The sequence below is a fragment of the Peribacillus sedimenti genome (genome assembly GCF_046237635.1).
Lineage (GTDB): Bacteria > Bacillota > Bacilli > Bacillales > DSM-1321 > Peribacillus > Peribacillus sedimenti.
Window position 1 is genome coordinate 5,035,343 of sequence record NZ_CP143547.1, and the last position, 57,671, is coordinate 5,093,013.

At 37.9% G+C, this 57,671-nt stretch carries 51 protein-coding genes, 4 tRNA genes and 1 riboswitch (2 of these 56 running past the window's edge); of the genes, 8 read left to right on the forward strand and 47 right to left on the reverse strand.

Features of this window, described 5'->3' with window-relative positions; translation table 11 throughout:
- The 11 genes from V1500_RS24495 to V1500_RS24545 all read right to left on the reverse strand — a co-directional run.
- A protein-coding gene (locus tag V1500_RS24495; RefSeq protein ID WP_409303439.1) for a GvpL/GvpF family gas vesicle protein crosses the window boundary here: on the reverse strand, positions 1-598 show its 5' portion. The gene continues 170 nt to the left of window position 1, outside the view; the window shows 598 of its 768 coding nt (coding positions 1-598); it begins with the start codon at positions 596-598; its stop codon lies beyond the left edge, outside the window.
- A gap of 21 nt (positions 599-619) precedes the next feature.
- Positions 620-1,534, reverse strand: coding sequence for a gas vesicle protein GvpN (gene gvpN, locus V1500_RS24500; RefSeq protein ID WP_409303441.1), 915 nt, complete (start codon positions 1,532-1,534; stop codon positions 620-622).
- A 23-nt stretch (positions 1,535-1,557) separates the two neighbouring features.
- Entirely contained in the window at positions 1,558-1,824 is a 267-nt protein-coding gene (gvpO, locus tag V1500_RS24505) for a gas vesicle protein GvpO (protein ID WP_409303443.1), read from the reverse strand.
- A 56-nt stretch (positions 1,825-1,880) separates the two neighbouring features.
- Positions 1,881-2,141, reverse strand: coding sequence for a gas vesicle protein GvpJ (gene gvpJ, locus V1500_RS24510; RefSeq protein ID WP_409303445.1), 261 nt, complete (start codon positions 2,139-2,141; stop codon positions 1,881-1,883).
- Between the two features lie 26 nt (positions 2,142-2,167).
- Positions 2,168-2,632 carry a gas vesicle protein GvpQ gene (gene gvpQ / locus V1500_RS24515; protein WP_409303447.1) on the reverse strand — a complete coding sequence of 155 codons (465 nt, stop codon included), beginning with the start codon at positions 2,630-2,632 and terminating at the stop codon, positions 2,168-2,170.
- A gap of 33 nt (positions 2,633-2,665) precedes the next feature.
- Complete coding sequence (gene gvpT / locus V1500_RS24520; RefSeq protein ID WP_409303449.1) at positions 2,666-3,220, reverse strand: GvpT/GvpP family gas vesicle accessory protein; 555 nt, start codon at positions 3,218-3,220, stop codon at positions 2,666-2,668.
- A 36-nt stretch (positions 3,221-3,256) separates the two neighbouring features.
- The gene (gene gvpA / locus V1500_RS24525; RefSeq protein WP_409303451.1) at positions 3,257-3,517 is read right to left on the reverse strand and encodes a gas vesicle structural protein GvpA; all 261 of its coding nucleotides are present in this window, start codon (positions 3,515-3,517) and stop codon (positions 3,257-3,259) included.
- Positions 3,518-3,925: 408 nt separating this feature from the next.
- Positions 3,926-5,389, reverse strand: a complete 1,464-nt coding sequence (locus V1500_RS24530; RefSeq protein WP_409303453.1) for a S8 family peptidase — start codon at positions 5,387-5,389, stop codon at positions 3,926-3,928.
- A gap of 272 nt (positions 5,390-5,661) precedes the next feature.
- Complete coding sequence (locus V1500_RS24535; protein ID WP_409303454.1) at positions 5,662-6,819, reverse strand: glycosyl hydrolase family 18 protein; 1,158 nt, start codon at positions 6,817-6,819, stop codon at positions 5,662-5,664.
- Between the two features lie 60 nt (positions 6,820-6,879).
- Positions 6,880-10,173: a glycosyltransferase gene (locus V1500_RS24540; RefSeq protein WP_409303456.1), complete on the reverse strand. Its 3,294-nt coding sequence runs from the start codon at positions 10,171-10,173 to the stop codon at positions 6,880-6,882.
- 622 nt (positions 10,174-10,795) lie between these two features.
- Positions 10,796-11,896, reverse strand: coding sequence for an acyltransferase family protein (locus V1500_RS24545; protein WP_409303457.1), 1,101 nt, complete (start codon positions 11,894-11,896; stop codon positions 10,796-10,798).
- A 387-nt stretch (positions 11,897-12,283) separates the two neighbouring features.
- Here V1500_RS24545 and V1500_RS24550 point away from each other — a divergent pair, with 387 nt between their 5' ends.
- Positions 12,284-13,201, forward strand: a complete 918-nt coding sequence (locus tag V1500_RS24550; protein ID WP_409303459.1) for an aldo/keto reductase family oxidoreductase — start codon at positions 12,284-12,286, stop codon at positions 13,199-13,201.
- Positions 13,202-13,371: 170 nt separating this feature from the next.
- On the opposite strand, the gene V1500_RS24555 is transcribed toward V1500_RS24550, so the two are convergent.
- The 18 genes from V1500_RS24555 to V1500_RS24640 form a co-directional block, all read right to left on the reverse strand.
- The gene (locus tag V1500_RS24555; RefSeq protein WP_409303460.1) at positions 13,372-13,686 is read right to left on the reverse strand and encodes a helix-turn-helix domain-containing protein; all 315 of its coding nucleotides are present in this window, start codon (positions 13,684-13,686) and stop codon (positions 13,372-13,374) included.
- Between the two features lie 110 nt (positions 13,687-13,796).
- Positions 13,797-14,288, reverse strand: a complete 492-nt coding sequence (locus V1500_RS24560) for a VanZ family protein (protein ID WP_409303462.1) — start codon at positions 14,286-14,288, stop codon at positions 13,797-13,799.
- Between the two features lie 31 nt (positions 14,289-14,319).
- Positions 14,320-15,219 carry a UTP--glucose-1-phosphate uridylyltransferase GalU gene (galU, locus tag V1500_RS24565; RefSeq protein WP_409303464.1) on the reverse strand — a complete coding sequence of 300 codons (900 nt, stop codon included), beginning with the start codon at positions 15,217-15,219 and terminating at the stop codon, positions 14,320-14,322.
- Positions 15,220-15,285: 66 nt separating this feature from the next.
- Positions 15,286-16,557 (reverse strand): glycosyl hydrolase family 28-related protein, encoded by a 1,272-nt coding sequence (locus V1500_RS24570; protein ID WP_409303466.1) that lies wholly within the window; start codon positions 16,555-16,557, stop codon positions 15,286-15,288.
- The gene (locus tag V1500_RS24575) at positions 16,554-17,723 is read right to left on the reverse strand and encodes an NAD(P)-dependent oxidoreductase (protein ID WP_409303468.1); all 1,170 of its coding nucleotides are present in this window, start codon (positions 17,721-17,723) and stop codon (positions 16,554-16,556) included. Before V1500_RS24575 ends, V1500_RS24570 begins: the two co-directional genes overlap by 4 nt.
- A 72-nt stretch (positions 17,724-17,795) precedes the next feature.
- A complete protein-coding gene (locus tag V1500_RS24580; protein ID WP_409303470.1) occupies positions 17,796-19,181 on the reverse strand; it encodes an oligosaccharide flippase family protein in 1,386 nt (461 codons plus the stop codon).
- 142 nt (positions 19,182-19,323) lie between these two features.
- Positions 19,324-20,604 (reverse strand): hypothetical protein, encoded by a 1,281-nt coding sequence (locus V1500_RS24585; protein ID WP_409303472.1) that lies wholly within the window; start codon positions 20,602-20,604, stop codon positions 19,324-19,326.
- A gap of 49 nt (positions 20,605-20,653) precedes the next feature.
- Positions 20,654-21,580, reverse strand: coding sequence for a glycosyltransferase family 2 protein (locus V1500_RS24590; protein WP_409303474.1), 927 nt, complete (start codon positions 21,578-21,580; stop codon positions 20,654-20,656).
- 43 nt (positions 21,581-21,623) lie between these two features.
- Positions 21,624-22,544, reverse strand: coding sequence for a glycosyltransferase family 2 protein (locus V1500_RS24595; RefSeq protein WP_409303475.1), 921 nt, complete (start codon positions 22,542-22,544; stop codon positions 21,624-21,626).
- A gap of 92 nt (positions 22,545-22,636) precedes the next feature.
- A complete protein-coding gene (locus V1500_RS24600) occupies positions 22,637-23,413 on the reverse strand; it encodes a sugar phosphate nucleotidyltransferase (RefSeq protein ID WP_409303476.1) in 777 nt (258 codons plus the stop codon).
- An 80-nt stretch (positions 23,414-23,493) separates the two neighbouring features.
- Positions 23,494-24,165, reverse strand: a complete 672-nt coding sequence (locus tag V1500_RS24605) for a CpsD/CapB family tyrosine-protein kinase (RefSeq protein WP_409303478.1) — start codon at positions 24,163-24,165, stop codon at positions 23,494-23,496.
- 5 nt (positions 24,166-24,170) lie between these two features.
- On the reverse strand, positions 24,171-24,917 hold the full coding sequence (locus V1500_RS24610; protein WP_409303479.1) for a YveK family protein: 747 nt from the start codon (positions 24,915-24,917) through the stop codon (positions 24,171-24,173).
- Positions 24,918-25,508: a sugar transferase gene (locus V1500_RS24615; protein WP_409306114.1), complete on the reverse strand. Its 591-nt coding sequence runs from the start codon at positions 25,506-25,508 to the stop codon at positions 24,918-24,920.
- A 106-nt stretch (positions 25,509-25,614) separates the two neighbouring features.
- Positions 25,615-26,550 (reverse strand): dTDP-4-dehydrorhamnose reductase, encoded by a 936-nt coding sequence (rfbD, locus tag V1500_RS24620; protein ID WP_409303481.1) that lies wholly within the window; start codon positions 26,548-26,550, stop codon positions 25,615-25,617.
- On the reverse strand, positions 26,538-27,560 hold the full coding sequence (gene rfbB, locus V1500_RS24625; RefSeq protein WP_409303483.1) for a dTDP-glucose 4,6-dehydratase: 1,023 nt from the start codon (positions 27,558-27,560) through the stop codon (positions 26,538-26,540). Before rfbB ends, rfbD begins: the two co-directional genes overlap by 13 nt.
- The gene (gene rfbC, locus V1500_RS24630; RefSeq protein ID WP_409303485.1) at positions 27,557-28,123 is read right to left on the reverse strand and encodes a dTDP-4-dehydrorhamnose 3,5-epimerase; all 567 of its coding nucleotides are present in this window, start codon (positions 28,121-28,123) and stop codon (positions 27,557-27,559) included. Before rfbC ends, rfbB begins: the two co-directional genes overlap by 4 nt.
- Before the next feature lie 27 nt (positions 28,124-28,150).
- Positions 28,151-29,194: a hypothetical protein gene (locus tag V1500_RS24635; RefSeq protein ID WP_409303487.1), complete on the reverse strand. Its 1,044-nt coding sequence runs from the start codon at positions 29,192-29,194 to the stop codon at positions 28,151-28,153.
- A complete protein-coding gene (locus V1500_RS24640; RefSeq protein WP_409303488.1) occupies positions 29,191-30,321 on the reverse strand; it encodes an NAD-dependent epimerase/dehydratase family protein in 1,131 nt (376 codons plus the stop codon). The genes V1500_RS24635 and V1500_RS24640 overlap by 4 nt, the downstream gene beginning before the upstream one ends.
- A gap of 1,177 nt (positions 30,322-31,498) precedes the next feature.
- On the opposite strand from V1500_RS24640, the gene V1500_RS24645 reads away from it, so the two are divergent.
- The 7 genes from V1500_RS24645 to nspC all read left to right on the forward strand — a co-directional run bounded on the left by V1500_RS24645 (position 31,499) and on the right by nspC (position 40,513).
- Entirely contained in the window at positions 31,499-32,623 is a 1,125-nt protein-coding gene (locus V1500_RS24645) for a hypothetical protein (RefSeq protein WP_409303490.1), read from the forward strand.
- A gap of 46 nt (positions 32,624-32,669) precedes the next feature.
- Entirely contained in the window at positions 32,670-33,674 is a 1,005-nt protein-coding gene (locus V1500_RS24650) for a PIG-L deacetylase family protein (protein ID WP_409303492.1), read from the forward strand.
- Between the two features lie 76 nt (positions 33,675-33,750).
- Positions 33,751-34,716, forward strand: a complete 966-nt coding sequence (locus V1500_RS24655; RefSeq protein WP_409303494.1) for a glycosyltransferase family 2 protein — start codon at positions 33,751-33,753, stop codon at positions 34,714-34,716.
- A gap of 261 nt (positions 34,717-34,977) precedes the next feature.
- On the forward strand, positions 34,978-36,504 hold the full coding sequence (locus V1500_RS24660) for an oligosaccharide flippase family protein (protein ID WP_409303496.1): 1,527 nt from the start codon (positions 34,978-34,980) through the stop codon (positions 36,502-36,504).
- A 6-nt stretch (positions 36,505-36,510) separates the two neighbouring features.
- Positions 36,511-37,260, forward strand: a complete 750-nt coding sequence (locus V1500_RS24665; RefSeq protein ID WP_409303498.1) for a hypothetical protein — start codon at positions 36,511-36,513, stop codon at positions 37,258-37,260.
- 885 nt (positions 37,261-38,145) lie between these two features.
- The gene (locus V1500_RS24670) at positions 38,146-39,384 is read left to right on the forward strand and encodes a saccharopine dehydrogenase family protein (RefSeq protein WP_409303500.1); all 1,239 of its coding nucleotides are present in this window, start codon (positions 38,146-38,148) and stop codon (positions 39,382-39,384) included.
- A 1-nt stretch (position 39,385) separates the two neighbouring features.
- Positions 39,386-40,513, forward strand: a complete 1,128-nt coding sequence (gene nspC, locus V1500_RS24675; RefSeq protein WP_409303502.1) for a carboxynorspermidine decarboxylase — start codon at positions 39,386-39,388, stop codon at positions 40,511-40,513.
- Between the two features lie 335 nt (positions 40,514-40,848).
- Here the strand turns inward: nspC and V1500_RS24680 are convergent, their stop codons facing one another.
- The 18 genes from V1500_RS24680 to V1500_RS24765 all read right to left on the reverse strand — a co-directional run.
- Complete coding sequence (locus V1500_RS24680; protein WP_409303504.1) at positions 40,849-41,721, reverse strand: amidase; 873 nt, start codon at positions 41,719-41,721, stop codon at positions 40,849-40,851.
- Positions 41,722-41,763: 42 nt separating this feature from the next.
- Positions 41,764-41,853: riboswitch (cyclic di-GMP riboswitch) on the reverse strand.
- Between the two features lie 271 nt (positions 41,854-42,124).
- Positions 42,125-43,774, reverse strand: a complete 1,650-nt coding sequence (locus V1500_RS24685) for a catalase (RefSeq protein ID WP_409303506.1) — start codon at positions 43,772-43,774, stop codon at positions 42,125-42,127.
- Positions 43,775-44,247: 473 nt separating this feature from the next.
- Positions 44,248-44,727, reverse strand: coding sequence for a 23S rRNA (pseudouridine(1915)-N(3))-methyltransferase RlmH (gene rlmH, locus V1500_RS24690; RefSeq protein ID WP_409303508.1), 480 nt, complete (start codon positions 44,725-44,727; stop codon positions 44,248-44,250).
- A gap of 104 nt (positions 44,728-44,831) precedes the next feature.
- A complete protein-coding gene (locus V1500_RS24695) occupies positions 44,832-44,990 on the reverse strand; it encodes a CxxH/CxxC protein (protein ID WP_409303510.1) in 159 nt (52 codons plus the stop codon).
- A 207-nt stretch (positions 44,991-45,197) separates the two neighbouring features.
- On the reverse strand, positions 45,198-46,409 hold the full coding sequence (locus V1500_RS24700) for a S1C family serine protease (RefSeq protein ID WP_409303511.1): 1,212 nt from the start codon (positions 46,407-46,409) through the stop codon (positions 45,198-45,200).
- A 193-nt stretch (positions 46,410-46,602) separates the two neighbouring features.
- Positions 46,603-47,397, reverse strand: a complete 795-nt coding sequence (locus V1500_RS24705; RefSeq protein ID WP_409303513.1) for an MBL fold metallo-hydrolase — start codon at positions 47,395-47,397, stop codon at positions 46,603-46,605.
- Positions 47,398-47,403: 6 nt separating this feature from the next.
- Positions 47,404-48,213: a two-component system regulatory protein YycI gene (locus V1500_RS24710; protein WP_409303515.1), complete on the reverse strand. Its 810-nt coding sequence runs from the start codon at positions 48,211-48,213 to the stop codon at positions 47,404-47,406.
- Positions 48,200-49,522 (reverse strand): YycH family regulatory protein, encoded by a 1,323-nt coding sequence (locus V1500_RS24715; protein ID WP_409306115.1) that lies wholly within the window; start codon positions 49,520-49,522, stop codon positions 48,200-48,202. The genes V1500_RS24710 and V1500_RS24715 overlap by 14 nt, the downstream gene beginning before the upstream one ends.
- Positions 49,519-51,375, reverse strand: coding sequence for a cell wall metabolism sensor histidine kinase WalK (walK, locus tag V1500_RS24720; protein WP_409303517.1), 1,857 nt, complete (start codon positions 51,373-51,375; stop codon positions 49,519-49,521). Before walK ends, V1500_RS24715 begins: the two co-directional genes overlap by 4 nt.
- Positions 51,376-51,380: 5 nt before the next feature.
- Positions 51,381-52,088 carry a response regulator YycF gene (yycF, locus tag V1500_RS24725; RefSeq protein ID WP_409303520.1) on the reverse strand — a complete coding sequence of 236 codons (708 nt, stop codon included), beginning with the start codon at positions 52,086-52,088 and terminating at the stop codon, positions 51,381-51,383.
- A 311-nt stretch (positions 52,089-52,399) separates the two neighbouring features.
- Positions 52,400-52,472: transfer RNA gene (locus V1500_RS24730), tRNA-Phe, on the reverse strand.
- 8 nt (positions 52,473-52,480) lie between these two features.
- Positions 52,481-52,556 (reverse strand) — tRNA-Asp (locus V1500_RS24735).
- A 145-nt stretch (positions 52,557-52,701) separates the two neighbouring features.
- Positions 52,702-52,773, reverse strand: a tRNA-Glu gene (locus V1500_RS24740).
- 13 nt (positions 52,774-52,786) lie between these two features.
- A tRNA-Lys gene (locus tag V1500_RS24745) sits at positions 52,787-52,862 on the reverse strand.
- Positions 52,863-53,218: 356 nt separating this feature from the next.
- Entirely contained in the window at positions 53,219-54,511 is a 1,293-nt protein-coding gene (locus V1500_RS24750; protein ID WP_409303522.1) for an adenylosuccinate synthase, read from the reverse strand.
- A 215-nt stretch (positions 54,512-54,726) separates the two neighbouring features.
- Complete coding sequence (gene dnaB / locus V1500_RS24755) at positions 54,727-56,076, reverse strand: replicative DNA helicase (RefSeq protein ID WP_409303524.1); 1,350 nt, start codon at positions 56,074-56,076, stop codon at positions 54,727-54,729.
- Positions 56,077-56,246: 170 nt separating this feature from the next.
- Positions 56,247-56,696, reverse strand: coding sequence for a 50S ribosomal protein L9 (gene rplI, locus V1500_RS24760; protein WP_409303526.1), 450 nt, complete (start codon positions 56,694-56,696; stop codon positions 56,247-56,249).
- Positions 56,693-57,671: the end of a DHH family phosphoesterase gene (locus V1500_RS24765; protein WP_409303527.1), read on the reverse strand. It continues 995 nt past the right edge of the window; the window shows 979 of its 1,974 coding nt (coding positions 996-1,974); its start codon lies beyond the right edge, outside the window; the stop codon is at positions 56,693-56,695. The genes rplI and V1500_RS24765 overlap by 4 nt, the downstream gene beginning before the upstream one ends.

Here is a 57,671-nt window from a genome sequence, read left to right on the forward strand (position 1 = left end):
TCTCGCCAATGGGATCATTGATTTTCGAAGCTACAGCCAGCTCTTTCAGAGGCGTGAACACTCCCTGTTCTACTTCCTTTTGCAAGGAGACAATCAATTTTTGTGCAGCCCCGCCTATTTGAATTCTTTCATAGTAGCTCGCTGCCTCTGATTTTCCTTGAACCGCCTTTGCCATTCTCTCCATGTTGGAATTCTGATTGACTTGGGATTCCAGCCACTCCCTCTTGCCGATCACTTTTAATCCAAGTTCAACCTTTCCCTTAATTTCGGGGAACAGCCTCTCAAACTGCGGATATAGATTTTCCAGCAATATGCCAACATCTTCTTTAGATTGAAATACATTGCCGAAACTGACAGGTATGACTGTGTCATTTTGCTTCATCACCATTGAAACAGCGTTTTGGTGCATCATCAAATTATCTTTATTGGGATGATAGATCTTCATCGGAACCTCCGCCGCAATGATGGCTGCATCTTTATAACGGATGGCGAACAAGTCTTTTGTTTGTCCCTCTATTTCTATCTCACCGTAGTTTTCATCCGTTTCTGTTTGGATTCCGCAAAAGATATAAATACCCATTTGCTCTTCTTGGCTCATAGTAATTCTCCTTTTCACTACTCAGTTAACCTTCATATTTTTACAGGTGTTTTGAATCAGCGTTTCTGCTTTATTCATAGAACCCTCAGCATCTATGGAAAGGCTGACTTGATGCCCTAATATGTCCATGCACAACCGCTGAAACGCTGGATCAGAACCCTCTATTGGAATATTTTCTTGTGCGGCCAATCTTGCAATCATTAATGAAGCCCTGAGGCTTGGACCTCCATCATCTTTGCATTGCCTTCGCAATTCGGCTACAACAGCGGTAATAACTTTGGCTTCATTCCTATTAATATTGGCTTTTTCGGAAACAATCTCCGCTTCACGGTCCTGATCTTTATGATCGATAAATAGGGTAATCAGTCTATCTAGCAATGCATCCTGTGTTTGATAGACGCCCGCATATTCTTCAGGATTGCTGGTGAAAATGACGACAAAATCGGGATGAACACGCAAGAAGGGCTCAGTCATTTTTGTACCGTATAAAGGAAGGATTCCTTCTTCTAAGATGGATAAAAAGATATTGTTAGTGGTGGGCTTGGAACGGGTGAATTCATCGTAGACGAGGGTATATCCATTCTTTACTGCCTCGAGTAAACGCCCATCCCTCCATGTCTCGGTTACACTTTCATCTTTTTTATAAACAGAACGAATATAGTTATCGACAACCTGCTTGCTTGTATATCCGGTAAAGTCGCCAATCAAATCTTTATTGTTCAGTTCATGATTGCCGTGTATAAGCATGACGGGCCTCTTTCTTCTTTTTGCCAGTGCGAGAGCTAGCGTGGTTTTACCTGCTCCGGAGGGCCCTGTAAAATGAACTGGATATCCAGCTTTCAAATATGTCAATGCGCGGGAAAGTAACTCTTCTGTTTTTTCATCTTCAACCAAGGCCCTTGAGTTTTTGTTAATTTGCTTTTTTAAGACCGTCACTATGTTTCCTCCTGCTCCCGCTTTTACGCTTCATAGTTAATGGAACTCCGGTAACGGATTTCCCTCCTTTTGTAGGATGTGACTTCCTTGTCCTCGTTTAGATACACTTCATAAACGCCAATCATTTCATCCTTTGCATACTTCTTCATATACTCCTTTTCCTCAATCACTTCCACACTCAGCTTCCAGCCATTGTTATCGACTGGTTCGACGGACGTGATCTTATGGACCGGTGCTACAAACTCATTAAAAAAATCAGTGACATTGGCTATTATTCTTTTAATCTCCATTTCGGCCTCCTGCTAACGCAATGCATGCCAGGGTATGTACAACCCTGGCGTTGCTACTAAATACTAAAGCGGGCATTTCGTTCATTCGATTGTGCTGGGAGCCCGTTTTCTTCCACACGATCAGAAAGTAATCCTACAGCCTCTGCATAGCGCAGCCATGTATCGACACTCGCAATAACCACCCTTGCTTCTACGGTAAGGATTTCAATTCCGACTACTGAGACCCTTACAAACGCATCGATGACTATCCCTTTGTCCAGAATGCGGTCAATTACCTCTGCCAGGCTTGAACTGTCTGTGCTTTTTTGAACTGCCATTCTCACATTCTCCTTTCATCGCCCATTTAAGAGCCTATTGTCTTAATGTCATTTGACGATTTAATGTTTTCTGCCCTTTTTATCCCTGTTGCACCCTTAATATCCTTGGACGTCTTTATATGGGTAACGCCCTTGATATGTTTGACACCTTTGACTTTTCGGTCATCCTCTTTGTTTGATGAAGAAAGTTTCTTTTGAAATTCTTCTCCTGCTTCAACCACATTTCCCAGCTTCTCTCGGGCTGAAAGGAGAACGTTCTGGGTTTTTTCTTTTGCTTCTGCTGCTTTATCCTCCACCTTGCCAGCGAACTCTTCTCTGGCATCCTCCAGTCTGTCTGTGAATTCATGCGCCTTGTCCTGGATATGGTCTACTATTTTTTCCTTCGCTTTTTCCACTACAACTTCTTTTACTTTTTCTTTTACAGGTTCTGGTGCATGTTCAATCGCACTTTTCGCAATCTTGCCTACTGCTTTTTTTAAGGGCTTGCCCACTATGTCACCCCCTTTAGGGTAGATAGATGTGCATTATTTTGATTCCACCAGTTCATTCAGCATTTTTTCTATCTTTTGAAGCCGATCATTTAGATTTTTGTTTTCTTGCTTAATGGCTTCGTACTGTTGACTTTCCTGGTCTGAATTATTGGAGCCGCCTTTGTCCTTCTTTGGAGACAGCAAACCCTCTTCAATCTTGCTGAGATAACCCGAAGCCAGTTGTTTAATGCTGTTTTGTGCCTGGCCTGCCAGGAGCTCCTGCGCCGTTTTTCTGAATTCTTGTCCCGCAACCTTAATAAGTTCAGAGTCTCCTAAATTTTTGACGACTTTCTTACTTGTTTCCGGGTTGGCGAGCAATCCAATACCCGCTCCTACTATCCCGCCCAGAATGGCAAGATTGAGTGAGTAATGAGACTTTCTTTCGTCCGTTTGTGTGTTGTCTTGTTGTTGCTGGTAAGCATCCTGATTGGTATCGGCTCCCTGGTTTTCGTTTTCTGACCGATTATTAATGGCTTCTTGGTCTTGATTCTTGTTTTCTTCCTGATTGTTATTTTTCTCTTGAGTATCCTTAACTTCTTGCGTTTGCATTGGATTCCCTCATTTCTTTATGGAATTTTGATTAAGTTAAAAACTCAATTGCCGGTTCTGTGTTTCGTTCCTGTTGAGAAATCCTTGCTCCTCCACCCCATCTCTCAACAATCCAACGGCCTCAGCATAGCGCAGCCATGTATCCACACTGGCAATTACCACTCGGGCTTCGACAGTAAGGATTTCAATACCAACCAGAGATACCCTTACAAATGCATCAATCACAATCCCTTTGTCCAGGATCCTATCAATAACTTCTGCAAGGCTCGAGCTGTCTGTACTTTTTTGAACGCTCATTTGCTTTTCCTCCTCTTACATATTTTTGGAAATGAAAGGTTTCTAGGGTGCAAATTGTTTTCTATGAATAGTATTTTAATACCTTCTTATACTTCGGTATAAACGAGGAGTTGTAATCCATAGGAACCATTTTTTAAACAAAAAGGTAACAGTTTACAAAATTCCATATACCAGATAAATCTCCATTTTCCGCCAATATTCACAAAGAATTAGTGAGTTTTGTAAAAATAAAAAAGAATATGTCAGCCATGTCCTGAAGTAAGGTTTTATTAACTAGAAAACTCAATAATCCTTTTAATTAAATTATTTTAATATATTAATTCAGCCGCCGATACTTTAGCCGTAGAAAGTAATTGTAGAAAACATTCAAAAAACCTGGATACATGATGTACCCAGGCCGTCTATTAATCATCTAAGCGCATTATATGCATTCAGGTTACCGTTTCCAAAATAAGCTTGCTCTGTCCCTGTTACAGGATCTACTCCCTTTTTGTATAGGAGGTCCTCAAGCTTATCCGGCGACATTTTTCCATATTTATCAATTAATAGTGCTGCAGTTGCCGATACCTTAGGTGTAGCCATGGAGGTACCGATTGACCAATACCATCCGCCGTCTTCACTTGCACTCAAATTGAATTCTGTTTCGAATAAGCGCTGTGCTAAATATTCACTGAATCTGCCCTCTGACGCATATCGATCATATAACCTTGCGTCACCTCCAACAGCAGCTATATCAATGAATCCTGGACCATAATTAGAGTAGTTTGCCAATACGTCCTTTGGGCCTGTTGCTGACACTGATATTACACCAGGCAGTGTACCAGGCACTTCAAATCCCGCACCAACGAAATACAGTCCATCTCCCCCATATTCCTTGTTCAGGAAATCAGTAACCCCACTTTTGTTTGTGGCATTTATTCCATCATTTCCTGCAGCGGCGACGATTAAAGAACCTTTTTTGGTTACGTAATTAACGACACGCTTGTAGGCTTTAAAGTCGGCTATATCACTGCCAAGATTTGTTTTCTCTCCAGTTGCAGGATCAACAGAGAAGATTTGGCCGATCACATCAAACCCGCCTAAACTCATGGATAAAACATCGACACCGTCATCAGCTGCAGCAATCATCGCTTCAAATATCCAAGCAGATTCAGCGGAACTAGTACCGAAGACACGGTAGGAACGGATTCCAGTATCAGGAGCTACTCCAAGCATCGCCCCTTTTCCTGCGATAGATCCTGCCACATGGCTGCCATGGCCATGAACATCGTCAAATTTATTTGGATCGCCAGTTTCGTTTGCTTCTGTATCACGGAAGCCCCCTGGTGGCACGAAATTTTTAGAACCTGGCAGCAAGTTCTTAACCAAGTCCGGATGATCGCGATCAATGCCGGTATCTATGATTCCAACAACGACATCATGTGAACCGGTACCAAGCTTATAACTTTCACCATTATTCGTTATTCGTTTGATGTCCCATTGTTTTCCCCAAAGTGAAGCAGCAGCAGTGGTTGTTGCTGTATCCTTTTTTCCCTTTGTTGTCGTTGTGGTCTTCACACCCTCTTCTATTCTTTGCGATTTTGGAAGATCCCAAGTTATTGAAGGACTTGCCGCACTTACGCCAGCAAACCCTTTTAGCTTTGTAAATGCAGTGGCTGGTGCCTTAACCTGCACAAAACCAATCTCAGGTACAGAATAAGCAATTTTTCCTCCAAGGCTTTTCACCTGCTGTTCAAAATCCTTAGGGATGCTTTCTGTAGTGAATAACACGGAATAATAGTTTTCTTTAGCAGTAGGCGCGGCGCCATATACAGTCGGCAGCAAACTAAATACTAAAACCATACTAAAAATGATTGCCAGTGACCTTTTCATCCTTTTCCTCCTATAAAATATGTATTTACGACACAAGTTGCATCGTATATATACATATTGGCTAAAAACCTGATATTGCCTTTTTCATTTGCTCGTCAAATTCCCTTGAAATTCTACTCACCCATACTGATTATTATCGAATTTTGGAAAATGGTAACCGGCAGCCGCTAGAAACATAGCACAACTATATAAAATGGCATAAAAAAACTGAATATACAACGCTAGCTCGCTAGCTCCATGTATATTCAGCCTTATAAAGAATCTATAAATAGTTAATTATATGCTTTATTTAACCATTTTTCATAGTATTTCCAAGTATCTGGTAACTCCTGGCCTAAACTCCAAATACCCGTACCTTTCAATCCATATTTTTGGACCAAAGCCAATTTTTCTTTAATAGATTTCTCATTTTCATACCACAAAATATAATCTCCAGGCGTTAGGGTTTGTCCCCACTTTTCCAGCTTGGCAAGATCATCATTTTTTGTAATTGTAAACGAGGCTTTGGGAGAATGACTTTTTTTATTATAGGCAATGTCTGTTTCGTATTTATCTGCCAGATGATCAGCAATCTTAAGGGAAACATCCAATCCATTAATCGTCCCGTCATCCTTCCAAATCCGTCCGTAAAATGGAATTCCCAGGACAATCTTTTCAGGCGGGACATCCTGTGCCATTAGGGACTGGACCGATTTTTCTACAAATGGCAGACTGGCTACTGGCCCTGATTTTCCTTGGTCGAGAGAATGCTCATCATATGCCATTAACATAAGATAGTCACTATATTTAGCCAGTTCATAATTATCATAAGAACCCTGCCACCCGGTAGACCATTGATTTGGGTTTGCGGCGACAGCTACTGAAATCCGTTTTTTGTCTGGAAGCTTTTCCCGCAATAATTTCACAAAGGAAGTATAATCGTCGCGGTCCCTTTCTGTGATATGTTCAATATCAACATTTATCCCATCCAGATTATAATCCTCAATGGCCTTTGCAATTTGAGAAATTAGTTTCTCTCTATTTTCCAAGGCTGCTCTAGCCTTCTCTTCATTCCAGTTATCTGAAATAAAAGGAACAACCTTGATTGATTTTTCATGCATTTCTCTTATGAAATCCTTGCTTAATGTATGGGAAACCTGCAAAGACCCATCTTCATTCAAAGTAAAATAAGGCGGAGATATTTCATCGAGTGCCCCATTTGTATTTTGGACACTCTTGCTATAATAGCCATTAGGGTCAGTTTCCATAACATCATTGTAAACATACGACATGATGAATTTTTTAGGTTTCTGTTTTTTTGAGGATTGACCGGTCTCCGAATTTGGCTGAATCAAGGCAGTCTCCTCCACTGGGGTAAATTTCAACACTACTAACACTAGCATTAGTAAAATGAGAGATATGACCAGCAAGTTAATCTTGGGATTGTTCATTATGATCCTTCATCTCCTAAATGGGTGCCAGCTATAGGCACCCATTATGGAATTTCTTGTTTAAGCCCCTTTTTCAAGTTTTGCTGAAGGAAGCTGTACATTTCCGGAGCGTTTCAGCTTGTTCCAGCCAATTAAAACTCCGCGTATTGCAAATGTAATGGACTTCACGATTGTATATGTCAAGAGCAAACGGTAGATAAATCGTTGGACAAACAGTAATAAAAGTGGCTTTGCGTTCACTTTCTCAAGTCTGAATGCGTAGAATGCCGCTAAAACGTCCACTAATAGAAACACCAGGTAAAAAGTAAGGATTTTTGGTGTATCACCAAACAACCCGACAATGAAGAATATATCAGCCACTGGTGACAATGCCTGTAAAAAATATTGAGACAACATGTTTGGCAATCCTATAAAGCCCAGTGCTTTTTGTTTTGGGTTAAACATGGCTCGTTTATGTTTCCATAAACATTGTAAAATTCCATATGACCACCGGAAACGCTGTTTTATGAAACTGCCCAGATCTTCAGGAGCCTCCGTATAGGCATATGCATTAGGTTCAAAAGCAATGGAGTGGCCTTCACGCAGTATTTTTAGGGTCATATCGGTATCTTCAGCCAAAGTGTCATCTTCAAAATAGCCTGCGCCGATAATGGCACTCTTTTTCCATGCACCGATCGCTCCTGGTACTACTGTTATACAATTCAGCTCATGGAATGACCGCTTTTCCAGGTTTGCTCCCAAGACATATTCCACATGCTGCCACAAGGTCAGTAAATTGCGAATGTTACCGATTCTGACATTTCCGGATACCGCTGCCACCTTTTCATTATCAAAATGATTGACCAGCAAAGAGATGGCATTTGATGCAATAGAGGTATCAGCATCCAATATAATAATAATCTCACCGTTGGATTGATGTACTCCTGCATTAAGCGCCGAAGATTTTCCTCCATTCTGCTTTACAATCAAACGCACCTTATTTACTTCAAATTTGTTTATTGCCTCTCTAACCGCCTTGGCAGTGTCATCAGTAGAACCATCATCCACTACAATGATTTCTAAATTACTGTAATCGCTTTTTAAGATGGATTGAATTGTTTTTTCTATGACCTTTTCTTCATTATAGGCTGGTATAATCACACTTACTGCAGGTGTGAAATCGGGGTTCATCCTTTTTTTGCGCTGTTTTGTCCTATGCTTAGCACTAAAGAAAATCATAAACAGCATTCGAATAATCCCCAAAATGATACCGACTGTGAAAAAGATCAAGCATAATTTTGTTGCCGCGATAAAAAGCTTATCAGCAATGGAGTAGAAAACCATATATGCATTTGACCTTTCCTCTACCTTAGGCATAACCTCCGCCTTGCTTTTATTAACCAAATGGGCTGTCGTTACGAATGTATAGCCCTTTGCTCTAAGGGTATCAATAATTTTTGGCAGTGCTTCAATGGTTGCCGAGCGGTCCCCTCCCGAATCATGGAGGAGGATGATATTCCCATTTGAAAGATTCTGTAATGCCCGATCGACTATTGTCTTGCTGGATTCCGTTTCCCAATCCCTTGTATCAATATAAGAACCAACCATTGTATAGCCCATTTTTTGAACATTAAGGATAGGAGTTAAATCTTTAGTTTCTTCATATTCGGCATCAATCGTATAAGGCGGCCGAAAAAGAGTTGTTGAGCGGCCTGTAATCTGCTGGATCAGCCGCTGTGTAGAATTCATTTCCGCTTGTAAAGCTCGGGCACTATCCGTTTTTATATTTGCATGACTGAAGGTATGGCTCCCAATCTCATGACCCTCTCTATTGATGCGTTCGATAATATTGGGATAAAGTGCTGCCTGTTTTCCTAATACAAAAAATGTGGCAGGAACCTGTTTTTCACTTAAAATATCAAGAATTTTAGGTGTTACCGCGGGGTTTGGCCCATCATCAAAAGATAGGACAACTTCTTTTGCTTCAGATTCTCCATATTTTTTAACAACAAACGGAAGTGGGTATTTTTCGTAATTCTCATAGCTAATTAAACCATTCTCATCTAGATCGATTGATCTAACCCCTTTTTGAGCAACCGACTTAATCTTAATGAACTCTCCATTTCCTTCATTGTGTACGGGTACCGGATTATCTACAGATTTGAGCATCGTTACATTTGTTTCCATTTTAGAAGTATCATTTATAAATTTCCATAATCCTGGATCTTCATAACCGAGCCGCTGGACAGCCACTCCTTTAATACCCTGTTCCATCGCTATTTTTAACTGATTGTATGATGTAGCGGCATCCAAAAACCATAATATATGTTCATCGTTTCCCTCTTTGTATCTCAAATAAGGATTCCGGCTTGCCACATCCCATTGTGTTTTTAGGTTTGAAGCTGCTGCTGTTTCCATTATTTTTGATATCGTAGCTGGTTGTGCCGGCTCCCCGCTATTTACTTTCCAGTCATACCCCATATTTCCCAAACTAATAATTAGCTTTTCTTGCGGAATCGATAATTTACTCAATGTCCGGTGCGTCCAGCCGACCGATGCAACTGGACCCGGTTTAGTCATTTCACTATGTTCATCCAGCACTTGGACGATCATACGATCTGTTACTTTAGAAAGTGCAGCATAATCATACCCTTTTTCATATGGAGAAACAGTTAAAGTAACTTGAAGGTTTTGCTTATGAAACGACCTGTATAAATCTGATATAAAACTTGTGAAATGCACTTTATCTTCTTCCCGTATTCGGACGAAGTCAATGTTAAGCCCAGCATATCGATCTGTTTTTACCTGCTGGAGCAATTTTTCGATCATGGAGGTTTGGAATTCAGGGGAGCGCAGCAGCCTATGTATGATGACTTCATCTGTCCCTTCTTTTACTTGAAGACGGGGCATGATCTTTACATTGTTTTTTTCAGCATACCTTTCCAATTTCTTTTCTGTTTTCTTTTTAAAAACAGCTTCAGACTCCAGGTAATACCAGTCCGGTATCAAAACACCAAGGTTGTCAATATTGTAAAGGAATGATTCTTTGCTGAGTGGATCATCTGATTCATGAAATCCATATATCTCGCTTTTGGGGATTTTAAATTGCTCCTTATGCTTATCCAGTACCAGCATGGCAGTTTTTTTCACGGTATTTGATATGGATTCATTGACCGGTTGAAGTTTCTGAGTTTCCTCCAATTCCAATGGAGAAAGTTCAGGATTTTTAAAAAGGCTCACGCCTATAACAGAAAAAACAACTGCAAGAAAAATAAATCCAGCTAAAGAAAAAATCCAAACCTTGGTCCACCGCTTTCCAGAGTTATCCTGAAATATAAAGTATCTATCCTGTTGTTTCTTCGGTCCTACTGACACTCTCTACCACTCCTTGTTTGTTCTGAATAACGAACAATTTAGCTGAACTTATCTCACTGGCCTAGTTTTTTCAGTAATACTTCATTTTCTGTTAATACGATATAAAGTTGTATTTGTGCTTTTTTAAGAACAAGGTAATTATAAGGGAGAATTTTTCGCGTGTAAAGAAAAATAGGCACAATTACCCAAACGTTTTTTATAAAAGTTATAGTGTAATAGATAATATATAAGGATGACATTCAACTATGCCGGTTTTCCTTGGCAACGGACTTGAAAAGCTATTATATGCATTTAAAAGTGCCAGCTCCCATTTCATCCATCATGCTATTCGAGTTATATGCCAGGATATTTTTTAAAATGAGTTCTTCCCAATACTAACTGAAGAATACTTACTACGCCTCACATTAAGGAGAATGAACCGCCGTGTTTTCGTATAATCTTAGAAAAATTTTTTTCCGATTTTTACTTCCTATAATGGATTATCATCAGCTTCAATGGATCTTGGAACATGATTATCCTGAATGGGAAAAACAAATGGTGAGAGAAGAATTAGATAAGCGCAAGAAGAAAAGAAAAAAGACCTGATTCCACTTTCCCCCGGAAGCAGATCTTCCAAGATTCATTAACGGCTGATGCTGATATTGGATGCTGGATTGACCCTAGGGGGCTTTTCATCAGCACTTCTCTTAAATAAACGATTTTTAAACATCTTTATTAGCGGCTTCTCTATAAAAGAATGTACAAGACATCCAAAGAACGTAATAAGAAGCAGAAGAAGAAGGCTCGTACCTACTCCACCACCTAGTAATTCATATAAGTCAAGTCTGCTGAATACTTCAGAAAGAGTATTCAAAATTAAATTGTGTGCCAGATAAATAGCAAAAGAAGCATTTCCCAGATAATTGAGCAGTTTTGGAATTTGAATATCGGCTTGTCTGTCAATAGAGGCTAATCCGAAAATAATTAAGACGGAGGATAACCCTGTACTGATATCGAAATTTATAGAAATCACTTTATAAATATAATTAAGCCAGGTTAATGGAAATCCTAAAAAACCAATTACTGCAATTAACACTGACAATTTGATGTTGAATTGATATTTAGTCACAATATAAGCGCATAGAATCCCGGCAAGGAATATTAAATTGTACTGGTTGAATAAGAAAAACACAATATAGTGTTCCGACCAAACATATCCAGATACAAAGGCTATGGAAACCAATGTCCAAATAGTTATGCCAAGCCTTGAAATTACTTTCGATAGGAACAATAATGAAAAAATAATATAAAAATAGACAGTATGGACTAGCGACCATGCTACATCGAGTACCGGTTCAACCCCACTGGGATCAGGAAGAAGCAGCAGTGAATGCATAATAATATCATCTGTCAATTTATTGCCTACCCCTAAGTAAGGAAAAAGAAAAAGAACTGGTATCGCTATTAAAGTAAGTACCCAATACAATGGATAGACGCGGATAAATCGATTAAGCAAAAAGTCCTTTAATTCGTAAGATCGATGGAATTTATTTTGATAAATGTAATAAAGCATAAAACCAGATAATGCAAAAAAATAATTTACCCCACCTGATATCGGAAGATATGTTAGCCCTAACAAATTATAATCCCAGTACCCTTTCACATTCTCAGCAACATGGAATAGCATTACTAAAACTGGGACAAGTGCCCGTGAAAGTTGTATTAGTATGAGTTTTTTTCTCATTGAACTTATCTCCTTATTTTTTATATTCAGTTCCTGCCAAGAATCCCTTTTTTAACGCTAGATCACAGCAATCGTTCCCCTCATTTACTCATAGTATTGATTCATATTATAAAGCACAATATCGTTCTTAATAAAGCACTTTTTGTTTTTTTATAAATTTTTCCATAATTACTTCAGTTTAAGCGGGAGTCTGTTACCGGAATGAAAAGATGGAAGATCAATTTATTCTATTTACAATTTTGGGTGCTTGAGCATTGAGTGGGATTTGTCAATATGTCAAAATAGAAGTATATTTTTGAAGCTGTACACACAACTCTTTTCAAACACAGATCTATGAATGCCTTTAAAAGTAAATGAACGTGATAGTAAGGATAGGAGGAAGTAAACATGAGAACGATGAAACTCGGTAACAGCATATTGGATGTCCCTGTCATTGCTGTGGGCTGTATGCGCATTAACTCTCTCAATAAGAATGAGGCGGAACGCTTTATCCACACAGCCCTGGAAGAAGGCGCAAACTTCTTTGATCATGCGGACATATATGGCAAAGGAGCTTGTGAAGAAATTTTTGCAGATGCAATTAACATGAACGCGCAAATTCGTGAGAAAATGATCCTTCAATCCAAGTGCGGTATTCGCCAAGGGATGTTTGACTTTTCAAAAGAACACATCCTACAGTCAGTAGACGGTATTTTAAAGCGCCTTAAAACCAATTACCTGGATGTTCTCCTGCTGCACCGCCCGGATGCACTGGTAGAACCGGAAGAGGTAGCAGAAGCTTTCGACATCCTTTACAATTCAGGAAAAGTAAGGCATTTTGGTGTTTCCAACCAGAAACCTATGCAGATTGAACTGCTAAAGAAATACGTGAAGCAGCCACTTGTTGCAAACCAGCTGCAATTGAGTATTACCAACTCCACGATGATATCGAATGGATTTAATGTTAACATGGAAAACGAATCTGCCGTTGACCGTGACGGCAGTGTGCTTGATTATTGCCGTCTGAATGATATTACCATTCAGCCATGGTCACCTTTTCAATATGGATTTTTTGAAGGAGTATTCCTTGGAAGCGAAAAGTTTCCAGAACTGAATCAGAAAATTGACGAGATCGCAGAAAAATACGAAGTAAGTAACACAACCGTTGCGATTGCCTGGCTTTTGCGCCATCCTGCAAAAATGCAGCCGGTTATTGGGACAATGAATGAGGATCGATTAAAGCATTGCATAAAGGCTAGTGAAATCCATCTTACCCGTGAAGAATGGTATAGTATCTATCGTGCGGCAGGCAATGTTCTTCCATAGGATAAAGTTTCGTGGGGGAATATTACTTCTTTGGCTAATTAACATGTAGAAAGACAATAAATATAAGAGGCACATTTGTGCCTCTTGTATTATTTTCTCCAGAAACTTTGAAATATCTTGTTTATTCTATATTAGGGATATATGCGGCGTATTTTATATACCTTTCAAACTTATTCTGATTTTTCCACTTTTCTTCTTCCACTTTCAATAACAATTTTTACCTTCTCTAATAACTCGTGGTTTATTTCAAGTGATTCATATCTTTTTGTCTTTAAATAAGAACTATGATTATTTGCATTAATTAGACTTTGTATATCTGCATCAAGTGCAATAGCTAATTTTACTAAAATTCCAATTGTCGGATTAGTTTGGATATTCCGTTCAATATTACTTAAATAAGACTTTGATATATTTGTCTTTTTAGCTAATTGTGAAAGAGTGATATTCTTGCCTTTTCTTAACCTTCGAATATATGTACCTAACATATAGTCCCTCCCAGAAATTATCCATTCCCTCCTTGTAAAAAAATAAAGAACGAGTTAATCTTTATTAAGAACAGTAGTCGTAAAATGTAGCATATTATTTCGCCGTTCCCTTATTTATTTTGACTAAGGGTTTTTCTTGTTGTTAAGCCGATCGAATGATATACCTTTACTAGCAGTAAAGCTATTAAAATCCCCATTGAATCAATTACTACGTCGTAGAGGCGGCCATCCCTACCGAAAAAAAGTTGCAAGATTTCTGTAAAACCAGCAAACAAGATGGAAATAATGGTCGCGACAATTAAATTTTTTGATTTTACATATAGCAAAAGCTTTAGGATAGCAAACCCTAAAAAATGGCCGCCCTTCACCATAAACCACCATGGATGGATTAATGTAATATCATAAAAGTTAAAAAAAGATGAAAAATCAGGTGATTTATTCCAGGTAAAATCGGGTTTTTTTGTCAAAAATAATGATTCTAGATTTTCTACGAAGATAAAAATACTTAAAAGCATTCCCCAAAGTATGACTAATACATTTTGAAAATATTTGAGGCCGCGGCTTTCATCATAGCTTTTGTGTTTTTTGCTAATTTTATTCACCACATCTCTTCAGTCTGCATTAATTAGATAGCTATTGAATCGTCTTTATCATACATTTTTCTGCAGTGGCAATAACTTTTTTTAAATAGTTCAATATTTCTTCTTTAATTTTTTCATTTTTCAATGCAAATTCTACAGTTGTCTTTACAAAGCCAATTGTTTCTCCTACATCATACCGAACTCCTTCGAATTCATAGGCAAAAACCTGCTGTATTTGATTTAATTTTTGGATGGCATCCGTTAGTTGAATTTCTCCTCCTGCTCCGGCTTCCTGTTTTTCTAGGAATGTGAATATTTCGGGTGTTAGAATATATCTTCCTAATATGGCCAGGTTAGATGGCGCAGTACCCAGTTTTGGCTTCTCTACAAGCTGATTTACTTGGTATAGATTTCCATTGGGAGCTCCTGGATCGACAATTCCATATCTGTTGGTATCTTCTTCAGCTACCCGTTGTACACCAATTATGGACGATTGAGTTTGCTCAAACTGGGTAATCAATTGTCTTAAGCAAGGTGTTTCACTTTCGACTATATCATCTCCTAATAGCACTGCAAATGGTTCATTACCAATGAACTGCCGAGCACACCATACTGCATGCCCTAGCCCCTTCGGTTCATTTTGTCTTATGTAGTGGATGTTTGCAAGATTGGATGAGTGTCGCACTTTGTCCAACAAATCCAACTTTCCTTTTTCAAACAAATTATGCTCCAGCTCCCACGCAAAATCAAAATGGTCTTCAATGGCACGCTTTCCTTTACCGGTGACAATAATGATGTCATCTATACCAGAGGCAACGGCTTCTTCTACTATATATTGTATAGTTGGCTTATCTATTATTGGCAGCATTTCCTTTGGTATTGCCTTAGTGGCTGGCAAAAACCTTGTTCCGAGGCCTGCAGCCGGAATAATTGCTTTTTTTACTCTGTACATATTACTCCTCCTTTTTATTGATGAACACACCTAAAACATTACAGATATCAAAAAGTCTTAGGACACTTATTCAAAAACCTCAACCCATCGATATTCCCCATTACTGAACTTGCAAAGGTATACCTGATCACCTGAGTCTGATTCCAGGAGAACCATTTTTCCTCTCCATGCTTCTGAAGGGTCTGGAAGTGAAGAAAACGATTGTACTCCCATCCCATCAAAGAAGCTCTTATCATTAAGCCTTGTAACGACTGGTATTCCATCCTCATTTAATAAATTTGGATTTTCAAGTAATTTATCATTGTCCGTTTTAAATCTCGTCAATTCCAAACGGTTTTGTTCACTATGTTCTGTGTGTAGTAACTCCAGAGATCCTTTCTTTACCTCATTTGCTTCTGAATAAAAAGTATCCGTTGAGACATCAGCATTCCATTTTAATGTGAATAATGATGAATTTGCCTCTATTTCATTATCATAAGCGCGTCCCCCTATTAATTTCACATTGGAATGGTTGATATCAAAGAGGGTGCTATTTTCCTTTAGCAAGTTATTTCCTTCAAAATGCGGACTAATGACAACAACGTTAAAACAATAGTCAAATTGGAAAGCTTTCTCAATGTTTGCCCATTCAGCGTTCAGCTGGATAAGGGTCATTTCGCTAGCTCGTTCAAAAACAAATGGAACAACATTAGGTTCGTATCGTTTGTCCCTTAGTCCATTAGAGGTATAAACATTTTCAATCACGCTTCCAGTATTGCCGCCTTTAGGCGGCACCAAATGAATGGCGTTTTTAGCATATTGAAAGACATAAATATTCCGGATATTTACAGAAAAAGCATAATTCTCTGCCCCCTTTGCAATATAAAACCCTCTGTAAACCGAGACTATATTCAGGTTTTCGAATACAGAATGGGCAATTTGCTCCTCAAATTGAATGGCATTTCGTTTTTTAAATTTTCTTTGATCCCATCCCTCATACCGTAGCCCTAGGTCACGTATATCATTTTTGGATGCTTTTATCCTAAAGATCGGGGCGTTGGCCTTGCTGTGAATGACAGATTGATCCATTCCTGCTCCATGTATCTTTTTACTTTTCACATCGAAGGAATCAGTTACCAAATACTTTCCTTCAGGAAAGTAGATGTCATTGCCTGCTTCTAATGCCTTTTGTATTGCTTTTGTATCATCATGTTCTCCATCCCCAACAGCACCATAATCCTTTACATTGATAAACGGTGTTGAGTATTTTTCTGTCTTAATTTCCGTTTCAGTGATTGTCTTTGTACAGCCTGCAAGAAATATACAAGCAAAAAACAGGATCAAGCTCACTTTCTTCATCGGATTCCTACCTTGTATTTCTTTAACACTTTCTGCTTTATTTCCTTCCAGGCTTTCAGTGCCAAACTGTCTGGAATTTCAACATCTTCCATTGAAATGATTTGTCCTGCTTCAATTGGACGGGTAATGACGGCATTTACTAACAAACCGATTGGGAGATGGCCGATATGTTCTTTCATCTTTACTGCTTCCCCTCTAACTAGGAAGCTTCCAATTCCATGCGGAATTTTTTCCCCGGGTCCAATGTTTACTTTAGCAATGGCTCCCACACTTATGGAGGGATTCGCCGTATTATTTAGCAGCACTCCTCCTCCGCCTACCACTCTTCGAATTGTTTTTATGATTTCTAAATGGCAGAGGTGGAAGTTTTGAGTCAATGTATAATAAGGACCTTTGCCAATCTTAAAATATTCCAAGGCTGCCCTTTGGTTTTCTTCATGTTCCGCTGTAATAAATACACCAGCAGGACCTTTTGGACAGAGCAAATAATCACTAATGGCCGAGCCGTGTTTTTTAGCTTGTTCTGCTAAGTAGGATCCGCCACTTTCCACATCCTCCGCATCAGGTCCTAAAAGACCTTTTTGAACGATATCGCCGCCCAGTCCGTTTGCAACTAACGCCTGTTCAAATTGAACCTTTGTACCATCTGTGAAGGAAGTGACCATCTGCAGACTTAAATTACTGCGCTTGCCCCAATATTCCATTTCTTCTTTTTTCGGATTACGATTTAGAAACCCTTTGATATTTCCATATACCAATGGCTTAAAGCCCATCTGAACCATATTTTCCTTAAGGGCAGCTATACAACCAGGCTGATCACCTTCTGCTTCCGTGATAAATCCTCTGTCGGCAAAGTAGGATCCTGTTGTGACTTGCAACTCCGAATTCATAGTAATGACAGGCAAAGAAGCGGAGAAAGCCTTGTCGACTACCTCTGTTCCATAAATGGCGTCGCCGCTGCATTCTACGATTACTTCTGAATTCTCAATGACTTCCCAAACACTATTAGTTAATAGGTCTTTATCAGGAAAGGCTTTGATATCTTCAATTCTTCGACGGGTCAATACCTTTGAAACTACTAAATCTTCCTGGTTTTCTAACGCATTTATAAGACCTTTTGCAATAAACCCTGTTCCTATTACGCCTATCTTAGTTTTTAGCTTCATGACTACACTCCTAATTAGCTTATTTTTATTTGTATTGGTAATTGTTCACCCTACGTGTTATAGTTCTGCATTCTATAACATCAGCTTTTTTGATGCTTTATTTTTCTCCACTCTTTCTTTTAAGAATTGAATGGTTCCAAATATATCCCCATACGCTCGGACATTCAGCGATCGAGATGTGGTGATCATCAAAATGATTTGAGAAATCAGGCTAGGGATTAAGAAGCCCAGTGCAACGCCTACCCCACTGTAAAACCTTCCCAATATTAAGGATAAAATAATCGAAAATAATCCTGTCCATAATGTATTTCTCATCATATGCTTTTGTTTCCCAGCCATTGTCAGCACAGTGCCAGTAGCTCCACTCCATACACCAATCAATTGCTTTAGGGACAATATTAATAAAATAAGCGCTCCGCTGCCATATAGAGATGAACCAAAAACATATGACAGGATCAAATCACCCAGAAATATAAATAACAGGAAAATCGCAAGGGTTGGAATAAAAGCTAAAGTAGCTATTGTTCTAAGAGTCCTTTCAATTCCCTTAAGTTCTCCTTGTGCGTATTTTTCAGCAATCATGGGAGACACTACTGAATTTATTATGAGAACAGGCATGGATATAAGCATAGTAAGCTTTGCAGCTGCTCCGTATACCGCAACGTCCTCATCATTGCCAACTCCGCTTATAATCCATAAATCGCACTGGCTAAGAAGGTAGAAACTAACTGTTATAACCATAAGAGGAATGGTCGTTGAGAAAATTTTCTGTATGTGAAGGGTTCGCTTTCTAGTCATATCCACTCCCTTCATCAATAATCTGACTTTCCTTGTAAGTGTCATTAATCCCATAATATTTGAAACAGCCAGTGACAAAATCCATATTAGAATGGTTAATTTTAGTGTTAGTAAAATACCTGATAAAGAGAATACTACTAACGATAGACTGAAGACTGCTGTGGAAAGGACTCCTCCAAAGATGGAAGCATATCGTATATCCTGAAAACCTCTAAACGTCTCTCCTAACAATATTTGAAAACTATTCGCCACAATCCAAAAGGTGACTACAATTGAAATACTAGACAATCTGCCAGATTGAAAGACTGTCAGCGCAATCCAATCGGAACTATAAAAGTATATGACTCCTGCAGTTACCGCTCCAATAGTCGTTGCTATCATTGATATTCTAATAATATAATAGACATTTTTCAGTTCGTTCCGTCCAATGCTATCAGCAACAAAACGTATCACCGTCTGGTCAAATCCTATTGTTCCTATATAGGCTCCAAACATAGCAATATTAAAAGCTAAAAAGTATACTCCTAAATCCTCTGCTGCTAACATACGTGCTAAAATCGCATTAATGGCCAAAGTCATAAAGGATGTGAAAAATTTTCCTGAAAAGGCCCAGATTCCCCCTGACCTTAGGTTTCTTTTATCTTTTAAAGTGATAGACATCTTTTCACCCCTTCCTTTCTCATTTGGCTTCAGCACTCATTACACAACAGGTTGATAAACTGTTTAAATAATTTACTGATAATCCCTATACCACATGGGCTGATCCAGTCTCCTTTTAAACCTCATATTTCTTATACTGAACTTATGGCTTTGGAAAGCTTGCCTTTTCGATGGAATATTCATTGACTAAACGTTGGGTTTGCACAGCTTCATTTTTCCGTTTTTTGTAACAAAGAGTACCCAGGATAAAGCAGATATAGATTGTTGTTGTTTGAAGCAAAGATGCCGTCAGGAAGGAATAATTGATAAATAAAGAAAACACTAATATTTTATTCTGTGTAATTGATAAAAACGTGTAAATAATAAAAATTGTGAAAAATAATCCACCAATTACCCCGTATTCTACAAATAATTTTATATAAGCAATTGGATGAGCCGTGTTATATACATTCGACAGCTCATCAAATGTATACTCTTTACCATGATATTCCTGGACTGTTCCCGCACCTGTCCCAAATAAAACTGTCCCGGTGTCTTCTAAGGTGATAAATTCTTTATAAGCTATCCATGGAGCAATAAATCTAACGTGACCACTTGACCGAGGTGTATTAAACTCGTTTAGCCTTTCAACAAAGACTTCTCCAAACCCTTTATCGAATAAGACATATACAGAAATACCCATAAAAATTATTAAAAGAAAGATCTGTGACGGCTTTAATCTAAATAGGATAGGCAAGGCCGCAAGCGCTAGGAGAATAAAACCTGTCCCCGAAAAGGATAGTAACATTCCTATAAAGAAAATAATCATCAAATAAAGTCGTTTCTTTGTTAGGAATTCAATAATAATCGCAGTCGCCAGCATTTTTGAAAAAAAGGAGGGCTCCAGCATGAACATTCCATTTGCCTTTATAATTGGTGAATCATAAGATAAAGGATTATGGGTGTTATATCCTTCAAGCAAAAATTGCTGAGGAAGGTTTTTTATGGGGTCAATAAAACCAAATCCCATAAATTGCAGCAGAAATTGAATGATGCCTATTATGGCCACTATCACCATCATGCCTTGGTATTTTGAAAAGATATAATTTAGGCTGCCTTCCCTCTTATTAACAAAAAGAAATGGTAAATAAAAAACAATTATGGAAAGTAATGAAGCAATCCCCACCGCTTTCGAATGAAGCAATGCATATAAACTAGCAATAAATAACCCGCTTATTGAGCATAAGAATAGCAAAAGCCGTTTGTGATCGATTTCAAATTCATGAAAGAAATATAGAATTATTACCGATATAACCGAAAAAACGAAAACTGGGGAAAGTTGAAGCCCTCCAATCGTTATGGAAAATCTTTGCAAGAAGATTAAACTAAATAGTATTAAGAAAATAAGTGACTTTTCTATTACGCTTATCACTTTTACTGCCATTGACTGTCTCCTTTATTCTTTGCTATAGCACTTCTCCTTGAGATATTGCTTAATTGATATACTGACCCGTTTTGTTTGTCAGACCATGGAACGCTCCTTTTAAAATCATGCTGCTTCTTTTAGCTTTATTGTCGCTTTTTATTACATAAAGAATATGAAATTTAATTACTCTGAAAAACAAGTACAAAAACGCAATCCATTTATATTTTGCGTTATTTCTACTAACCATTAGATATCCATTTCGAATTAAATAGTAAGCATAATAAGGCGATAGATCAGCAGACTTTGTAGAACTAGATTCTTTGTGGTAAACAATAGATTCGGGAACATACACTATTTTCCAACCTGCTTTTTTTGCCCTTATATTCCAATCAGTATCCTCGTAATAAATAAAATAGTCTTCTTCTAAAAATCCAATTAATTGGATCACTTCCTTCCGGAATAACATACTGCAACCGACAATAAAATCTACTTCTTTCATTTTGTCGTACTGGCCGCAATCTTCTTCATCTATCCCGAATGGTGTGCTAGTACCTAAGTATGGATTTATCGATCCTCCAGCAAACCATAATAGATTATTATTTGCATTGTAGATTTTAGACCCGACAATCCCTATCTTTTTGTCTCTGTCCATCACTTCAATAAGTTTACTTAGTGAATCAGGTTCCACATATGTGTCATTATTCAACATCCAATAGTAGTCAAACCCTTGCTCATAGGCTGTCCTGAACCCAACATTGTTTCCACCTGCGCACCCTAAATTACTTCCCGACTGGATCAACGTTATGTTAATATTAAATTCACCTGATTCTTGATCGCTCGTTAACTTTATAAAGGAATCATCGTATGATGCGTTGTCTACTACGAAGACATGAAAATTGGGATAAGTAAGAGATTCCAATGATTTCAAACACTCAAATGTATCATGATAGCCATTCCAGTTAAGAAGAATAATTGCGGCTGATGCTGAGTTCAAGCTAAAGTCCACCTTTCATTCTTGTTTAATCTTGTGAATAATTTTATTTTACGTACTGCCCCGTCTTGTTTGTAAGAGCATGGATCGCCCCTTTTAAAATGATGGCGCTCCTTCTAAGTTTATCGTTCCTCTTCCGTACAAAACTTCGGTGAAATAGTAGAATCCTTACGAATAAATAAACAAATGCAATCCCCTTATATTGGGCGTTAACCCGGCTGACCATCAGATATCCATTTCGTATTAAATAGTAAGCATAATATGGTGATAAGTCGTTCTTTTTTGCAGTTTCCTTATGGTATACAATGGATGATGGCACATAAACTATTTTCCAACCTGCTTTTTTTGCTCTTAAGTTCCAGTCGGTATCCTCATAATAAACAAAATAATCTTCATCCAAATATCCAATCGATTGGATCAATTCCCTTCGGAACAACATACTGCATCCTACTATGAAATCTACTTCTTTCACTTCATCGTACTGTCCGCAATCTTCCTCATCTATCCCGATTTGCATACTAGTACCAAGATAAGGATTAAGTCTACCCCCAGCAAACCAGATACATTTACTACGGGCATACAATATTTTGGAGCCCACAATGCCAATGGCTTGATCTTCTTCTACTGCTCCTATAAGTGTGCATAAAGCATCAGGTTCAACATATGTATCAGTATTCAGCATCCAATAATAGTCAAACCCTAGCTCATAGGCCGTTCTAAATCCAACATTATTGCCGCCCGCACAGCCCAAGTTTCTTTCTGACTTGATAAAAGTTACATCAACATTGAATTGACCAGTTTTCTGATCATTCTTTAACCTTATAAAGGAGTCATCACTTGAAGCATTGTCTACTACAAAAACATGATAATTAGGATAAGTAAGAAATTCTAATGACTTTAAACATTCATATGTATCCTGGTAACTGTTCCAATTAAGGAGAATAATGGCTGCGGATGCTGAACCCATGCTACACCTCATAATTTGTATTTTTTATATGATTTTCAAAATAAAGTAATGGTCCTTCACTACTTCTAGTAAAGGACCTCCCCTTACCCTAGTTATATTGCAAGCGTTGGAACCTTCCCTATTCTTTTTCTCTTTTTATCAATTGCTTGGAAATCAATTTCCATATCCTCTACAATTTTATTGGCACGAGCAAGAGATCCATGAGTTCCAGCATCAATCCAGTCACCAGTAACGACTCCAAATCTTAATGCATTTAATTTGATATAAGCGTTGTTAACATCCGTTATTTCTAATTCGCCTCTTCCCGAAGGCTGTAATGTTTTAATGATGTCAAAAACACGCCGGTCATACATATAAAATCCTGTCACTGCGAAATTAGACTTTGGATGTTCAGGCTTTTCTTCAATCGACACTATCAAATCGTTATGAATTTCTGCTACTCCAAAACGGTGAGGGTCATGTACCTCTTTAATCAAAATCTTAGCTCCACCATTTTGCTTCATATAATCTTGAACATAAGGTGTAATATCACCCGTGAAGATGTTATCTCCCAAAATGACTGTCATTAAATCATCACCGACAAATTCTTCGGCAAGGTTTAGCGCCTCAGCAATCCCACCAGCCTGATCCTGGACTCTATACGTTAGTTTAATTCCAATTTCTGTCCCACTCCCTAGAAGGTTGATAATATCCCCTGCATGATGTCTTCCTGTGACAATTAAGATTTCATCAATTCCTGCTTCTTTAAGCTTTGCAATTGAATAATAAATCATAGGATACTTCCCTACAGGCAATAAATGTTTATTTGTAACTTTGGTCAATGGATTTAAACGTGAACCAGTACCACCCGCTAGTATGATTCCTTTCATCTTAGCCACCTCATTTTTTTGTTTTTATTTTTTTGATTTTTATCAAGTACAAAATTTTCATTATAACGAACAAAGATATACTAAATTACCACTTTTGGGCTCTTTTTTTCGTTAAGCACAGCACCTAACAACTTAGCTTTACAATTCATGAGGTTGTTTTTAGCTATAGCTACTTTATCTTTTTTTGTTTTTCCACTTTTCATAACCAACAATGAACCATCACAAATATTTGCAAGAATTTGAGCATCGGCATTTTCTACTATTGGGGGACTATCAATTAAAATGATATCGTAGACTTTCTTCATTCTCTCCATAAGTTTTAACAATAGATCCGAACCCAACAAATCTTGATCCACTGCGGTAATAGCTCCACTCGTCAAAATATCCAGGTTTTCAATAGTTGTCGGCATGACTACTTCGTCTAGCGAGTCGTTACTTAGAAGGATGTTCGTCAGCCCATTATAGTTGTTCTTGTCGAAAAACTTGTGAAGAGTAGGTTTTCGTAAATCAGCATCTATAATTAGTACTCTTTTTCCTTGTTGTCCCATTACAGCTCCTAAGTTGGCAACAGTGGTCGTTTTCCCCTCACCAGTGGCTGCAGATGTAACAACAATGGATTGTATTTTTTCATTACTGGATGAGAATAAGATATTTGTCCTAATGATTCTGTATTGTTCTGCGAACTTGGACCCTGGGTCAAATACATTGAACATCTTTTTCCTTCTGTTAAGATTTTTTCTTCTTACATTCAATTTTCCTAGCCCCCTAGTCCTTTGCTATGTGAAAAGTTCACAATTTCCTTATTAGCCTTTGATTTTAAATTGATATCCTTTAAACGAACCTTCGAAACAATGCCCATTACAGGGATGTGTAATACCTCCTCGATGTCGCTTTCTGATGTAATCGTGTTACTGAAAGCTCGCAGAAGGAACGAAGTCCCCAATCCGATAAACAAACCAGCTGCTAAACCAACGATTGTAATAAGCGCAGGCTTTGGCTGTACAGGTTGCGGATCAGGTTTTGCGATAGTAGGAGGAAATAACTCTACGTTATCTACTTTCATCATTTCCAGCACTTGCGTTTCAAAGACGTTCGCTATCTTATTAACAATATCAACTGCCAATTCATAATCTGAGTCTTTTACTGTTATCGTAATTACCTGTGATTCCTGTTTACTTGTTACTTTAATTTGCTTAGAGAAGTCTTGAGCGGTTATGTTGAGTCCTAGGTCTTCTATGACTTTTTCCAGTACCACTTCGGAATAGATAATATCGCTATACGTGTTTGCAAATTGAAAATTTGTCATCACAGTATTATAATCCACAACTTGTTTAGGATTAGTGTTATTAACAACGATTTGCCGGGATGCTTCATAGGTCGGTGTTACATAGTAGGAAGCTAGTCCCCAGCTAATTCCTGCACCCATTGCCGCTATAGAAGCAATAAGTAAAATATGTCCTCTTATAATTGACCAAAACTTCCTTATATTCATTGTTTGTTCCATTCAATAAGCTCCTTTACGTAACACTACGAATAAAACACTTTTTAATAGAATGATAATATCGAGCTTTAGAGATTGATGATATACATAATACAATTCTATATCTACTCGTTCCGGATACCCAATATCGCTTCTCCCACTTACCTGCCAATATCCTGTCAAACCTGGACTTACTGATAGAAAATCAGATGTTCTGGCACCATACTCCTTTAATTCATCCAAGACTACCGGTCTTGGTCCCACCAGACTCATTTCACCCTTAAGCACATTAATAAGCTGCGGTAATTCATCCAAACTTGTTTTTCTTAGGAATCTCCCTACTTTTGTAATACGGGGATCTTCACTTTGTTCCAACTTATAATTATTTTTCACATACTTTGCATACAGTTGTTTATTCTTTTTAAGTACTTCTTCTGCATTTACCACCATGGAACGAAACTTATAGATAAAGAATATTTCCCCATTCTTCCCTACCCGTTTTTGTTTAAATAAAATGGGGCCTTTCGCTTCACCAACCATATATGCTGGGATAATCAACAGAAAAAAAGGAAGAAATACAACTAGCCCTGTAAGAGCACCAATTATGTCAAGCATCCTTTTAATACGAAGGTATACTTTTGAACTGGATGATGCGAGAACATCCTCTTCCAGTTTTACTTGTGGATGAGTTTTATCAATAGAAACAGCCAATTCTCTATCTCTATTTATAGCCATTCACTTCACCCGCTCTCGTTAAGTTCTCTTCAGCCTGGCCATTCACATCATTTTCTTCTGTAACATCTTTCAAAAATAAATGAAGGAAATTTTTCAAGGCGTCCCTCCAGTTTCTCATCTTAGGAAAACCGTTTTTCCTCAACATAGTATCATTTAGAACGGAATAACAGGGGCGTGGGGCTTTCCTTGGAAATTCTTCTGTCTTGCACGGAACTAAATCGACTTCAATATTAGCTTCTTCAAATATTGCTTTAGCAAATTCATACCAAGAGCAACTTCCTGAATTGGTCACATGATAAACTCCATATTTTTCAGTGAAAATTAACCGCATTATACATTGTGCTAAATCTACTGTATAAGTAGGACTTCCAATTTGATCATCTACAACCGTTATTCGGCCTTTTTCCTCAGAAAGCTCCAACATACTTTTGACAAAATTTTTTCCATACCTCCCATATATCCAAGAGGTTCTGACGATAAAAAATGTTTCCAGATTCTTTTTCACATAATACTCACCAGCTAGCTTTGTCTGTCCATAGACACTTAATGGGGACGGTGCTTCTAATTCTTCAATTGGCTCATTATTGCTCCCACTGAATACGTAATCCGTACTTATATAAACGAACTTAGCCTTTATTTTTGATGAAACTTTCGCAAGGTTCCTTGTACCTATTCCATTCACGAGAAAAGCTTTATCAGAATCCTCCTCTGCCATATCTACATTTGTATACGCGGCTGCATGAATAATGATATCAGGCATTATTTCCAGCATTTTTTTCTTTACTTGGTTGTATGAGGTAATGTCCAACTCTTCTCTGCCTAAGCCGATTACCTCAACATCACTTTCATTTTTTAACATGGACAGCAATTCAGTTCCCAGCTGTCCTTTAGCCCCTGTTATTATTATCCTTACAGCAGGCATAAATGATCACCATATTGCTTTTGATAATAATCTAGATATGTGCCAGCTTTAATGTTATTCCACCACTCATAATTCTCGATATACCAATTAATAGTTTCTATCAATCCTGTATCAAAGGAATAAAGAGGCTTCCACCCCAATTCTGTTTGTATTTTAGTAGGATCTATTGCATACCTTCTGTCATGTCCGGGACGGTCTTTTATATATTTGATTAAGTCAGGTGATAAACCTAGTCTGTCTATAATTAGATTAGCAATTTCCCTATTCATTCTTTCATTATGGCCACCGATATTATAAACTTCACCAGGCTTACCTTCATGTATGACCATGTCAATTGCAGAACAATGGTCACTCACATGTAGCCAATCTCGAATATTCGTTCCATCTCCATAAATAGGAAGTTCCTTTCCTTGCAAGGCGTTTGTAACTAGTAAGGGAATAAGCTTCTCAGGAAAATGGTATGGTCCATAGTTATTTGAACATCTAGTAATATTTACGTTCATGCCAAACGTTTCATAATAAGCACGTACTAATAAATCCCCGCCTGTTTTACTGGCTGAATAAGGACTGTTTGGTGCTAGTGGAGTACTTTCAGTGAAATATCCCGTTTCTCCTAAACTACCGTAAACCTCATCAGTAGAAATTTGTACGAATTTCTTAATATTATTTTCTTTCGCAATATCCAATAAGTTTTGCGTGCCAAGGACATTGGTTTTTACAAACACATCGGGATCCGTTATGCTACGGTCCACATGTGATTCTGCTGCAAAATTTACAACTACATCGATTTTGTTGTTTTTTAAAAGATAATCAACCAGCTCGCGATTATTAATATCTCCTTTCACAAAAGTATAATTATCCTGATTTTCTATATCTTTTAAATTTTCAAGATTTCCTGCGTATGTTAGAAGATCAAGGTTGACCACCTGATAATTCTGATATTTAGCCAGTATGTAGTGTATAAAGTTACTCCCTATGAAGCCGGCACCACCAGTTACCAATAGTTTCATATCTTTACTCCCTCCCACACAAAATTATTTGTTGCATATTCTAGTGGTGGATGATTTTTGTCTTTTTCCGACAGAATTACCTTTGACACCGGCCATTCGATGCCTATCGCAGGATCATTCCAGAATATACCCCGATCATGTTCTGAGGAATAGGACTGATCTACTTTATATTGAACTTCTGTGTTGTCTACTAATGTACAAAAGCCGTGTGCAAAGCCCTTGGGGACCAATAATTGCCTTTTATTTTCAGCTGTTAATATATAGCCCTCCCATTCACCATATGTGGGAGAACCCTTTCTAATGTCTACAATGACATCATAGATTGCCCCTCTTGTAACTCGAACCAGCTTCGCTTGCGATTTTGGATTTATTTGGTAATGCAAACCTCTAATCGTACCGGCTTGCCGTGATAAGGAATGATTGTCCTGTATAAAATTTAAATCTATTCCGTTTTTTTGATAGATTTGCTGACTGTACGTTTCCATAAAAAAACCACGGTCGTCTCCATAAACAGTTAGTTCCAATAATGCTGCATCTTCAAATTTCGTCTGAATAACCTTCATTTATCCAACTCCTTTTCAGCATAATAACTAGTTAACCACTGAGAGATTTACTTTCTGATTATAGCCAAGAGCTTCGGTGAATATATCAAACAACCAAAAATCAATGGAATATTTTTCATATATTTCATTTAAGGCGTCTTTATAGCCTTGTTTTAAAAAATTAGGTTCTATTACGGGATTTTCTCGATCGATCACTTGAATGTTTTCTGGATGATATAAATCATAATCTCTAATTGACTGGTTGGTTGTAATCAACTTCTGTTTCGCTCCAAACACTTCGATAGTTCTGATAGTTAAACCGCTTTGTTTGGGTCTTTCGATATCAATAATGATCTTCGCTCTTGAATATAAATCTAGTACTTCGTTCTTAGACAAGGCCTTAAACTGGAGTTCATTACTGCCGAACCTTCTCAAGTCTTTATCAAAAAGCCGTTTAATATAGAATAGATATTTGCTAGGATAGTATTTATAAAAGTAAAAATTTATCCCGTTGTCCGCAAGCTGCGTCTCTATTTTTTTAAGTACAGTAAACCGGTCGGTATGCACCGTTCCGATGAACAAAACATCGATATCCTTTATTTTTTTGTTGCTAGCAAGCTCCTTATAGCCATCAATATAAAACAATGGACGAAATTTCATATCCCTATAGGTTTGGGCATCTCTTCGGTCAAAAGTAAATACATAATTAAATAAATGCTTAATCTTGCTTGAATTTGGTGAATAGCTTAACGCGTCCCACATATATAGGATAAATTTTGCTTTCTGATGGTACTTTCTTAATTTTCTAATATTATTTTCTGAAATTACCTCTCCTTTGATAATGAAAATGACATCATAATTTCTATCCTTTGTTGTTTCAATAATATTGTTATAATAGCCGTGATTTTTTTTCGCTAGCAGATTTCTATTAATACGAATAAGAGACTTTGTCAAAAAATCATTTTTAGGCCGCTCATCAAAATAATCAACATCACTACCAAAGGATTGTAGTTTCTTCTTTATTTCTGCTTCATAACCGAAGAATTTAGCTGAAATAAAAAGGATTTTTTTTTCATTAAACTCTTTTTTCATTTATATAATCCCTTTTCTTTCATTTCCAAAATGGCTTTTTCATAATGATCTTCCTCAATTTCCTGCTGGTTGACCCAATTAACAAAATGCTGGATTCCTCTTTCGAAGTCGTATTGTGGAGAGAAGCCCAATTTGTCGTAAATAAGACTTAAGTCTGCAAAATTATGTCTTATATCACCGAGACGATACTGTCCACTCACATAAATATCAACATTAGTTTCGTACAACTTTACCAGAGTAGTTGCTACTTTTAATACGTTTGTAGCCACTCCAGTTCCAACATTAAAAACTTGGTAATTAGCTTTGTCTAATTCAATAGCTTTCACAGTAGCAGTTATCACATCTTCTATATATACGAAGTCACGACTTTCTGTTCCATCTTCAAAAATGTTTATATCATTGCCATTCTTTATCCTTGTTGAAAAAATGGAGAGGATACCTGTATAGGGATTCTTTAAGGATTGGCCTGGCCCATATACATTTTGATACCTAAGGCCAACAACCGGAATGCCCAAAGCTTTACCCATAATCATACACATATTTTCCTGCCCATACTTCGTAAAACCATATATGGAAGAAGGCTGAATTTGTGAATCCTCTGATGTACTTATCGCTGTTACGCTCTCACCGCAATGTGGGCATTTTACATTAAAGTCTTTTTGTGATAAATTTTCCTCTATTCGTTGGCCCGGAAAAACCTCACCGTGTATTTGACATATGTATTTTCCTTCTCCATATACAGCGCGAGACGAAGCAACTACCAGTTTTTTTACTTTGTTTGGTTCATTAGCAATTAAATCCAGCAAGTTAGAAGTTCCATTTATATTAACTTCTATATATTTATCTATTTCATACATCGATTGGCCAGTACCGGTCTCAGCGGCTAAATGAACGACAATATCTGTTCCCTTTAGTGCAGTTCTTAAATCTTCTTTATTACGAACATCTCCATAAATAAATTCAACCTTATCCTTTATCTTCAAATATAACTCGGATCGCCTAGGAACACCTCCATGGATCTGCACGGATAAATTGTCCAATACTTTTACATTGTATCCCTCCTCCAACAGCTTAAGTGAAAGGGAACTGCCTATAAATCCAGCCCCACCAGTAATTAATACATTCATTTGCTGCAGCCTCCTTATTTGTAATTTCAGGAATTAATTCTCACCTTTTTTCCTCTATAACGAACATTAAATTCAATATTGAGAACAAAACAACCCTAAGTAAGGTAGGTGAAAATTCAACTTAAATTTTCCCAAAAAGTCTCCATGGTTACTTTTGACTTTTGTTCACTTTAAAGAACGATTGTTTTTAGTTTAAATGTAATAAAGTTGGAAATCAACCTTTTTTTGCTCCTTGATATGATATTTTTTTACAAATAAATAAAAAATTCATAGGAACTATGAACATACCTAACATAATGCTGTCGTTCATTTTAAAGAACGTTTGAATTTATTATATATGGTACGGAATTAATAAATCAATCATTTTCTTTTGGTTTTTGTCATCGCACTTCAACTTTTGATAAAAAAGTAGAAGTGGGAATCCATCTATAAAAAACTAAAATTTGGAAAAATATTAACATATCTTTAAAACATACCCAAGTTTTGGATGCCAAAACCTAATGATTACTTATAGAATATTGAGAAATTATTTAGGATTTGAATGTGGTGGTTAATTCCAGTCTCTGTCTATAACTAATTACACTAAGTTACTTTTATATTCATATTCCTAAAGACACAGCTAAGCAGACTCGAATTCTGGATAGGAACTAAATATTTCTGAATTTTTTTCGCAGTACCAAGGATGCTATCCTGGTTTTCTTTTTTGTAGAAAAATGCAAAATCACCCAAATTAACAACCCGGTTAAATTAACTTCGTGATTACGTAGATTATTAAAAATCCATCTTGGTGCCCCAATAAGAATCCCCCATCCCCATAGACAACCTTCGAAAAAAATTGTTTTGCTTGACTTATCCGCCGCCGTACTGGTCTTTCATTTTTTCACTGCCTAATTAAAATTTTTAGCAAAGGGTATTCAAATGCGTTCCGTTTGTTTTATGACTTTTTTATGTACACAACAAATTTCATTTAATAAATTCACAAAACATTTTTTCTGAAACCTACTTCTACTTTTTAACCGATATATCATCATTTTACGACGCTTTACAAGAGTTATTGTCGAATAAATTCTCTAGAATTATATATCGTTGTGCTTTATAGTGAACAATATAAATGTTAGAGTGAACATCAAAACTTGAATATAGTTGAACTACATATAGAAAGGCAAGGTGATATTTATTGAAGATATTATTGATGGGTGTTCAAAAGCTTGCTTATATGCCGTATATGAATTTTTATCTATCACAGTTGGATCTAATAAATAATGATGTTCATTTATTATATTGGAACCGGGATAACAAACAAGAGCAATTACCAGATTACAATATTACCTACCACGAATTTAAATGTTATCAAGAGGATGAGGTACCAAAAATAAGAAAAATTAAGAGCTTTCTCAAATATAGAAAAAGGGCTAAACAGTTAATTTCCGATGAAAAATTTGATTTTATTATCATACTTAATACAGTTTCCGGATTTTTAATACAAGATGTACTTTGGAACAGCTATTCGAAAAAGTTTATCTACGATTATCGTGATCCAACGCTCGAAAACATCCTTCTTTATAAAATTTTAATCGGAAAAATTGTTAAAATGTCACTTGTTACATTTGTAAGCTCTGATGGTTTCAGAAAATTCCTGCCTAACGAGAAAAATATATATACATCACATAATTTACTTTTAGACTCCTTACGTTATAGAAATATACGAAAGTTCTATGAAAGGAATGTTACGCCAATAAGGGTCCGTTATTGGGGGATGATACGTGACGAATCGATAAATAAGATGATAATTGACAGATTAGGCAATGACAGCAGGTTTGAGCTGCATTACCACGGCAGAATGCAAAAAACCGGAAGAAATTTGCAAGACTACTGTAATAGTAATGGTATAAAAAATGTAAATTTTCATGGAGTTTATTTACCTGATGAGCGTTATGATTTTGCAAAAGAAACAGACATTCTCCATAACATTTACGAAAAGGATAAATTATTGTCAAAGGCAATGGGGAACAAGTTCTATGATGGTATAGTCCACTATATTCCTCAGATATGCAATAAAGGATCCTTTATGGGCCAAAAGGTTACATCAGAGAAGGTCGGGGCACAATTGGACCCTAAAGATCCTGCATTTGCTGATATGCTGTATCATTACTATATAAACATTAATTGGAAACAATTTAACCAAAGCTGTGATGCTTGCTTAGACCATGTAGTAAATGAATATCATGCAGGCAATGAAGTAATCGACACTATTCTAAATAAAACCGAACTTACTGAGATCAAAGAAATCCACAGTACTTGACTTCTATTAATCAATAAGAAATTCTTATGAAATGAGAGGGATTAGATTGGTATCAAACAAGTTATTAGTAATAAGAAGACGTTTTCTTAAATCATTGAATTTGCTTCCATTGGGTGAACAATTAATCCGGAAGGTGGAATTTATTAGAGGCTTATATCAACATCCAAATAAAATGATAGGGAGGAAATTGCCTCCAATCAATCATCATTACATTACTAAAAGAACCGATGTTCTTGTCTTTGCAGCCCATTCTGATGATGAAGTTTTGGGTTTAGGGGCCTCTTTATACCGCCATAGTGCAAAAGGCGATAACATTAAAATAGTTTTTACCACCAATGGATCAGCAGATTGGTATGGACTACAAAGCTGGCATATAAAGACTAAAGAATCAACAAAGAGGGCTGAAATCAGGTATAAAGAGGCTGTTAATGCCTTGTCATTATTGAATATCCCAAAAGAAAATATATATTGTTTAGGCTATCCGGATGGCGGTTCCCAGCGATACTTGAAGAATATGGAAGATGATATTCAATTCCTTATGAAAACCTTAAACCCTGGTAAAGTATATGTCCATTGCATTGAGGGCGGTCATGTCGACCATGATATGACAAGCTTTGTTGTTAAAACTACCTGTAAAAAAATAGGCTTTAATAATGTATTTGAATGGGCGGAGTATAATCCTAAACAACCAATTGGAACTAAAAATATTAAGTTCTTACCCAATCCTGTAAATACGTTCAAGGAAACTATTCTTGATATTACAGAAGAGGAACGGCATTTAAAAAGGATGATGTTATCCTGTCATAAATCTCAACAAGTTGAAGAGTACTATGCACAAGGTGAAGCCCTTCGTCAAGCAAACCTTAAAAATGTTGAAATTGAGCTAATGGAACATTGTCAACTCCCTAAGTTTAGATTGCATTCTATAGTAAAAAAGTATAATAAGCCATTTATAAACAAAAACAAAGGAGATATAAGAACAACAGAACCTGTAAAGAAATATTTTATGTTCTTAATCGCTATACAACAGCTTCCATTGTTCAATTTATAAGTAAATTGGTTATTATAGTTGGTCTAATGGCATGGTTACTAACATAAGCCTTAACCCTTCAGAAAGGAGAAACACATTGTTAATTTCTATCATAATTCCAGTATTTAATGCTGAAAAATATATTGCAAAATGCCTAGATAGTGTTATAAATCAAACTTATAAAGATATAGAAATTATTTTAGTAAATGACGGATCCACCGATAGTAGTGGCTCAATATGTGATGCTTATGCCAAAAGAGATGATAGAGTCATTGTTTTACATCAAGAGAATGGCGGAGTTTCCTCTGCTCGTAATAATGGCTTGAAAATCGCGAAGGGAAAGTATATTGGCTTTGTTGATCCAGATGATTGGATCAGTCATAATATGTATAGTAATTTATATCAATTAATGATTGAATATAATGCTGACATTTCAGTATGCGGATACATAATGGAAACTATAGACAGTAAGCCCCTTAATCAAACAACTCAAGTAAACATTATAGAATATAACCGAGAGGAAGCCTTAAACAATATATTAGACGGTTTCCAGGGCTTTGCATGTAATAAACTATTTTCCGCAGATTTAATAAAAAATACTCCCTCTGTTATATTCGATCTCGATATACATTATGGGGAAGATTTGTTATTTTGTTGTGAAATAATTCTAAAGTCCAAGAAGATTATTTTTGATCCTATTCCACATTACCATTATATTATCCATGAAAATAATATAACCCAATCCAGATTTACTCCTAAAAAACTAACTCTATTAAATGCGTTAGAAAAAATCATAATTCTTTTGAACAATTTAAAAGGAGTAGATATAGATAAATTTAAAAGCTTATATGTTTATTCAAATATTGATTTATTAATGTATGGTATAAAGGAAAAAAAATGCACAAACTTGATGCGTAAACACTTAAAGCAGAATTTATATAAATATAAACTATCCAATATTAATGCATCGAAAATAAAATTATCATTCTTATCTGCAAGAATAAATATATATCTATGTTACATTATTTGGTTTTTATATAAGGGGCATTTAATTAAATCTTGATGCTCACCTTCTAAATTCTCATGTTGAAGCTGGTGCTGTCCTATTCAAGAGTTTTTGTCCTGTAACTTTGGTTTTAGGAAGAGCTCGACAGTACATTTATATTTGTGACCAAATAACTCCATAATACTCGGTATGGAAAAGATATTTTTCATTCTTTGTTCTCAATTAAGAACAAAGAATCATTTCTAAACCTTTTAATAATGAAAATACTTGGAGAATAGGTGTGACTGAACTTATAAAACGAGGAGTAAAGAAATTCTCATGAGAAATCAAAGAAAATTTGGCGTAATTTTATCGTACGTTGCTATGCTAATTAATATAATGATAGGCATTTGTTATACACCTATCATAATTCGCTTATTAGGAAAAAGTGAGTTCGGGCTCTTCTCTTTAGCAACCTCGGTTATTACTTTTTTAGCGATACTTGATTTCGGATTTGGAAATGCATTGGTACGTTTCAACGCGAAATACATAGCAATTAATGATAAAACAGGGGAAAGTAAAATACACGGGTTCTTCTTTCTTTTGTACTTATTAATAGGAATTGTATCCGTTATCGTTGGATATCATATTTCTAATAATGTAGACCTGTTATTTTCAAATACTTTTAGAGTAACAGAACTCAATAAGTTAAAAATTATCCTTTTGATAATGACTGTTAATGTTGCTTTATCCTTCCCTTTAAGCATATACTCTTCCATTCTTACAGCATATGAAAGATTTGCATTTCTAAAAATAGCAGGTATTATAAGCACGATTCTGACCAATAGTGTAATTTTGGTATCACTATACTTTAGTTATCAATCTGTAGCCATGGCCTTTATATCTGCAATTTTCTCAATCGGCACCAAGTTTTTTATAATGTTGTACTGCTATTCAAAAATTAGAGTTCGTTTTTCATTCACAAATTATGATCCATTAGTAATTAAAGAAATTCTGATTTATTCCTTTTTTATATTTGTTGAAATAATAGTGGACCAACTTTACACAAATACCGATAAGATTATAATTGGTGCGGTTATTGGTCCGAATGAGGTAGCTATCTATACAATAGCTATGATGTTTTTAACATATTTCATCCAATTTTCAACTGCGATTAATAGTGTTTTTCTTCCGAAAATCACCAGAATGACAACCCTTGACCAAAATATGAATGCACTGTCTGACTTATTTATAAGGGTAGGAAGGCTACAATTTATCGTGCTTATATTTATTTTGAGTGGATTTATTTTATACGGAAAGGATTTTATAATGTTTTGGGCCGGAGAAAGTTATGCTGGTGCATATTATATGGCACTAATTGTAATGATCCCGCGAATTATTTCGTTATCGCAAAACTTAGGAATTGTTATATTGCAAGCTCAGAATAAACTCAAGTTTAGGGTAATAATATATTTGATCATTGCCATTTTTAATGTTGCCATAAGTATTCCTTTGGCAAAGGAATATGGAGGTGTAGGCGCGGCAATAGGCACATTGATTGCTACGATCCTAGGGCAAATTCTTACTATGAATTGGTATTATTATAAAAAAGTAAAATTAAATATACCCCTATACTGGAAAGAAATCCTTAGTATTACAGCAGTGGCAATTCCTATTTTAACTATAGGATATATCCTAAATATAATTATACCCAGCGATAAAATTTCTTTACTAGCAGTTAAAATAGGATTATTTTCCATTATTTTTTTATTAATTGGATTTAAGTATATTTTCAATCAATACGAGAAGAATCTACTATTATCTGTTTTCGATAAATTTAAAAAAATGGTGGAAGTGAGGATTTAATTATAAATGATTAGTACATTTAAAAATTGGTTATATACACATAATAGGAACAATAAATTATTATGGCTAACGTCAACCTTGAAATTAATAAGAAAAGCTTGTAAAATAGAAACATTTTACAAAGCAATAAATCCTTTACGTTTTAAATATTATACGCTGTTTAAGAGGTATGAAATACTCGAATTAGAGGACAACATAGCTAACGGTGTATACAAGGTCTTCATTAAGAAGAGTAATAATAATATATCTGTAGTCAAAATTCCAAGAAAAGATACCATTTATAGCTTAAACTTAATTAAATCAATAAGAAGCAATTATAAGTTTTCACAATTTCAAGAAACATTATCATCACTTTCGAGCCATAAATATATTCATAAACATATCGTTAATTTTAATAAAATTTATAGGAATGGTGGTTATGAATCAAATTACATAGTTGGTTATAACTTAAAATCATTGTATGATTACTATTCTGAATGGCCAATTGATAAAAAACCTTTTATTCCTTCTGAGCTCAACGCAGCTATTGATCAATTAATCTACAATCTTGAATTGTATCAGAAAGAATATGGCGGCTTGGAAGGAGATTGGGATATTCAAAATATGATGTATGATACAAACAACAAAAAAATCGTGAATGTTGATTTAGAAGGTTTCTTTCTCTACCGAAACAATGAGTTAGAAACCCAATTGGATTTTATTAAAGAAAATTTACATGGTTTACAAAAAGCTATTAACGAATATAACTTTGATTAATCATTTCCATATTCAGAAAGAGCTATGAATTAGAGCCAACAACCTTGAGAAATAATTTTTGGATTTGTGATTTACCTTTTTGGTTATTGAAAATGCACTCAAATAACCCTGAAGCTTGTCTGCCCCGTTTATCTTCTTTAAAAACGGAATTGTATTTTCAGAAGTGTGTGACGCCATATTTGGCTACCAGATGAATTTTCATACATATAAAATACGAAGTGTATTTCACATACTGTTTTTTCTTAAATACTTCTTTTGCTATCGAAAATATGTCGTAAGTTCAAGAAAAATAAAATATAATTAGCTATTGCTTTTTAAATTTTTTATGATAATATAAAGGAGCATTAATTTGGAAGGCTAATAAAATATATCTGGGTCTTTCCAAGCAGATAATTTTTTGACCACTTCCTTAGGAAGTTAAGGCCATACGGACAGCCGGGTCAAATGCCGATTGGCAACTTTAGTTGCCTTATTGATTGAGTTAAAAGCTCAAATTTTATAAGTTGGTTACTTTACAACCAGTGCATATGCACATCAACTTGTGAAACGGTCAATAAGAGTGGAAAAAGTAATTATTTGCTATATAGACTCTGATCCTATAGATATATTTTATTAATATTTGAGAGTATTCCGCCATATACAGGATTTTTTATGGTGAGTGTATTCATACGACTGTTTGTCCTGGATATACTTATGCTTTTTTAATATTGATGATTATCTAAAGCAAGTGTTGTGCGCAATTATGCGTTTCTTTACACTTGCTTTTTTTTGCGTAAAAAATTTGCTTGAGGATTTATTGATCTTTTTGCACTCGGATGTAACAGTCATTAGGCTGGTTTGCAATCCCTTGTTTTACTAAATAACGTACAGATAGGAGATAGGGTAATGGGAAAAGCACTTATTATCGGCGCTGGCGGAGTAGCATCGGTTGCCGTCCACAAATGTGTCCAAAACAGTGAAGTATTTGAAGAAATTTGCATCGCTAGCCGTACAAAATCAAAATGTGATGAGTTGAAAGCCAAATTAGATGGCGGCAAGACAAAAATTACAACTGCCCAAGTCGATGCAAATAATGTTGATGAGCTAATCGCTTTAATTGAAGAAGTAAAGCCTGATATCGTCATGAACCTTGCTTTGCCATACCAGGATCTAACAATCATGGATGCTTGCCTTGCAACCAAGACGCATTACATGGATACAGCAAACTATGAGCCGGAAGATACTGCAAAATTCGAATATAAATGGCAATGGGAATACCGCGAGCGTTTTGAAAAAGCCGGAATTACAGCTCTTTTAGGCAGCGGCTTTGATCCGGGTGTAACAGGTGTCTTTTCTGCTTATGCATTGAAGCATTACTTTGATGAGATTGAATACATCGACATTCTTGACTGTAACGGCGGAGACCATGGATATCCATTTGCAACAAACTTCAACCCTGAAATCAATATCCGTGAAGTTTCAGCTAACGGAAGATATTGGGAAAACGGCGAGTGGATTGAAACAGAACCAATGGAAATCAAGCGTGTTTATAACTTCCCTGAAGTTGGCGAGAAGGATATGTATTTGCTATACCATGAAGAGCTTGAATCTCTTGCACAAAACATGCCTGGACTTAAGCGTATTCGTTTCTTCATGACATTTGGCCAAAGCTATCTGACTCATCTAAAAGCCCTTGAAAATGTAGGAATGACTTCCATCGAACCAATTGAATTCGAAGGAAAACAAATCATTCCACTGCAATTCTTGAAGGCGGTATTGCCAGATCCAGCAACACTGGGGCCTCGTACAGTTGGTAAAACAAACATCGGCTGTATCTTTAAAGGGAAAAAAGACGGCAAAGATAAAACATATTATGTATACAATGTATGTAATCACCAAGAATGCTATACAGAAGTTGGTTCTCAAGCAATCTCTTATACAACAGGTGTTCCTGCCATGATCGGAGCCGCAATGATCATGACTGGTAAGTGGAACAAAGCGGGCGTATACAATATTGAAGAATTTGATCCAGATCCATTCATGGAAGAGTTAAATAAATGGGGACTTCCATGGGTAGAAGATTTTAATCCAGTGCTTGTTGATGATGAGTCCGCACAAGAAAAAAAATCGGAGCTAGTTCGCTAAAATGCGGTTTGAAGAATTACCTACACCATGCTATGTAGTCGATGAGGAACTCATCGAAAAAAATCTAAAGATCCTGAATGGCGTTATGCAGCGTACAGGAGCGAAGATTGTATTAGCACAAAAAGCGTTTTCTATGACAACAATGTACCCCCTAATTGGAAAATATTTAAGCGGCACAACGGCGAGCGGTTTATTCGAAGCTCGCCTGGGTCACGAGGAAATGGGCAAAGAAAATCACGTCTTTGCCCCTGCCTATCGTGAAGATGAAATAGATGAAATTATATCCATCTGTGACCATATCATCTTTAATTCCTTCTCACAGCTGGAAAAATATAAAGATAAGGCTCTAAAAGCTGGCAGGAAAGTAGGATTGCGCATCAATCCCGAATGCTCCACCCAAGAAGGACATGAAATCTATGACCCGTGTTCACCAGGTTCCAGATTCGGTGTAAAACAGGAAGATTTTCGTCCTGATATGCTAGAAGGTATCTCAGGCCTTCACTTCCACACCCTTTGTCAGCAAAACTCGGATGATTTAGAGACTACTTTAAATGCAGTGGAAGAAAGGTTCGGACAATGGCTGCCACAAATGGAATGGATCAACTTTGGCGGTGGCCACCATATAACAAGAGAAGATTATGATATTCCAAGACTTGAAGCTTGTATTAAAAGAATGCAGGATAAATATGGTTTAGAGGTATATCTGGAGCCGGGTGAAGCCATTGCACTCAATGCTGGCTATTTAATCACGTCCGTTCTAGATACTCATAAGAATGGAATTGACATTGCCATTCTTGATACATCCGCCACCTGCCATATGCCGGATGTACTGGAAATGCCATATCGCCCCCCTCTTTTTGAATCAGGCGAAGCAGGAGAGAAGTCATTTACCTATCGGCTTGGCGGACAGACCTGCCTAACAGGCGATGTAATAGGAGATTATTCTTTCGATCAGCCATTAAAGAGCGGCGATAGATTAGTGTTTGGTGATATGGCGATTTATACTATGGTGAAAACCAACACATTTAACGGTATGGCATTGCCTGCCATAGCAGTACGGGATAAGACTGGTAATTGTAAGGTTGTACGTGAATTCGGCTATCAAGATTTTAAGGTAAGACTTGCTTAAAAGACTGTTAATTTCATAACACCTTGATTGTAAATATCAACAGCATGTAAAGTTAAAAAACCAGATTCTGAAAGAGGAATCTGGTTTTTCTTATGGAAAATTGTATATTCAAGTACTTCCTACAAACACTATATTTCGGAATTTTTATACTATATTCCAGGCACTATTTGATATTAATCTCTAGTATGCGTCACAACTAATGCTTAGGTTTCAAAGACATCTTTCAATTTCTATAATATCTATAAAACACTAACAGCTATGGGTTGCTGGTGTTCAGTATATCCGCTTTCACAAAAACGGCAGTTCGTGCATGAGCATCTGCGGGTCGCTTCTTGTTACGGTTTCATTGTCTGCCAGCTGCCTACATGATGCACGGCTACTCCACCGTATCCGCTTGTTCCCGCATAAAAACTTTTTACTTTGGCCAGCTCCTGATTCATATATGCTTCCCCTTCCTCAAAAAAGGAAAGCATTCCACCCTCATTAGTCTGGTCTGTTTCCACACCTATGACTGCCTGTTTATTATATTTTGCTGCAAAAGCTATTTCATTTTTGACAAGGTCAATGATCAGTGGAGCAGAATCCCGATATGCCATGATTGTAATGCTGCTCGTATTTCCTATAACCCATTCAGCAAGATTTCCTTTTCCATATGTGTTTTTAAAGGAAATTTCATCAAACCAGAATGGCAAGTCCGCTTCCAGTTGAAGAGACAAAGAAGCTGTACTGTTTTTTGCCTTTATTATTAGTGTTTGATAGGCTTTTACGGTTGAAGCTTGATTCGTTGACCAGCCGCTATATAAATAAGGTTCCACATCTAAATGGACACCTGTAAATTTCTGGATAGAAGAAGCTGCATTTTGATAAGTCTTCAGCCAATTCATTAATTGATCTAAACTTGTAGAGCCGGTGGGACCCACCCAGCTGGGCGCACCGTCTAATGCGTAAATCATCATTCCTTTGCCAGATGCTTTCTCAATAAAACTTTGGTAAACAGTGAGAGGGATGTCACGGTCAATTTGCAAATAGACCTTATCGACGTTCTTCTCTTCTAGAAATGCAATGGTTCCTGCTTCATCATCAACAATCATCCAAGGGTTCCAAAGCCATGTAGCCTGTGTTTCAGGTACCGAGGCTTTAGCGCTCCATCCAAAATTCCCCGCAAAACAGAACAAAAAGAAAACTGCTGCCATTACTAGTTTTTTCACCTTATGCCCTCCACTCTGACAGCCACGGCTCGCAGAATGGAACCTGGCAACCTGACGGCCATACACAAGAAATTGTGCTTAGGCTCACGGCTTTGCGTCCTTCCCTTTCGAAGAAGTTTGCCTTTTTCAGAATAATTTTTTTATATTATACAACATTTTATTTGATTAAGGATTAAAAAATTGTAATTTTAATAAAATCATGAAAATATACCAAAAAAATGAAGATAACAAGTTGATAAATACTAACTTCTAGTTACTATCCATCCTTTATAACGCAATCCTTTTCTATAAATAATTTTCACATATGCTTAAGATAGTTAAAATAGGAATCAAAATGACGTTTTTAGAAAAGATGATACACAGAAAAAAGGCTGTCAATTTTGACAGCCTTCCCGTTTGTTCCTCAATATGGATCAGCTTCGTGACCTTTCTTCGCCGCATCTTCTGTTGCTTTGTTTGCGGCTAATGAACTTTGTCCATATTTAGATTTCCCTGCTTCCCGTCCTGGAATTTGATTTTCTGCGTTGATTTCCTCAATTTCTTTCATTTTCATTTCGATGCCTTCCCTTACACGACGGCCATACTCTTCATCAGCTTGTGTAAAGTGTTCCACCATAGCATCCTGAATTTTTTTATCACATACCGCTAGTGCCGCGGACAGATTCTTAATCAATTCATCGCGCTCCCAATCCTCGAAACTTCGGTACGTTTCGCCTGCTTGACCATAATTATTAGGGCGATCAATTGGTGCACTCATTGCCGCCGCATTATACGTTGGCCGGTGCTGTGGACGTTCTTCTTTATTTGCTTCCTGATAGCCGCCTAGCGTGGATGGCTCATAGTTGATATGCGGATTATCTCCGGACTCTTTCGGGTCACGGATATCCATTTGGCCGCGGTGCTGGTTCGTACGGACAGGTGCTTTCGGCGCGTTGACAGGCAGTTTTAAGTAGTTCGCTCCTACACGGTAGCGCTGCGTATCAGAATAAGAGAAGGTACGGCCTTGCAGCATCTTATCATCCGAAAAGTCCATTCCGTCGACGAGAACTCCTGTTCCGAATGCTGCTTGCTCAATCTCTGCATGGTAATCAACCGGATTGCGGTCTAACACCATCCGTCCGACAGGAAGCCACGGGAATTTATCTTCCGGCCATAATTTTGTATCATCAAGCGGATCAAAATCGAGTTCCGAATGGTAATCATCCTCCATGATCTGTACAAAGAGCTCCCATTCCGGATATTCCCCTCGTTCAATCGCTTCATACAAATCCTGTGTCGCATGGCTGACGTTCTTCGCTTGAATAGCATCAGCATCTTCCTGTGTTAAGTTGCGAATGCCTTGCTTCGGTTCCCAGTGGTACTTCACTAGTACAGCTTCACCTTTGTCATTTACCCACTTATAAGTATTAACCCCAGAACCCTGCATATGGCGGTATGTTGCTGGTATGCCCCATGGAGAGAACAGGAATGTGATCATATGTGTCGCCTCAGGCGTGCGTGAAACAAAATCAAACATCCGTTGCGGATGCGGCACATTTGAAGCCGGATCCACTTTAAACGCGTGAATCATGTCAGGGAACTTCATGGCATCACGGATAAAGAATATCTTAAGGTTGTTACCCACCAAATCCCAGTTGCCCTCTTCCGTATACATTTTTACTGCAAATCCACGCGGATCACGGGCTGTCTCTGGCGAATCTTTCGCCCCAGCCACCGTAGAGAAACGAACCATTAACGGGGTTTTCTTACCGGCACCTGAAAATACTTTTGCTCGGGTATATTTCTCCACTGGTTCATCTCCAACTTTTCCATATGTTTCAAAATAACCGAATGCCCCCGCTCCCCTTGCGTGTACAACTCGCTCAGGTACCTCTTCGCGGTCGAAATGGGAAATCTTTTCTATGAAGTGATAATTCTCAAGTGTAGCTGGACCACGGTTTCCAATTGTACGGATATTCTGGTTATCCGGTACTGGATGGCCCTGTCTGGTTGTCAATGTTTCCCGTTCAACTTCTTGGTCTTTTGAAGCATTCTTATCCCGATTTTCCGTCAAAATGAAAAACCTCCTCATAATTAGTCAAAATGACTTTACCCGCTTTTACTAAACATCATGCAATATTTTTCCTATTAATTTATATTTTTCTTATCTTTTACAGTTTAAAGTAGACTATTATTGTTATAATTTTTGACATAACCATCTTATAATAGATTTATTCCTTAGTATTTTCCATATAGATTCTGGTGTCATGGGTTTAAAACGGTTCGATGGGATAAAGGTAAATGAGGTGTAACACTGGTGCTATTTATTTGATGATCGCGGACATGAGTATTTGATAAGACCTTTCTTCTAATAACTCTTTAACATTTGCAGAAACCTCGTAAACTATTCATTCAATCTCCCAGTTTCTGAAAGATCTATCAATCAATATATTCCCTTTTTCTTTTATATCCATATTCTATAAACCATATTTCCCTCCATATTGCATACAATAAAAGACATGTTTTATAAACATGTCTTTCTCACAGTTACTTATGGTACGGTTCCCCCCGGTTTATCCTGAACGCTCGATAGATCTGTTCCACTAATATCAGCCTCATGAGCTGGTGGGGGAAGGTCATCTTTGAGAATGACAAGGTATCGTCTGCCCGATTCATTACTTCTTTGCTCAATCCAAGCGAACCTCCAATAATGAATGCAACCTTACTTTTCCCGTAGGTGGCCAATTTATCTATCGTTTCCGCTAGTTCCTCTGAGGATTTCATTTTCCCTTCGATGGCCAGTGCGACTACATGTGTGTCTCCACTTATTCTTGCAAGAATCCTTTCTCCTTCCTTTTGTTTTATTTGCTCCATTTCAATATCGCTTAATGTTTCTGGTGCTTTTTCATCAGATAATTCAATGATCTCAACTTTAGCGTAAGCACCTAATCTCTTTAGATACTCATCAATACCTTGTTTGAGATACTTTTCTTTCAGTTTCCCTACGGTTATAATCGTTATGTTCATGTTTATCCTCACTTTACAAACAGGTTACGAACAATTTACAAACATGTTATCCACAGAAGTTATCCACATGTCCACATTTTCTATCCACATCTTGTAGGCGAATATTAGTTCTCTACCATATATACAGCATGATTTTCGCAGTATTCACAGGCTGTTGATAACTGTTTTCCCTCGGGAATTTTGTTTAAGATAGGGAAAGTTTCCTTCTCATCCACTACTGTATCCAAGGCTAATTCAACATGTTCATTACAACAATATATCATTCTTCTGCACTCCGTTCTTTTACATCCATTTATTATGCTGAGTTGTCCACAAATGTGTAATATCATTATTTTTTATCCGACGAATCCTATTTATCCCCAATAGTATCCTATCACCAAATAAAAAAGCAGGAAAGCATTGCTTCCTGCCAAATTGGAACCAAGACATAAAATACATGGTCTTAGGGGTATTGATTATGGACATTATGTTTACATGGTTTCCCCGGATAGCTTGACTGTTACATTTTGTTGTTTGCCAGCCCGGTAGAATGTAATTTTTACATCCTGGCCTACCTTCTTTTTATTATATAAGTACTTTCGCAAATCAACGACATCTTTAATGTCCTCATCATCCATTTTAACGATGACATCAAATTCTTTCAGACCTGCTTTTCCAGCTGGAGAATTAGGTTCTACGCCGGTAATCGCTACTCCTGAAGTTACCTTCTCAGGAAGCTTCAGTGTATTGCGCTGGTGATATTGAGATATTTCCTCGACAGAAGCTAAGCTTACACCCATGTAAGGGCGTTTAACTTTTCCATATTGCTCTATATCAGAGATAATGGGCCGTGCTGATTCGATTGGAATGGACAGGCCGATTCCTTCCACTGCCTCCTGTGCAATTTTCATAGAGTTAATGCCAACTACCTGGCCAGCTAAATTAACGAGTGCCCCTCCGCTATTTCCCGGATTGATTGCTGCATCTGTCTGGATAACCTCAGCATTCCAGTCGACTTGCCCGTCTTCATTAATATCCACTTCAATAGTCCGTTGAAGTCCGGAGACGATGCCTTGTGTGACTGACCCCGAGAACTGCAGCCCCAGAGGGTTACCAATTGCAATGACTGGTTCACCTGGCTTAAGTGCCGAGGAATCCCCGAATTCAGCCACTGTTTTTATTTTATTTCCATCCACTTCAACTACTGCTAAATCTGTTAGAGGATCGCTGCCTTTCGCTTTGGCAGGAAGCTTTGTTCCATCACTTAGTGTAACTTCCAGTTCACTCGCGCCTTCGATTACATGATTATTTGTGACAATATAGGCTTTTCCATTTGCTTTTTTGTATACAACACCTGAACCGGTTCCAGCTTCACTGCCCTGCTGATCCCAAAAATCAGTACGCTGGATATTCGTAATTCCTACGACTGCATCTCCAGCTTTATCGACTGCCTTCGTAACTGCCGTATTCACATCCAGTGTCAGGTTCTGTTTGACATGTTCTTGGTTTTCGTTATTTTCACCGTTGATATTATTAGTAATGCCTGAGTCATTGTTATTTCCTCCCAATCCTAACTTAGGAAATACGGTAAGAACGAGTAAAGCACCAATAATTAGCCCTGCCAGCGCAGCAAGGAAATAGCCTCCGCGGTTTCCTTTATATCTCCTATTCTGGTTTTCATAACCCTGATCATAGTAGCCCAAAACAAGCCCACCCTCTCTGTAGAAAGTATATAAATAGCCAACTTATAGTGTTTATTTATACCCCTTATTATACTCATCCAAGACAAAATTTCTAAAAAAATGACTTAATTGGCATGTTAAATGGGATATCCAAAGGCAGTATGAAAAAGCCAATAAAAAAGGAATGAAAATTAATTCCCATTCCTTTTTCTATCTATACAGTTATCAATTGCGTAGGCTTCTTTGGATCTGTATCGTACAGAGAAAACTGTTCACCGATCATAATACCCTGCGTTTGCAAGGTTTGTTCAACTGACATGCGGGCCAGGTCTTTCATGTTATTATCCAGGCTTAGATGAGCTAAATAAATTCTTTTGGTCCGATCACCTGCAACCTCGCTCATTGCGATGGCAGCATCCTCGTTGGACACATGGCCCACATCGCTTAAAATCCGCCTCTTGACATTCCACGGATACCTTCCCATACGGAGCATCCCCACATCATGATTGCTCTCGAAAATATAGGAATCGGCATTTTTAATAATACCCTTCATGCGGTCGCTTACATAGCCTGTATCCGTGATTAACACAAGTTTCTGTTCTCCTTGATGAAAACAGTAGAACATAGGCTCTGCGGCATCATGGGAAACCCCAAATGATTCGATATCCAGGCTGCCAAAAGTTTTGACTGTTTCCATATCAAAGGCAAACTTTTGGTCAACTGGTATTTCTCCTATCAAATGCTCCATTGCCTTCCACGTCTTTTCATTGGCATAGATCGGCAGTTTATGTTTTCTCGCCACTACGCCCAGCCCCTTGATGTGGTCACTATGTTCATGTGTCACCAGTATTCCGGACAGCTTGGACATATCTTTCCCAATCTCGGCAAACAAGGCTTCCATTTGCTTGCCGCTAAAGCCGGCATCCACTAAAAAAGAATGATCCTCGGTCTCCAAATAAAAGGCATTTCCCGTACTCCCGCTTGCGAGAACACTAAAATGCATAACCATCCAAACTCACTCCATTAATGTTTTTTCTGTATCTAACTCGATTATCTCTCCATAAAACGCAGTAACATATAAATCTTTCTTTTCATCAAGTACCACCCGCCATGCAGGCGTAAGCAAAATCGAGACGGCATCCGAAGATGGTGGCAGAAGATTATAGTATCCTAGTTCGACTTTGGTCACTTTACTATCGGAAGGAATCTTCCCTGTATTATACAAATTTTCAATTGCTTCAATCGGCCTTAGAATCTCTTCATTTCTATTCATTGGCTGGACGATTTCAAGATAAGTTTGTTCGTAGGAGACAATTTCCTGATTATCATTCAGCATAAGGGTCAGTTTACTTTTAGCGTTATTATAAAGCATCTTATTCTTATAAACCTGATAGTAAACTACCTTGTTATTTTTTCTGTCATATGACCAAATCTTGTAATTGCTGCCGTCAAATATATTATCTTTTATAAAGTTGTCCAGTTCGGCCGAATCGGATGGGTCAAAATCATCGCCTATATTGATGGCTTTTTTGAATTTCCCAGTAAGAGTTGTCTGCCGCTGGATGGATATTTCCTGATTTGCAAGCTTTTTAGTATCTTCTTCAGTAAATATTTTGCTTTCTGCCTGAAGAATGGACTGATTTAATTTCACCTTCGGCAGAGAAGGCAGGGTTATATTATCCTCTTTTAGATTATCCTCAAATGTCGTTTCACTTAGATACCCAAACTCATTGATATCCCTTTTGCTAAGAAACTGAAAGACTAGGAAAATATCAAGCATAAGGAATACCATAATAAATATTGTTTTGGTCTTACTCCAGTCCACTTTGAGCGCCTCCCAATTTTTTAACTGGAAAAGCAACCCAAGTACCACCATACCTGTAGTACCAGGCGGGTTCCAGAACGACAACCCACTTAGGCTGCGTTGGATCTTTTGTCATTGTATAGCCAATCTGGATGTCCTCCAAATCTTGCTGATTCAATTTATTTATATTTTCAAGTTTCTGCAGGATTTCCTCTCCAGATGACATAGTCACTTCCTTACCATCAGCAGGAAGTTCAATATTGAGAGAAACACTTGGACGCTGATAGCTATAAATATCTTCATCGCCCCATACCTGTTCCATCTGTGACATTCCCAAATCACTGAAAACAGGAAAACCGCCTAAAAATAATCGGAAAACGACTCGCTGTTTCTCTTCATTCATTTCAGAAAAAACATAATTTCCATCCCATCCTGCATGATTACCGATAAAATCAATGCTTTTCGGGATGAGGCTGTCCTTATTCACAGAGAACTTGCTTTTTTGCGCGGGATTAACAAAAAGAATCGTGGAGGCTTCGATATTGACCGTCATAATGCGTTCTTCATCCAGAAATTGATCACCTTCTGGAACAGGATTGTGCCTAACTAAATTTGGATTACTAAATAGACCATTCTTAAACTTACTTAAATCAATATCTTTGATTAAATATTTATAGGATTTCATTTTAACAGGTTGCTTTGGAAGGAATATTTCTTTTCCATTGTCCAATTTAACAGCCATATATTCAGGAAAGTTCCCGGTATTGTTAAAGAATTGATTTTTAAAAGTTGATAAATTAGAAGCATCAATCCTGCACTCATATATTTTTTTCTTATCATAATTAACAAAATGTACTCTTGCCCCATCTGTACTGAACTTTGTTTTCACTATGATCCTGTCAAACGAGAATTTAGGAACTTCCTTATCATTAATGTCAATCACAGACTTGTACAAGCTAAGAGGAATTGCATCAGGAAAAAGGATTTCTATATCCCCGTTTTCATGTAGAAGGGAATCGAAATCCTTACTCCCGATCGAATGCGAAATATCCTTAAAATCATGAAAAGACCAATTCTTATAGTAGCTTTGAACTTTATTTAAGTTTTCTTCGCCATTGATCCGGTAATGTGTATCGAGCTTATTTATTTGCACAATGGTTGGCTTGATAATTTTTGAAACACTTTGCTGCTCACTTTCCACCGATAATAAGTCATCATTATTATCGATTTTTTTTAAGTGAGGCTGATACGTCCATATGTTCCAGGTAAGAAAAGCACTTATGACTACGAGGGCAGTCAATATTATATTTTTAGCACCTTCCAGGTTCATGACCAATCATCATCCTCTTGTCCCGCTTCATAAGGCAAAGTAAAGAATATAGTAGTGCCTTTCCCTTCCTTACTCTCTGCCCAGATTTTCCCGTTATGGGCGACCACCATTTCTTTCGCAATAGCAAGTCCTAAACCTGTCCCCCCAAGATTGCGGGAACGCGCTTTATCCACTCGGTAAAACCTTTCAAAGATTTTATCTATATTGTTTTTAGGGATTCCGACCCCTTGGTCACTGATGCTAACAACTATCCTGCTTTCGTCTTCAACCTTTAGCCTAAAGGTAATCTGCCCGCCTTCAGGAGAATATTTAATGGCGTTGGATATGATGTTATACAACACCTGGGTAATCTTATCTTCATCAATATCCACGAAAATTTCTGTGGAAGGGATTTCTCGTTTAAATGTAATATGGCCTTTTTCAATTGTCATCTCAAAACGGTCGATAATATGATTGAAGAACTTGCCAAAATTGACCCAGCCTTTTGTAAGCTTATAATCCCTGCTATCCATTTTGGAGAGTTGAAGCAGATCATTAACAAGTCTAATCATACGTTCTGTTTCATTTTGGGTAACACTTAGGAAATTCGGCGCAATATTTTCATCCTTCCAGGCGCCCTCAGCCAATGCTTCTAAATAACTCCGCATTGTAGTGAGGGGAGTACGTAATTCATGTGATACATTTGCAACAAACTCTCTTCGCTCTTCTTCAATTTTTTCTTGCTCAGTAATATCATGCAGAACAGTAATCAAGCCGTTAACAAAGCCTGTTTCTTTTTGGATAACGGAAAAATTAGCCCTCAAGATATACGCTTCCTTTTGTGTACTGTGATCGAGAATGATTGAATCCTTCTCTTCCAACAGGTCATCAAAAGTATACTCGTCCTTTAGACCGAGAACAGAAACGATTGGCTGAGATAAGACAGTTTCACGTGAAACGTTCAAAAGCTCCGCCGCAGGTTCATTAATCAGGATGACTCTCCCCCGGCGGTCTGTTGCAATAACTCCATCAGTCATATAAGCAAGCACCGAAGAAAGCTTTCGTCTTTCACCCTCCGTTGTAGACTGTGCATCCTGAAGCTTTTTGGTCATATTATTGAAGGTTACAGCCAACTGGCCTATTTCATCATTGCCATACACTTTTACTTTCCTGGAGTAATTCCCTTTTGCAATAGCCAAAGCCTGCTTACGCATGTCAGACATCGGACGCGTAATGGTTCTGCCTAAAAGCAAACCGAGAATCGCGGTGATGCCCAGAGCGATAATAGTACCGGTGATAAAAATTTCATTAATATCCTTTACTCGTTTATATACATTTTCAATATCTGCTATTGTATATACCGCACCAATTATTTTATCCTGCTTATCAAGTATAGGTGTAGAAAGCACCCACAACCGTTCTCCATTTTTGCGGTCGCGCAGAATGTCTTCATCTTCCTGTTTTGAAACAAGGGTTCGTTTCACTAACAGATCTGTTGTCTTTTTGCCGACCATATCCAGATTGTCCGGATTGGACGTTCCAATTACTCTCCTTGAGATATAATCGATTACACGCACTTCGGTTACATCATTCGCGAGCTTATCCTCCAAAATGGCCTGTATGTCCTCTTCCAGAGTCGGTCCATCTATTTGGGGCGTGTTGCTTTCCTGGGTGTGTTCAGCCATTGTCTCACCTAGACTAAAGGTAAGGACTTTTATATTATCTGAAATGGAACTCTTGAAATTAGCGACTAATTTATTTTCTAATTCCCCAACAAAATATACTCCTATGATTTGCATGGCAACTAGAATAAGCAAAACATAGATGAGTACAAATTTAAAAAGAATGGAACGGAAGAAGCCTACTTTTTTCATTCCGCTTACTCCTGTTCAGGGTTGCGAAGGTAATAGCCTACGCCTCTCCTTGTTACAATCCAACCAGGATGACTTGGGTTGTCTTCGATTTTTTCACGCAGGCGTCGTACTGTCACATCTACTGTACGCACGTCCCCAAAGTAATCGTAACCCCAAACCGTTTGCAATAAATGCTCTCTGGTCATGACCTGCCCAATGTGTTTAGCCAGATAGTGGAGCAGCTCAAACTCACGGTGAGTCAATTCTATGGTTTCCCCCCGTTTAGAAACAACATAGGCATCAGGATGAATAGATAAAGTGCCTATGACTATTTCTTTTGGTTCTTCTTCTATATCAGGTGTTGCAATGACCTTCTGCCTTCTCAGGTTAGCCTTTACCCGGGCAATAATTTCCCTTGTACTGAAAGGCTTGGTCACATAGTCGTCTGCCCCAAGTTCAAGTCCAAGAACTTTATCAATTTCAGAGTCCTTGGCTGTCAGCATAATGATGGGAATCTCGTATTTTTTTCTCACTTCGCGGCACACTTCCATGCCATCTCTTTGCGGGAGCATAATATCCAGCAATATAAGATCGGGCTGAATTTCTTCAACTAACTTAAGTGCTTCATTGCCGTCATACGCGCACTGAACGTCAAACCCCTCTTTTTTCAAGTTAAACTGTAATATATCTGCAATTGGTTTTTCGTCGTCTACTACAAGGATTTTCTTTTCCATTATGTTCTCCTTTGCCAAACTATCTTTATAATCTAGTTTCTGATTGCTGAAAAATGCCGGTTAATTTATCGGTTAAGACTACATATGTTCTCTATCCTACTTTATCATGTTACGAGCATTAATTCATCCATTACGTATAATTCGAATTTTTACCAGATGTAAAACAGACAGGATCATAGAAGTCTCAAAGGGTAAATTTTAAGCAGCAAATTTAATGGGAGTGGTATTTATGGGAATAAATAAAAGGAAAAATAGGGGATATCTATATTTATGAAGAAATAAAAAAAACGCTTTATGCGTTTTTTAAAGGATGGCTCAGGACGGAATCGAACCGCCGACACAAGGATTTTCAGTCCTTTGCTCTACCGACTGAGCTACTGAGCCAAAATTAATGGCGGTCCCGACGGGAATCGAACCCGCGATCTCCTGCGTGACAGGCAGGCATGTTAACCGCTACACCACGGGACCATTTTTATTTGGATTTTATTTGGATTTTATTACTCTGTCCAGCTGCAGTACCTAGCCCTGATACATAGGGATGTGCTGACCTTGACGTTGCCTCGTTATGGAGCAACATCAAGGTTCATTCTATGGGCACTTCCGTGTTCTATGATGACCCCTACGGGATTCGAACCCGTGTTACCGCCGTGAAAGGGCGGTGTCTTAACCGCTTGACCAAGGGGCCAAAAAAATTATACTGGTGAGCCATGAAGGACTCGAACCTTCGACCCTCTGATTAAAAGTCAGATGCTCTACCGACTGAGCTAATGGCTCGCATTTTTTTACTCGTCTGTACCAGAGGAGCTAATGGCGTGATCATTATTTAGCTTCTTTCAACTTACTATGACGACGCTTTTTATAATATCATAGATCGAAACTTTTAAGCAATAGTATTTTAGAATAAATTTAATAAATAATTTTCAAGCCTTCTGCTAGTTTACAGTATAGTTGAGTAGCAATTTCCTAGTGGCATCCCATTTTATCCTGTTTTATAGTCGAAGGTGCTTTTTTATGAAGCAGCACATTAAAGCACATAGGATATTATAATTTAAAAATGGATATATACATAATTAAAGGCACAAGGCCGGTATAATGCCGATCTCATGCCCAACATAAGTCAAACTGCTTTTTTATATCTGTCTCCAAGGATTGCGCACAATATTTGTTTGTGTGCGATCAGGACCTACAGAGAAAATGGACAAAGGAATCCCTGTCAATTGGGATACTCTCTCAATATAATGTCTTGCATTGTCAGGAAGCTCATCAAGTGATTTGCAGCCTGTAATATCCTCGGACCAGCCTGGGAGTTCCTCATATACCGGTTCACAATCAGCAAGGATCTTTAAGCTTGCGGGGAATTCTTCTATAACTTCACCTTTATACTTGTATGCTACACAAATCTTCAACGATTCGATACCTGTTAATACATCGATGGAATTCAAGGACAAGTCAGTAATTCCGCTTACTCTGCGTGCGTGGCGTACAACGACTGAATCAAACCATCCAACACGGCGGGCCCTTCCGGTCGTTGTTCCATATTCGCGCCCCACCTCTCTGATCTGATGACCTATTTCATTGTCCAATTCAGTTGGAAAAGGCCCGTCACCAACACGAGTTGTATAGGCCTTGCATACACCGACAATATGATTGATTTTTGTCGGGCCAACACCTGATCCAATTGTTACTCCACCGGCTACCGGGTTAGAGGAAGTGACAAATGGGTATGTGCCCTGGTCAATATCAAGCATGACTCCCTGGGCTCCCTCAAAAAGGACACGTCGTCCTTCATCAAGCGCATCATTCAGAACAACCGACGTATCACAAACATATTGTTTTACCTGTTGTCCATATTCGTAATATTCATCAAGAATATCTTTTAATTCAAAGCCCTCTGCCTCATAAAAACGCTCAAGGAGGCGATTCTTTTCTTCCAGGTTATGCGCAAGCTTTTCCTCAAAGACTTCACGGTCCAAAAGATCTGCCATTCGGATACCGACTCTTGCCGCTTTATCCATATACGCAGGTCCAATCCCTTTTTTGGTAGTGCCAATCTTATTTGCCCCTTTGCGCTCCTCCTCGACCTCATCAAGCCTTAAGTGATAAGGAAGAATAACATGCGCCCTGTTGCTGATTCTGAGATTATCTGTACTAATGCCATGATTATGCAGATATTCTAATTCCTTTACCAATGCTTTTGGATCCACAACCATTCCGTTGCCAATGACACATATTTTATCGCTGTAAAATATACCAGAGGGAATTAAATGCAGCTTGTATGTTTCCCCATTGAACTTAATTGTATGTCCAGCATTATTGCCGCCTTGGTAGCGGGCGATTGCTTCAGCATTTTCTGATAAAAAATCGGTGATTTTCCCTTTTCCTTCGTCTCCCCATTGAGTTCCAACGACTACTACTGATGACATATTTACGCACCTCCACAGGTTCCATTTATTCATTCCGTTCTCATCAAACAAACTCATTTTAGCAGTTTCCCAGACAAAAAGTCAACCAAAAACCGAACAATAATACAAATTAATAATACTTCGTTCGTAATTATACAATAAAAGCTATAGCATCCTTTTGTTATACTGCCTCAAAAGGCAAAAAGCCATCCTCTCATAGAAAGGATGGCTTTTATTCAGGCAGAGTCATCAAAACGGCGCTCCAGATTGACGAATTTATTATACTCTTTTACAAATGCCAATGATACCGTACCAACTGGGCCGTTACGCTGTTTCGCTATGATGATCTCTATTATGTTCTTATTTTCGCTCTCTTTATCATAATAATCATCACGGTAAAGGAAAGCAACAATATCAGCATCCTGCTCGATACTTCCTGATTCACGGATATCAGACATCATGGGGCGTTTATCCTGCCGCTGTTCCACTCCACGGGATAACTGGGAAAGAGCGATTACGGGTACCTGGAGCTCACGTGCAAGGGCTTTTAAAGAACGGGAGATCTCTGAGACTTCCTGCTGTCTGTTTTCGCCAGAGCGACCATTGCCCTGAATGAGCTGCAAATAATCAATAAGAATCATGCCTAGACCATTTTCCTGTTTAAGCCTGCGGCATTTTGAGCGAATATCACCGATCCGTACACCAGGAGTGTCATCGATATATATACCCGCATTGGATAAGCTCCCCATTGCCATTGTCAGCTTCCGCCAATCTTCGTCCGTCAGGGAACCCGTCCGGAGAGCTTGCGCATTGATATTTCCTTCAGCACAAAGCATACGCATTACGAGCTGCTCTGCACCCATTTCCAGACTGAAAATGGCCACGTTTTCTCCAGCCTTGGTTGCTACATTTTGGGCTATGTTCAACGCAAATGCTGTTTTACCTACAGAGGGACGGGCAGCCACGATAATGAGGTCATTGCGCTGAAATCCTGCGGTCATGCGGTCGAGCTCTGCAAACCCTGTAGGAATACCTGTAACATCCCCTTTTCTATTGGTGAGCACCTCAATATTGTCATAGGTTCTGACCAATACATCCTTGATGTTTTGGAATGCTCCTGAATTTTTGCGCTGAGCCACTTCCATAATGCTTTTCTCTGCTTCACCTAGCAGGCTTTCTACCTCATCCTCCCGGCTGTATCCATCAGTTGCAATACTGGTTGCTGTCCGGATGAGCCTGCGAAGCAATGATTTCTCTTCCACAATACGAGCATAATATTCCACATTGGCTGCGGTTGGGACAGATGCTGCCAATTCACTTAAATACGAGACACCGCCTACCTCTTCTAAATTTTTAGCAGCTGCAAGCTCCTCGGTGACTGTGATAAGGTCTACTGCCTTACCTGCATCGTTGAGGTTCAGCATCACATTGAAGATTTTTTGATGTGAACTTCGGTAAAAATCTTCGGGAATCAACATTTCCGACGTGACTGTGAGAGATGATGGCTCAAGGAAAATTGCTCCCAGTACAGCTTGCTCTGCTTCAATATTTTGCGGTGGGACCCTGTCCTGAAACAACTCATTCATATAAAAAGACCTCCTATCTAGAAGGGATTTTGAAATGCTTATATATTAAGTACCTATGATTTTAGAAAACAACGTAACAAAAATCAAAAAAAGTGACGGGACAAAAGCCCTATCACTTTTTATGTCTATCATTATTGTAACAATTTTTTTCAGATATGAAAGAACTAAAATTAGTTAATTTCTTTCACATGTACCGTTAAAGTTGCCATAACTTCCGGATGCAGCTTTACAGGGATTTTTGTATGTCCAAGGGAGCGGATCCCTTCATTCAGTTCCATTTTACGTTTATCGATTTTAATTTTGTGTTTCTTTTGCAATTCTTCGGCAACCTGCTTCGTAGTGATTGACCCGAATAACCTTCCGCCTTCTCCGGCTTTTGCCTGCAGCTCAACAGTCAGTTTTTCCAGCGTTTCTTTTAATTCTTTCGCCTTATCAAGCTCTTCTGCTGCTAACTGGTGCTGTTTATTATTTTGGGCTTCAAGGGTCTTCATGTTCGCATTTGATGCTTCTACTGCCAGACCTTGTTTAAGAAGGAAATTATGAGCATATCCATCTGCCACATTTTTTACTTCCCCTTTTTTTCCTTTCCCCTTAACATCCTTTAGAAAAATCACTTTCATTCTTTTTGTCCTCCCTCTAAATATTCATCGATAGCAGCTTTTAAGCGTTCCTCAGCATCCTCTACCGTAGTATGGAGCTGTGTCGCCGCATTCGTTAGATGGCCGCCACCCTCCAACATTTCCATGATGACCTGGACATTTATATCACCCAGAGATCGGGCACTGATTCCAACGACATCCTCTTCCTTCTTTGAAATAACGAAGGAGGCAGATACTCCATCCATCGTCAAAATGGTATCAGCCGCCTGAGCGATTAATACCTGGTCATGCAATTGGTCAGGCTTACTCTTCGCGATCGCGATGCCATCATTATAAAAAGTAACTGACTCTATTAACTTGGACCGCTTAATATATGTTTCCAGATCTTCCTTTAGGAACTTCTGAACAAGGACTGTATCAGCCCCATGAGCCCTTAAATACGAAGCTGCATCAAATGTGCGCGAACCCGTCCTAAGCGTGAAGCTTTTCGTATCCACAATAATCCCTGCCAACAGAGCTGTTGATTCCAGCATATCTATTTTACTGTGTTTCGGCTGATATTCCAAAAGTTCTGTCACTAGCTCAGAGGTAGATGATGCATAAGGCTCCATATAGACTAACAGAGAGTTTTTAATAAATTCTTCGCCGCGTCTGTGATGGTCAATAACTACAACCTTATCCATGCGGTTAAGCAGCCTTTCCTCGATCAACATGGATGGCTTATGCGTGTCGACTACTACAAGCAGTGTCTCATCTGTTATCATTTCATACGCATCATCCACGGTTATAAAGCGCGAGAATAACTCAGGTTTGTTATTTTGTATTTCAAGCATGAGTCGGCGTACACCAGTATCAATCTGCTGAAAGTTAATAACAATATATGCATCACGCTCATTCATCTGCGCAACCTTGAGAATTCCGATAGCCGATCCAATAGCATCCATATCAGGACTCTTATGGCCCATCACAATCACTTTGTCGCTATCGAGCACAATA

Excerpts from the sequence above, each read along its gene's own strand:
- V1500_RS24610 (WP_409303479.1), bottom strand. The coding sequence starts at position 24,917 with ATGGAACAAACAATGAATATAAGGAAGTTTTGGTCAATTATAAGAGGA.
- V1500_RS24530 (WP_409303453.1), bottom strand. The coding sequence starts at position 5,389 with ATGAAAAGGTCACTGGCAATCATTTTTAGTATGGTTTTAGTATTTAGT.
- yycF (WP_409303520.1), bottom strand. The coding sequence starts at position 52,088 with ATGGAAAAGAAAATCCTTGTAGTAGACGACGAAAAACCAATTGCAGAT.
- gvpJ (WP_409303445.1), bottom strand. The coding sequence starts at position 2,141 with ATGGCAGTTCAAAAAAGCACAGACAGTTCAAGCCTGGCAGAGGTAATT.
- V1500_RS24715 (WP_409306115.1), bottom strand. The coding sequence starts at position 49,522 with ATGAACCTGGAAGGTGCTAAAAATATAATATTGACTGCCCTCGTAGTC.
- galU (WP_409303464.1), bottom strand. The coding sequence starts at position 15,219 with ATGTACAGAGTAAAAAAAGCAATTATTCCGGCTGCAGGCCTCGGAACA.
- walK (WP_409303517.1), bottom strand. The coding sequence starts at position 51,375 with ATGAAAAAAGTAGGCTTCTTCCGTTCCATTCTTTTTAAATTTGTACTC.
- gvpT (WP_409303449.1), bottom strand. The coding sequence starts at position 3,220 with ATGCAAACGCAAGAAGTTAAGGATACTCAAGAGAAAAATAACAATCAG.
- V1500_RS24635 (WP_409303487.1), bottom strand. The coding sequence starts at position 29,194 with ATGAAAAAAGAGTTTAATGAAAAAAAAATCCTTTTTATTTCAGCTAAA.
- V1500_RS24665 (WP_409303498.1), top strand. The coding sequence starts at position 36,511 with ATGATTAGTACATTTAAAAATTGGTTATATACACATAATAGGAACAAT.
- V1500_RS24595 (WP_409303475.1), bottom strand. The coding sequence starts at position 22,544 with ATGGGTTCAGCATCCGCAGCCATTATTCTCCTTAATTGGAACAGTTAC.
- dnaB (WP_409303524.1), bottom strand. The coding sequence starts at position 56,076 with ATGAATGAGTTGTTTCAGGACAGGGTCCCACCGCAAAATATTGAAGCA.
- V1500_RS24695 (WP_409303510.1), bottom strand. The coding sequence starts at position 44,990 with ATGATATATTGTTGTAATGAACATGTTGAATTAGCCTTGGATACAGTA.
- V1500_RS24580 (WP_409303470.1), bottom strand. The coding sequence starts at position 19,181 with ATGTCTATCACTTTAAAAGATAAAAGAAACCTAAGGTCAGGGGGAATC.
- V1500_RS24670 (WP_409303500.1), top strand. The coding sequence starts at position 38,146 with ATGGGAAAAGCACTTATTATCGGCGCTGGCGGAGTAGCATCGGTTGCC.
- V1500_RS24575 (WP_409303468.1), bottom strand. The coding sequence starts at position 17,723 with ATGAAGCTAAAAACTAAGATAGGCGTAATAGGAACAGGGTTTATTGCA.
- V1500_RS24550 (WP_409303459.1), top strand. The coding sequence starts at position 12,284 with ATGAGAACGATGAAACTCGGTAACAGCATATTGGATGTCCCTGTCATT.
- V1500_RS24545 (WP_409303457.1), bottom strand. The coding sequence starts at position 11,896 with ATGAGAAAAAAACTCATACTAATACAACTTTCACGGGCACTTGTCCCA.
- rfbB (WP_409303483.1), bottom strand. The coding sequence starts at position 27,560 with ATGAAACTATTGGTAACTGGTGGTGCCGGCTTCATAGGGAGTAACTTT.
- V1500_RS24600 (WP_409303476.1), bottom strand. The coding sequence starts at position 23,413 with ATGAAAGGAATCATACTAGCGGGTGGTACTGGTTCACGTTTAAATCCA.
- gvpA (WP_409303451.1), bottom strand. The coding sequence starts at position 3,517 with ATGAGCGTTCAAAAAAGTACAGACAGCTCGAGCCTTGCAGAAGTTATT.
- V1500_RS24570 (WP_409303466.1), bottom strand. The coding sequence starts at position 16,557 with ATGAAGAAAGTGAGCTTGATCCTGTTTTTTGCTTGTATATTTCTTGCA.
- V1500_RS24750 (WP_409303522.1), bottom strand. The coding sequence starts at position 54,511 with ATGTCATCAGTAGTAGTCGTTGGAACTCAATGGGGAGACGAAGGAAAA.
- V1500_RS24640 (WP_409303488.1), bottom strand. The coding sequence starts at position 30,321 with ATGAATGTATTAATTACTGGTGGGGCTGGATTTATAGGCAGTTCCCTT.
- rlmH (WP_409303508.1), bottom strand. The coding sequence starts at position 44,727 with ATGAACATAACGATTATAACCGTAGGGAAACTGAAAGAAAAGTATCTC.
- rplI (WP_409303526.1), bottom strand. The coding sequence starts at position 56,696 with ATGAAAGTGATTTTTCTAAAGGATGTTAAGGGGAAAGGAAAAAAAGGG.
- V1500_RS24705 (WP_409303513.1), bottom strand. The coding sequence starts at position 47,397 with ATGGTTATGCATTTTAGTGTTCTCGCAAGCGGGAGTACGGGAAATGCC.
- V1500_RS24585 (WP_409303472.1), bottom strand. The coding sequence starts at position 20,604 with ATGGCAGTAAAAGTGATAAGCGTAATAGAAAAGTCACTTATTTTCTTA.
- rfbC (WP_409303485.1), bottom strand. The coding sequence starts at position 28,123 with ATGAAGGTTATTCAGACGAAATTTGAAGATGCAGCATTATTGGAACTA.
- rfbD (WP_409303481.1), bottom strand. The coding sequence starts at position 26,550 with ATGCCTGCTGTAAGGATAATAATAACAGGGGCTAAAGGACAGCTGGGA.
- V1500_RS24555 (WP_409303460.1), bottom strand. The coding sequence starts at position 13,686 with ATGTTAGGTACATATATTCGAAGGTTAAGAAAAGGCAAGAATATCACT.
- V1500_RS24615 (WP_409306114.1), bottom strand. The coding sequence starts at position 25,508 with ATGCTTGACATAATTGGTGCTCTTACAGGGCTAGTTGTATTTCTTCCT.
- gvpO (WP_409303443.1), bottom strand. The coding sequence starts at position 1,824 with ATGGAGATTAAAAGAATAATAGCCAATGTCACTGATTTTTTTAATGAG.
- V1500_RS24660 (WP_409303496.1), top strand. The coding sequence starts at position 34,978 with ATGAGAAATCAAAGAAAATTTGGCGTAATTTTATCGTACGTTGCTATG.
- nspC (WP_409303502.1), top strand. The coding sequence starts at position 39,386 with ATGCGGTTTGAAGAATTACCTACACCATGCTATGTAGTCGATGAGGAA.
- V1500_RS24535 (WP_409303454.1), bottom strand. The coding sequence starts at position 6,819 with ATGAACAATCCCAAGATTAACTTGCTGGTCATATCTCTCATTTTACTA.